Origin of the sequence: Spirillospora sp. NPDC048824 (genome assembly GCF_043198455.1) — a bacterium.
Lineage (GTDB): Bacteria > Actinomycetota > Actinomycetes > Streptosporangiales > Streptosporangiaceae > Spirillospora.
Genome location: NZ_JBICUS010000029.1, coordinates 1 through 56,836, shown reverse-complemented (window position 1 = coordinate 56,836; position 56,836 = coordinate 1). Strand labels below are relative to the sequence as shown.

The 56,836-nt window shown below is 71.5% G+C and carries 46 protein-coding genes and 1 pseudogene; 25 read left to right on the top strand and 22 right to left on the bottom strand.

Annotated features, from left to right (window positions below; genetic code table 11):
• Nucleotides 1–90 precede the first annotated feature (90 nt).
• Nucleotides 91–402, bottom strand: a complete 312-nt coding sequence (locus ACGFIS_RS35175) for an ATP-binding protein (protein WP_392973795.1) — start codon at nt 400–402, stop codon at nt 91–93.
• Between the two features lie 132 nt (nt 403–534).
• Between ACGFIS_RS35175 and ACGFIS_RS35170 the strand changes: the two genes are divergently transcribed.
• The gene (locus ACGFIS_RS35170; protein WP_392973794.1) at nt 535–1,317 is read left to right on the top strand and encodes a helix-turn-helix domain-containing protein; all 783 of its coding nucleotides are present in this window, start codon (nt 535–537) and stop codon (nt 1,315–1,317) included.
• Nucleotides 1,254–1,484 (top strand): DUF397 domain-containing protein, encoded by a 231-nt coding sequence (locus ACGFIS_RS35165; RefSeq protein ID WP_392973793.1) that lies wholly within the window; start codon nt 1,254–1,256, stop codon nt 1,482–1,484. Before ACGFIS_RS35170 ends, ACGFIS_RS35165 begins: the two co-directional genes overlap by 64 nt.
• Before the next feature lie 105 nt (nt 1,485–1,589).
• Here the strand turns inward: ACGFIS_RS35165 and ACGFIS_RS35160 are convergent, their stop codons facing one another.
• On the bottom strand, nt 1,590–3,038 hold the full coding sequence (locus ACGFIS_RS35160; protein ID WP_392910975.1) for an MFS transporter: 1,449 nt from the start codon (nt 3,036–3,038) through the stop codon (nt 1,590–1,592).
• Between the two features lie 527 nt (nt 3,039–3,565).
• On the opposite strand from ACGFIS_RS35160, the gene ACGFIS_RS35155 reads away from it, so the two are divergent.
• Together ACGFIS_RS35155 and ACGFIS_RS35150 are read left to right on the top strand one after the other, a co-directional pair.
• Nucleotides 3,566–5,050, top strand: coding sequence for a hypothetical protein (locus ACGFIS_RS35155; protein ID WP_392973792.1), 1,485 nt, complete (start codon nt 3,566–3,568; stop codon nt 5,048–5,050).
• Between the two features lie 70 nt (nt 5,051–5,120).
• Entirely contained in the window at nt 5,121–5,870 is a 750-nt protein-coding gene (locus tag ACGFIS_RS35150) for a hypothetical protein (RefSeq protein WP_392973791.1), read from the top strand.
• Nucleotides 5,871–5,895: 25 nt separating this feature from the next.
• On the opposite strand, the gene ACGFIS_RS35145 is transcribed toward ACGFIS_RS35150, so the two are convergent.
• Nucleotides 5,896–6,240 (bottom strand): MmcQ/YjbR family DNA-binding protein, encoded by a 345-nt coding sequence (locus tag ACGFIS_RS35145; protein WP_392973790.1) that lies wholly within the window; start codon nt 6,238–6,240, stop codon nt 5,896–5,898.
• A gap of 85 nt (nt 6,241–6,325) precedes the next feature.
• On the opposite strand from ACGFIS_RS35145, the gene ACGFIS_RS35140 reads away from it, so the two are divergent.
• Genes ACGFIS_RS35140 through ACGFIS_RS35125 form a run of 4 tightly spaced genes read left to right on the top strand, consistent with a single transcriptional unit; the run spans nt 6,326 to nt 13,140 of the window.
• The gene (locus ACGFIS_RS35140) at nt 6,326–6,673 is read left to right on the top strand and encodes a CU044_2847 family protein (protein WP_392973789.1); all 348 of its coding nucleotides are present in this window, start codon (nt 6,326–6,328) and stop codon (nt 6,671–6,673) included.
• A gap of 7 nt (nt 6,674–6,680) precedes the next feature.
• Complete coding sequence (locus ACGFIS_RS35135; RefSeq protein WP_392973788.1) at nt 6,681–8,354, top strand: trypsin-like peptidase domain-containing protein; 1,674 nt, start codon at nt 6,681–6,683, stop codon at nt 8,352–8,354.
• Nucleotides 8,355–9,434 (top strand): AAA family ATPase, encoded by a 1,080-nt coding sequence (locus ACGFIS_RS35130; protein WP_392973787.1) that lies wholly within the window; start codon nt 8,355–8,357, stop codon nt 9,432–9,434. It abuts the gene before it with no gap.
• Entirely contained in the window at nt 9,424–13,140 is a 3,717-nt protein-coding gene (locus tag ACGFIS_RS35125) for an SAV_2336 N-terminal domain-related protein (RefSeq protein ID WP_392973786.1), read from the top strand. The genes ACGFIS_RS35130 and ACGFIS_RS35125 overlap by 11 nt, the downstream gene beginning before the upstream one ends.
• Before the next feature lie 39 nt (nt 13,141–13,179).
• Here ACGFIS_RS35125 and ACGFIS_RS35120 read toward each other — a convergent pair whose 3' ends face one another.
• The 4 genes from ACGFIS_RS35120 to ACGFIS_RS35105 all read right to left on the bottom strand — a co-directional run bounded on the left by ACGFIS_RS35120 (nt 13,180) and on the right by ACGFIS_RS35105 (nt 17,752).
• Nucleotides 13,180–14,391: a hypothetical protein gene (locus tag ACGFIS_RS35120; protein WP_392973785.1), complete on the bottom strand. Its 1,212-nt coding sequence runs from the start codon at nt 14,389–14,391 to the stop codon at nt 13,180–13,182.
• Between the two features lie 176 nt (nt 14,392–14,567).
• A complete protein-coding gene (locus ACGFIS_RS35115; RefSeq protein WP_392973784.1) occupies nt 14,568–16,634 on the bottom strand; it encodes a M6 family metalloprotease domain-containing protein in 2,067 nt (688 codons plus the stop codon).
• Between the two features lie 153 nt (nt 16,635–16,787).
• Complete coding sequence (rraA, locus tag ACGFIS_RS35110) at nt 16,788–17,270, bottom strand: ribonuclease E activity regulator RraA (RefSeq protein ID WP_392910995.1); 483 nt, start codon at nt 17,268–17,270, stop codon at nt 16,788–16,790.
• Between the two features lie 26 nt (nt 17,271–17,296).
• Nucleotides 17,297–17,752 carry an Lrp/AsnC family transcriptional regulator gene (locus ACGFIS_RS35105; protein WP_392911068.1) on the bottom strand — a complete coding sequence of 152 codons (456 nt, stop codon included), beginning with the start codon at nt 17,750–17,752 and terminating at the stop codon, nt 17,297–17,299.
• A gap of 206 nt (nt 17,753–17,958) precedes the next feature.
• On the opposite strand from ACGFIS_RS35105, the gene rocD reads away from it, so the two are divergent.
• Both rocD and ACGFIS_RS35095 read left to right on the top strand, forming a co-directional pair.
• On the top strand, nt 17,959–19,125 hold the full coding sequence (gene rocD, locus ACGFIS_RS35100) for an ornithine--oxo-acid transaminase (protein WP_392911070.1): 1,167 nt from the start codon (nt 17,959–17,961) through the stop codon (nt 19,123–19,125).
• Between the two features lie 174 nt (nt 19,126–19,299).
• Nucleotides 19,300–20,268 carry an LCP family protein gene (locus tag ACGFIS_RS35095; protein ID WP_392910997.1) on the top strand — a complete coding sequence of 323 codons (969 nt, stop codon included), beginning with the start codon at nt 19,300–19,302 and terminating at the stop codon, nt 20,266–20,268.
• Between the two features lie 26 nt (nt 20,269–20,294).
• Here the strand turns inward: ACGFIS_RS35095 and ACGFIS_RS35090 are convergent, their stop codons facing one another.
• The 3 genes from ACGFIS_RS35090 to ACGFIS_RS35080 form a co-directional block, all read right to left on the bottom strand.
• Entirely contained in the window at nt 20,295–20,855 is a 561-nt protein-coding gene (locus ACGFIS_RS35090; protein WP_392973783.1) for a DUF6113 family protein, read from the bottom strand.
• Between the two features lie 53 nt (nt 20,856–20,908).
• Complete coding sequence (mshB, locus tag ACGFIS_RS35085) at nt 20,909–21,808, bottom strand: N-acetyl-1-D-myo-inositol-2-amino-2-deoxy-alpha-D-glucopyranoside deacetylase (RefSeq protein ID WP_392911002.1); 900 nt, start codon at nt 21,806–21,808, stop codon at nt 20,909–20,911.
• Nucleotides 21,809–21,891: 83 nt separating this feature from the next.
• A complete protein-coding gene (locus tag ACGFIS_RS35080; RefSeq protein WP_392911004.1) occupies nt 21,892–23,346 on the bottom strand; it encodes a serine/threonine-protein kinase in 1,455 nt (484 codons plus the stop codon).
• 194 nt (nt 23,347–23,540) lie between these two features.
• Between ACGFIS_RS35080 and ACGFIS_RS35075 the strand changes: the two genes are divergently transcribed.
• Nucleotides 23,541–25,622 (top strand): prolyl oligopeptidase family serine peptidase, encoded by a 2,082-nt coding sequence (locus tag ACGFIS_RS35075; RefSeq protein ID WP_392973782.1) that lies wholly within the window; start codon nt 23,541–23,543, stop codon nt 25,620–25,622.
• A 12-nt stretch (nt 25,623–25,634) separates the two neighbouring features.
• On the opposite strand, the gene ACGFIS_RS35070 is transcribed toward ACGFIS_RS35075, so the two are convergent.
• Nucleotides 25,635–27,362: an ABC transporter ATP-binding protein gene (locus tag ACGFIS_RS35070; protein ID WP_392911008.1), complete on the bottom strand. Its 1,728-nt coding sequence runs from the start codon at nt 27,360–27,362 to the stop codon at nt 25,635–25,637.
• Nucleotides 27,359–29,155 carry an ABC transporter transmembrane domain-containing protein gene (locus ACGFIS_RS35065; protein WP_392973781.1) on the bottom strand — a complete coding sequence of 599 codons (1,797 nt, stop codon included), beginning with the start codon at nt 29,153–29,155 and terminating at the stop codon, nt 27,359–27,361. Before ACGFIS_RS35065 ends, ACGFIS_RS35070 begins: the two co-directional genes overlap by 4 nt.
• A 304-nt stretch (nt 29,156–29,459) precedes the next feature.
• On the opposite strand from ACGFIS_RS35065, the gene ACGFIS_RS35060 reads away from it, so the two are divergent.
• The 5 genes from ACGFIS_RS35060 to ACGFIS_RS35040 all read left to right on the top strand — a co-directional run bounded on the left by ACGFIS_RS35060 (nt 29,460) and on the right by ACGFIS_RS35040 (nt 36,238).
• Nucleotides 29,460–30,737 (top strand): PP2C family protein-serine/threonine phosphatase, encoded by a 1,278-nt coding sequence (locus tag ACGFIS_RS35060; RefSeq protein ID WP_392911012.1) that lies wholly within the window; start codon nt 29,460–29,462, stop codon nt 30,735–30,737.
• Between the two features lie 200 nt (nt 30,738–30,937).
• Nucleotides 30,938–31,627, top strand: a complete 690-nt coding sequence (locus ACGFIS_RS35055) for a succinate dehydrogenase cytochrome b subunit (RefSeq protein ID WP_392911014.1) — start codon at nt 30,938–30,940, stop codon at nt 31,625–31,627.
• Nucleotides 31,628–31,629: 2 nt separating this feature from the next.
• Complete coding sequence (locus tag ACGFIS_RS35050) at nt 31,630–33,567, top strand: fumarate reductase/succinate dehydrogenase flavoprotein subunit (protein WP_392911072.1); 1,938 nt, start codon at nt 31,630–31,632, stop codon at nt 33,565–33,567.
• Complete coding sequence (locus ACGFIS_RS35045; RefSeq protein ID WP_392911016.1) at nt 33,568–34,320, top strand: succinate dehydrogenase/fumarate reductase iron-sulfur subunit; 753 nt, start codon at nt 33,568–33,570, stop codon at nt 34,318–34,320.
• A 145-nt stretch (nt 34,321–34,465) separates the two neighbouring features.
• Nucleotides 34,466–36,238, top strand: a complete 1,773-nt coding sequence (locus tag ACGFIS_RS35040; RefSeq protein WP_392973780.1) for a tetratricopeptide repeat protein — start codon at nt 34,466–34,468, stop codon at nt 36,236–36,238.
• A 40-nt stretch (nt 36,239–36,278) separates the two neighbouring features.
• Here ACGFIS_RS35040 and ACGFIS_RS35035 read toward each other — a convergent pair whose 3' ends face one another.
• The 3 genes and pseudogenes from ACGFIS_RS35035 to ACGFIS_RS35025 all read right to left on the bottom strand — a co-directional run.
• Nucleotides 36,279–36,890: a PaaI family thioesterase gene (locus tag ACGFIS_RS35035; protein ID WP_392911020.1), complete on the bottom strand. Its 612-nt coding sequence runs from the start codon at nt 36,888–36,890 to the stop codon at nt 36,279–36,281.
• Nucleotides 36,887–39,067, bottom strand: a complete 2,181-nt coding sequence (locus ACGFIS_RS35030) for an acyl-CoA dehydrogenase (RefSeq protein WP_392911022.1) — start codon at nt 39,065–39,067, stop codon at nt 36,887–36,889. The genes ACGFIS_RS35035 and ACGFIS_RS35030 overlap by 4 nt, the downstream gene beginning before the upstream one ends.
• Before the next feature lie 7 nt (nt 39,068–39,074).
• A pseudogene (locus tag ACGFIS_RS35025) lies at nt 39,075–39,374 on the bottom strand (3-oxoacyl-[acyl-carrier-protein] synthase III C-terminal domain-containing protein); the annotation flags it as partial.
• Nucleotides 39,375–39,749: 375 nt separating this feature from the next.
• Between ACGFIS_RS35025 and ACGFIS_RS35020 the strand changes: the two are divergent.
• The gene (locus ACGFIS_RS35020; protein ID WP_392973779.1) at nt 39,750–40,670 is read left to right on the top strand and encodes a 3-oxoacyl-ACP reductase; all 921 of its coding nucleotides are present in this window, start codon (nt 39,750–39,752) and stop codon (nt 40,668–40,670) included.
• A 54-nt stretch (nt 40,671–40,724) separates the two neighbouring features.
• Here ACGFIS_RS35020 and ACGFIS_RS35015 read toward each other — a convergent pair whose 3' ends face one another.
• Genes ACGFIS_RS35015 through ACGFIS_RS35005 form a run of 3 tightly spaced genes read right to left on the bottom strand, consistent with a single transcriptional unit; the run spans nt 40,725 to nt 42,945 of the window.
• Nucleotides 40,725–41,501 (bottom strand): SDR family oxidoreductase, encoded by a 777-nt coding sequence (locus tag ACGFIS_RS35015; RefSeq protein ID WP_392911026.1) that lies wholly within the window; start codon nt 41,499–41,501, stop codon nt 40,725–40,727.
• A 12-nt stretch (nt 41,502–41,513) separates the two neighbouring features.
• Nucleotides 41,514–42,263 (bottom strand): SDR family NAD(P)-dependent oxidoreductase, encoded by a 750-nt coding sequence (locus ACGFIS_RS35010; protein WP_392911028.1) that lies wholly within the window; start codon nt 42,261–42,263, stop codon nt 41,514–41,516.
• A 49-nt stretch (nt 42,264–42,312) separates the two neighbouring features.
• Entirely contained in the window at nt 42,313–42,945 is a 633-nt protein-coding gene (locus ACGFIS_RS35005) for a TetR family transcriptional regulator (protein WP_392973778.1), read from the bottom strand.
• 157 nt (nt 42,946–43,102) lie between these two features.
• Here ACGFIS_RS35005 and ACGFIS_RS35000 point away from each other — a divergent pair, with 157 nt between their 5' ends.
• From ACGFIS_RS35000 to ACGFIS_RS34990, 3 genes are all read left to right on the top strand, one after another.
• Complete coding sequence (locus tag ACGFIS_RS35000; protein ID WP_392973777.1) at nt 43,103–44,620, top strand: FAD-binding protein; 1,518 nt, start codon at nt 43,103–43,105, stop codon at nt 44,618–44,620.
• A gap of 158 nt (nt 44,621–44,778) precedes the next feature.
• Entirely contained in the window at nt 44,779–47,016 is a 2,238-nt protein-coding gene (locus ACGFIS_RS34995; protein ID WP_392911032.1) for an NACHT domain-containing protein, read from the top strand.
• Between the two features lie 28 nt (nt 47,017–47,044).
• Nucleotides 47,045–47,392, top strand: a complete 348-nt coding sequence (locus ACGFIS_RS34990; RefSeq protein WP_392973776.1) for a hypothetical protein — start codon at nt 47,045–47,047, stop codon at nt 47,390–47,392.
• Between the two features lie 63 nt (nt 47,393–47,455).
• Here ACGFIS_RS34990 and hsaA read toward each other — a convergent pair whose 3' ends face one another.
• Nucleotides 47,456–48,622, bottom strand: a complete 1,167-nt coding sequence (hsaA, locus tag ACGFIS_RS34985) for a 3-hydroxy-9,10-secoandrosta-1,3,5(10)-triene-9,17-dione monooxygenase oxygenase subunit (protein WP_392911036.1) — start codon at nt 48,620–48,622, stop codon at nt 47,456–47,458.
• 142 nt (nt 48,623–48,764) lie between these two features.
• Between hsaA and ACGFIS_RS34980 the strand changes: the two genes are divergently transcribed.
• The 3 genes from ACGFIS_RS34980 to ACGFIS_RS34970 all read left to right on the top strand — a co-directional run bounded on the left by ACGFIS_RS34980 (nt 48,765) and on the right by ACGFIS_RS34970 (nt 51,050).
• Nucleotides 48,765–49,931, top strand: a complete 1,167-nt coding sequence (locus ACGFIS_RS34980; RefSeq protein ID WP_392911038.1) for a Rieske 2Fe-2S domain-containing protein — start codon at nt 48,765–48,767, stop codon at nt 49,929–49,931.
• Nucleotides 49,928–50,179: a ferredoxin gene (locus ACGFIS_RS34975; RefSeq protein ID WP_392911040.1), complete on the top strand. Its 252-nt coding sequence runs from the start codon at nt 49,928–49,930 to the stop codon at nt 50,177–50,179. The genes ACGFIS_RS34980 and ACGFIS_RS34975 overlap by 4 nt, the downstream gene beginning before the upstream one ends.
• 82 nt (nt 50,180–50,261) lie before the next feature.
• Nucleotides 50,262–51,050, top strand: a complete 789-nt coding sequence (locus ACGFIS_RS34970; RefSeq protein WP_392911042.1) for an SDR family NAD(P)-dependent oxidoreductase — start codon at nt 50,262–50,264, stop codon at nt 51,048–51,050.
• Between the two features lie 118 nt (nt 51,051–51,168).
• On the opposite strand, the gene ACGFIS_RS34965 is transcribed toward ACGFIS_RS34970, so the two are convergent.
• Both ACGFIS_RS34965 and ACGFIS_RS34960 read right to left on the bottom strand, forming a co-directional pair.
• Nucleotides 51,169–51,813, bottom strand: coding sequence for a dihydrofolate reductase family protein (locus ACGFIS_RS34965; RefSeq protein WP_392911044.1), 645 nt, complete (start codon nt 51,811–51,813; stop codon nt 51,169–51,171).
• Nucleotides 51,814–51,953: 140 nt separating this feature from the next.
• A complete protein-coding gene (locus ACGFIS_RS34960; protein WP_392973775.1) occupies nt 51,954–53,588 on the bottom strand; it encodes a serine/threonine protein kinase in 1,635 nt (544 codons plus the stop codon).
• A gap of 251 nt (nt 53,589–53,839) precedes the next feature.
• Between ACGFIS_RS34960 and ACGFIS_RS34955 the strand changes: the two genes are divergently transcribed.
• Nucleotides 53,840–54,055, top strand: a complete 216-nt coding sequence (locus tag ACGFIS_RS34955; RefSeq protein WP_392911048.1) for a hypothetical protein — start codon at nt 53,840–53,842, stop codon at nt 54,053–54,055.
• 57 nt (nt 54,056–54,112) lie between these two features.
• Nucleotides 54,113–54,502, top strand: coding sequence for a hypothetical protein (locus tag ACGFIS_RS34950; protein ID WP_392911050.1), 390 nt, complete (start codon nt 54,113–54,115; stop codon nt 54,500–54,502).
• Between the two features lie 283 nt (nt 54,503–54,785).
• On the opposite strand, the gene ACGFIS_RS34945 is transcribed toward ACGFIS_RS34950, so the two are convergent.
• Entirely contained in the window at nt 54,786–56,480 is a 1,695-nt protein-coding gene (locus ACGFIS_RS34945) for an N-6 DNA methylase (protein ID WP_392911052.1), read from the bottom strand.
• Nucleotides 56,481–56,836: the final 356 nt, after the last annotated feature.

Genomic DNA, 56,836 nt, shown 5'->3' with positions numbered 1-56,836 from the left:
CCGCTTAGTGCGTGAAACCACACTCACCCGAACACGTATCCACAGGTCAACAGGCTCAAGGTCTGACGACATCCAAGCGAGTGAGCCAAGTCAGGTGACCAGCGCGCCCATCATCGCCAGGCCGCGTCCGCCCTCGCTCAACAGGTCCGCCGACGCCGCGACCGGCAGCACGTCGCAGGAGTCGAAGACCTCCACGACCGTCCCCTTGTCGGCCTGAACGACCCGCACGGTCGCCGTCGCGCTTTCGGTGTGCCGCAGGACGTTCGTCAGCAGCTCCGACACCACGACCTTCGCCAGGTAGGTGTCCTGGTCCAGCCGTGCGAGCACCTCCTCTACCCAGTCCCTCACCACCTTGATCGACTCGGCCTGCACCGGGACGACGATCTCCGCGGGGCCCTGCATGAACGATCACCTCCGATTTCTCGTGACTCCCCGCACAGAATCCACTCCAGGGCGTAATGTGACCACGAAAGAACAACAACTCACGCACACCGGTCCCAGGTGGTGTGAGCCGGTTTCTAGGGGGTGTTCCAGTTGGCTGCACGCAGACCGACGCCTCAGACCATCGCCTTCGGCCAGGAAGTGGCCAGGCTTCGCGACGAGGCCGCCCTATCGCGCCTTGACCTCGCCGAACGCGCTGCCGTGAGCCGCAGCTACATAGCCCAGGTGGAGAACGGAACGACCCGCTGCAGGAGGGACTTCGCAGTAAGGCTGGACGAAGCCCTCGGCTCCGGCACCACGCTGACCGACGTGTGGGACGACATCCTCAAGTCCTCCGCCCACCCGAAGTTCTTCACCGACTACTCGGTGGCCGAGTCGTCCGCGGAGCTGCTGCGAATGTACGCAGAGACATTCGTCGTCGGACTACTGCAAACGGAAGAGTACGCCCGGGTCCTACTGCCCACGCGGCAGGCACTCGAAGGCCGTCTCAAGCGACAGCAGATCTTGGAGCGCGAGGCACCACCCAGAATCGTGGTGGTCCTGGCGGAAGTCACCCTGACGCGGCAGGTCGGTACCCCTGAAGTGATGTATCGCCAATGCGAGCACCTGCTTGAGGCATCGATGTGGGATCACGTGACCCTCCAGATCGCTCCGACGGCGTACTACCGGGGCGTCTCGGGAACCTTCAGCATCGCCACCCAGCCGACCGGCGAGGAACTGCTCTATCAGGAGATGTCGACCGGAGGCGTCACATCTCAGGAAGCGAGCGATATCTTGCACTGCGTCGGCGCGTTCGCAGAGATGCAGGCGCGATGTCTCAGCGTCAGCGACTCCCGCGACTTCATTCGAAAGGCGATGAACCAGTGGACGATGTGACATGGCGCAAGTCACGGCGGAGCAACGACCAGGGCGGCGAGTGCGTGGAGGTTGCCGTACTGGCCGAGGTTGTGGGCGTGCGGGACTCCAAGGACCCGGACGGGCCGAAGCTCCTCCTCGCCCCCGGTTCATTTCGCGCGCTCTTGACCGACTTGAAGCGGCAGTAGTCTTCCGACCCCCCGCAGAGCTCCGGCCGGGTCGCCGGAGCTCTGCGACGCGAATGGGCGGTGCACTGCGGGCGAGTGCCTGAGACCCCGGGTTCCCATGGGGGGTCAGAGTTTGACGGGGTCTGGGGCGGCCGGTCGGTCCTGGCTCTCGTTCGCCGCCGGGCGGCCCGGGATCAGCGCGAGGGCCAGCAGGCCCGCCACCAGCGCGATTCCCGCGGCGGTCAGCATGCCGATCCGGTAGCCCTCGGTGAGCGCGGCGGCCATGACGTGCTCACCGCCCTCGATGACATGGGTCGTACGGGCGGTGGCGATCGCGACGACGACCGCCAGGCCGAGTGAGCCGCCGAACTGCTGGGCGGTGTTGAACAGGCCGGACGCGAGGCCGGACTGCTCCGGGCGGGTGCCCGACGTCGCCCCGACGGTGGTGGTGACGAACGCTAGGCCGCCGCCGACACCGATCACGATGGACGGGCCGAGGACGTCCACCAGGAAGCTCCCGTCGACCGACATGCGGGACAACCAGGCCAGCCCGGCGGCGGTCACCACCAGCCCGGCCGCCATCGCGGCCCTGACACCGATGCGGGTGATGAGGGCGGACGCCGCCCCGGCGGTCACCGCGATCGTCAGCGCGAGCGGCAGCGCGGCCAGCCCGGCCTTGACCGGGCCGTAGTCCAGCACCTGCTGCATGTAGAACGTCATGTAGAAGAACATCGGGAACATCGCCATGGTGCTCAGCAGGGCGACGATGTTGGCGCCGCGCAGCCCCCGCAGGCGGAAGATCTGCAGCGGGACGAGCGGGTGCGCGGCACGCGCCTCGATGACGAAGAAGAGCGCGATCAGCAGCAGCGACAGCGCTCCCAGGCCGAGGGTCTGGGCGGAGTCCCAGCCGGCGTTGTTGGCGTCGACGAGCGTGTAGACGAGCAACGCCAGCCCGCCGGTGGCCGTCACCGCGCCGGCCAGGTCGAAGCCGCGGGCGCCGGGGTCCTTCGCCTCGGGCAGCAGCAGGGGCGACAGCGCGATCGCCAGGATGCCGATCGGCACGTTGACGTACAGCGTGGACTCCCAGCCGAGCCATTCGGTCAGGCCACCGCCGAGGATCGACCCGGCCGCGCCGCCCGCCCCGGCCACCGCGCCGACGACGCCCATGGCCCTGTAGCGCTCGGGCCCCGCCGGGAACAGGGTCATGATCAGCGACAGTGCGGCCGGGGCGACGATCGCGGCGCCGACGCCCTGGACGGCGCGGGCCGCGACCAGCATCTCCGCGTTCACCGACAGCGCCCCGACGAGGGAGGTCGCGGCGAACAGGGTCATGCCGGCCATGAACATGAGGCGCCGGCCGGCCAGGTCGGCGGCCCGCCCGCCGAGGAGCAGCAGGCCGCCGAACGTCAGCGTGTAGGCGTTGGCGACCCAGGAGAGGTCCTCGGGCGCGAACTCCAGGTCCGTCCCGATGGACGGCAGGGCGACGCCGACGATGGACGCGTCGAGCACGAGCACGAACTGGGTGGCGGCGAGGAGTGCGAGCGCGAGCCCTCGACGCCGGGATGCCTGTGTCATCTTCTGCCTAACTGGGATCCGGTGAGTCGCCGCTATGACGGGCAGCGGCGGACAGAAGTGACGCTAAGGGAAAACTCGATCTCGTCAGCTTTCCGTCAAACGCGCACGTCAAGACCCGGAATGTCAGGCGGTACGGGATGTCAGGCGGGGGCTCTCCGGGCGTCGGCCGCTCCCGGTGTGAGGTAGGCCACCGGGCGGGCGCACCTTCTAGGAGCCCGCCGCGCGGATGTACGCGCCGGCCTGCGCGATCGCGGCGGCCGCTTCGGGCAGGAACGACCAGTCGTCCGCCCCTTCGAATCCGGCAATGTCCTCCTCTGCCATCGCTCGGCCCCCTGACCCTCACGACCGGTCCCGGGCCGGGAAGGCCTCGGCCCGCGGACGAGAGGCGCGCTGGGCGCTGGACGGGCCGCTGGTAGGATCTCGGGCGGTGCGTGGGCGGTCGGAGTGATGTAGCCAGGATCCCCGCCCCCGGCGTGAAGCGGCCGACATCCATCGCCGTTCGCCCGCAGGTCCACAGTTAGGTTCCCGTGTTGCTCTCCCCGTTCGCCGACCGTCTTCCGAGGGTCGGGGCCGCCGTGGCGGTGCTCAGGGGCCACTGGTTGTTCTCGGTGGTGCTGCTTGCGGGTGTCGTGCTCCGGGTGATCGTGATGCTGGGGTTCCGGGGGACGCTGTGGTTCAACGACAGCTACGACTTCCTGGCGATCGCGAACGACCCGTTCCCGCATCCGCTGCGCCCGTCCGGATACGGGATCTTCCTGTGGACGTTGAAGCCGTTCCACAGCCTGGCGCTGGTGACGGCGCTGCATCACGCGGCGATCGTCGGGGTGGCGGTGGTCGGCTACCGGATGCTCGTCCGCGACTTCGAGGTGCGGCGGACGTGGGCGGCGCTGGCGGTCACGCCGGTCCTGCTCGACTCCTTCCAGATCGAGCTTGAGCATCTGCTGCTGTCGGACACCCTGTTCACCGTCCTGGTGTTCGGGGCGATGCTGGCGCTGGCGAAGCCGGGCGCGACGGGGTGGCGGCGGGCGGCGCTGGTGGGGGCGCTGCTGGGGCTCGCGGCCGTCACGCGGACGGTGGGGGCGCCGCTGTTCCTGATCGTGGTGCTGTACCTGCTGGTCCGGCGGACGAGATGGCCTGCGTATGTGGCGCTCGCCGCGACGTTCGCGCTGCCGGCCGGCGCGTATGCGATGTGGTTCCAGCAGGAGCACGGCCGGTTCGCGATGACCGGCACGGACGGCATCTTCCTGTGGGGCCGCACGGCGGCGTTCGCGGACTGCGACGCGTTCACGCCGCCCCCGGATCTGGCGCGGCTGTGCCCGTACGGCGAGAAGGGCGACCGGCCCGCCTCGTCCCACCAGATCTGGAAGGAGAACTCGCCGGTCGGGTGGTCCAACGGTGAGGCGTTCGACGAGAAGACCAACCAGGATGCTCAGCGGTTCGCGCTGTGGGCGATCCGGAACCAGCCGGGCGACTATCTGGAGGTCGTGTCGTACGACTTCTTCGTCCGGACGTTCTCGTGGAACCGGAGCCGGTATCCGACGGTCGGCACCGAGGCCAGGTACCACTTCCCGACACGGCCCACCGCGCGGAAACCGGGGCTGCCCGTGCTCGGCGGCGCCGACCGGCGGTCGGTCGTGCACGAGTACTCGCACGGCACGGGACGCCTCCACATCGTGGAGCCGTACGCCGGGGTGATGCGCGGCTACCAGGAGCGTGCCCGTGTGCCCGGTACGGTGCTCGGGATCGTCCTGCTGGTCGGTGCGGCGGGGATCGTGTGGCGGCGGGCGCGCGCGCGGACCGCCCTGTTCTGGGTTTCCGGGGTGACACTGCTCGCCGTTCCGCCGGTCACGGTGGACTTCGACTACCGCTACATGCTGCCCGCCATGCCGTTCGCGTGCTTCGCCGCGGCGCTGGCGTGGGGCCGCCGCCGCGTCCCGGCCGACCCGTCCCGAGGGGCCGGCGAGGGAACGCCGGATGAGAGAGAGCCCGAGGCGCAGCCCAGCCGGGCCTGAGTTCGTCCTCTGATCAAGATGAGTAGGAACGCGGATGCCGCCGTGCCCGGTTCGTCTCGATCATGGACGTATGCGCCGACTCGCGATCGTTCTGGTCTCCGCCCTGCTGGCCGCCGGCTGCGGCGGGGTTCCGGGTGCCGGGACGGCCGAGGACCGGGCCGCCGATGACGCGCGGAAAGCCGCCGTGAAGATCTCCGAAAGGCTCTACAGCTCCCGGGTCCGGCCCGCGCAGGACGTGGCGCACCGTGCGGCGGACCTCCGGGGCGTCGAGGTCATGCGGGTGGCCGGCGCAACGACCGGCGAGGGGGACGGGGTGCGCGTGGTCGTCCGGGTCTCCGGCACCGCGGCGGCGCAGTGGCCGGACGCCCACGGGCCCGTCACCGTGAAGCGCTGCTTCGAGTTGCGGTTCGCGGCGGGCGCCGAATGGCACGAGGACGAGCCGCGCGGCGTGCGGTGCCCGGCGGGCGAGCCGCTCACCTTCGAGCCGTGGCCGCGGACGCCGGACATCCCCGCCGAGCGACTGGAGAAGGCGCTGCCCCGCGTTCCGGCCGGGGGAAGGGCGGACGAGGGGAAGGTCCGTGCGGCGGTCGCGTCCCTGCGGCTCGATCCGGCCGTACGCCGCGAGTTCACGACGGACGGCGACGTCGTAGGGGTGGTGTTGTCGGTCAAGCCGCACCTGTCGGACGCGCTCGACTGCGTCCTCGCCCGTGTCGCTCCCGGACGCACGAGTGTGTGGTCACCGCCGCGGATCCAGCGGATGCCCGGCGAGGGCGGCTGCGATGCCGGCAACGCCGTCCATCCGATGCCGCCGCCGCACTGACGCGTCCTGCCATGGTCTCGCCGCGTCACGGTGTGCCGAGGCGTGCGGCGGCGACCTTCTTCGGGACGACCATGCGCCACGCCTCCAGCACCAGTTCGCGCATCTCGGGCTCGTCGAGCGCCGCCGTCCAGGCGTGGACCCAGTTGAAACGCATGTCGGATTCGCGCGGGAGGTGGAACTTCGCGGGCTCCGACTCGATCAGTGCGGCGCGTTCCTCTTTGGGGAACGCGAAGCCCATCACGGCCTCGTCCTGCGAGAATGCGACGTAGACGATGGAGCCGACGCGGAACTTCACCTGGTCCCTGATCAGGTGCTCGGACGTGCGCGGAAGCGTCCGCGTGAGCGCCCGCACCTGCTCGACCGTGATCACGGTGTCCTCCTGTGGCCGTGTGATCTCCAGCAAAGCATCCCGAAACGCATGATCTTGATAGGTTTTCGTGGCGAAGGGGGCGGCCTTGAACGAACTGGTGCGCTGGCAGACCGAGAACGGGACCGTGGTCGTGGAGACCGACGACCGGGAACCGGGGTTCCAGTCGGTGTCCCGCGCGGGCGACATGATGCATGACGCGGCCGGCCGGTTCGAGGACGCGTTCCAGAGCGTCCGGGACGCGGCGGAGTCGGCGCTCGCGGCGCTGCGCGGCGGCGCCCTCGACCCCGACGCGGTCGAGCTGGAGTTCGGCGTGAAGCTCAACGCGGCGGCCGGGGCCGTCATCGCGAAGACCTCCGTCGAGGGGCATCTCAAGGTCAAGATGACCTGGGGGCGGCCACTGGCGGCGCCGCCGGAGGAACCGGAGGGGGCGTAGCCGCATCGTGGACGACTGGCAGTGGCGCGCCTGGGTCGGCCACCCGGCGGGCGGCAAGCTCGGAGCCGCGTTCCTCGTCACCGAGACGCGGCTGCTGACGTGCGCGCACACCGTCCACGGGCTTGCGGAGGCGCGGGTCGGGTTCCCCGGGCTGCTGGAGGATCTGCCCGCCACGGTCGTCCGGTGCGGCGACTGGCGGCGGGCGGGTGACATCGGCGATGTCGCGGTGCTCGAACTGCATGAGCCCGTCCCGTACGGCGCGGCTCCGCTCGCCGATCCGGGGAGCCTGCGCGAACGCACGCTGGGAGGACGGACGTTCAGCGTCACCGGGTTCCCCCGGCGTCCCGACCGGAACGAGCGGCACGCGGCCGTGACGACGTCCCCGCATCGCGGGATGCGGCGCGAATGGTGGGAGCTGAAGACGGCGCCGGGCGACTGGCTGGAGGAGGGCTACAGCGGGTCGGCCGTGTACGACGCGGCCACGGGCGAGGTCATCGGCATGGTGACGAACGCCGAACTCCGGCACGGTGACCGCGCGGACCTCGGCTGGATGCTCCCCATCTCCCACATCCGGACGTACTGGGAGGAGCTGGACGATCTGCTGCCGCTGCGGTGGACGACCCCGGCGGCGCGGCGCGACCTGCGGGAACTCCTGGACGGGGTGCGTTTCACCGATCCGCTCGCCGCCGATCTGGAACGCGTCGTCGGGCGGGCGGCACTCGGCGGGTTCGGGTCCGCGTGGGGTTCGGTCCGGTACGTCGCGGAGGGCTGGCCGGAGGAGCGGCTCGCCGGGTACCTCGCGGCGCTCGGACGGCATCTGCCCGAGCCTCGGCGGCGGCTGCTCGCGGCCTGGTCCGCGCGGCACCTGCCGGGCGCCGCCCCCGCCGCCGCACCGCGTTCCGGGCCCGCGTCGGTGATCGTCCGGCTGGAGCGGGTGACGTTCGACAACGCCTTCGACGTCACCGTGCACACCTGGATCGACGGTGCCGAAGGGCCGTCGCAGAAGACCGAGCGCGTCACCGAGCGGCGGGTCCGGGCGGTGGTGGAGGCGGGCGTGGCCGGGCTGGCGCCCGCGCTGTTCGGCCGCGACTGGATGATCGAGTTCGCGGTGCCGGAGAGCTGGCTCGGCAAGCCGTTCGAGCAGTGGTACGTCGACCCCCGCAACAAGATCCCGATGCGCCGGTACCCGGTGGTCGTCCGGGACGTGGAGCGGCTCCGTCCCGACTCGATCCGCCGCGACCAGGCCCACCACCGGTGGCGGCTGCTGAACGAGCGCGGACGCAGCGACCCGCGCCCGATCGCCTGCGACGCGCCGCGCAAGGGCAGCGACTTCCAGGACTGGCTGGAGGCCCACGTCGACTTCTGCGTGCTCGTCTACGGGTCGCGTCCGGTGAAGAGCTGGCTGACGGCCGCGCTCAACAACGGCATCCCCGTCATGCTGTGGACGCGGACCCCGTGCGACGCCCCCGCCCACGGCGACTGCCGCGGGCACCGCGTCCTCGACGAGCTGACCGCCGCCGTCGGCGACAGGCATCCGGGTGAGCTTCCGCAGGTCGCGCTCGCCCTCCGCAAGGAGGCGCTCGTCGCCCCCAAGAACACGCCGCACTGCGGACGTGACCTGACGCTGCTGTGGGACGATCCGTCCCGGCTGCCCGACCCCCCGCTCGCCATGGAGGTATAGGTGCCCGACTGGCTGCTCTACACAGGGAGCCGACTCCCGCACGACGGCATCGACAGGCTCCCGCCCCCGCCGCCCTGGCGCGCGTTCGACGGCGAGCCCGTGCGGCCCGTCCCGGACGGCGGTTCAGGCAACGCGCACCAGGCGACCACGTACCGTCCGTCGGACGATGCCGTGCAGCAGGTCAACGCCGCCTTGTATCTGCGTCGTCCCCTGCTGGTGACGGGGCCGCCGGGCACCGGGAAATCCACCTTGGCCTATGCGGTGGCCCATGAACTGGGGCTCGGACCCGTCCTGCACTGGCCCATCACCAGCCGGACGACCCTGCGCGACGGCCTCTACCAGTACGACCCGCTGACCCGCCTCTACGCCGCCGGGCGGGACGACGCTCCGAGGGACGACGACATCGGCCGCTACATCCGGCTCGGCCCGCTGGGGACCGCGCTGCTCCCCTATGGCCGTCCCCGCGTCCTGCTCGTGGACGAGATCGACAAAAGCGACATCGATCTGCCCAACGACCTTCTCACCATCTTCGAGAAGGGCGAGTACGAGATCCCGGAGCTGAGCCGCCGCGCCGACCCGACCGCCGAGGTCATGACCGCCGACGGACCGTCCTCCAGCCCCCACCCACCGCCATCCAAAGGACGAGCTCCGCTCGACGGACCGTCCTCCAGCCCCCACCCACCGCCATCCAAAGGACGAGCTCCGCTCGACCGGCCCGGCGCCCGCGTCACCGTCACCGCCGGGACCGTCCGCTGCCACGCGTTCCCCCTGGTCGTGATGACCAGCAACGGCGAACGCGAGTTCCCGCCCGCGTTCCTGCGGCGCTGCGTCACCGTCGAGCTGCGGCAGCCCTCGGGGGACGCCGAACTGTCCGCGATCGTCCGCGAGCACCTGGGGCCGCTCGCCGACCAGAGCGACGACCTCGTCCGCCGCTTCCTCGAACGCTCCACGGCCGGCACCCTCGCCACCGACCAGCTCCTCAACGCCGTCTACCTGTGCCGCCACGCCGACACCGAGGACCGCCGGGCCCTCGCCGACCGCATCATGCCGTACCTGACCGGACCCATCGATGACGATTGACCGGTTCCGGGACGTCCTGGAGGCGGCCGGGCCGCCGCCGGACGCCCGGGAACTGAGCGAGATGCTGTGGCTCGCCTGCCACATCTCTCCTCCCGGGCAGGACGCGCCTCCCGACCCGCCGGTTCCGCCTCCGCAGATCTCCGAAGAACCCGCGAACACCCCCGGCCTGGCGGTTCCGCCCGCCCGGACGCCTCCGCCCCCGCCGCCGCTTCCACCCGAACCGGTCACCGCACTGCATCCCCGCCCCGCCGCCGGGGACGAGCCCGCCGGCGAAGCCGAAGAGGTCCTCGTGCCCACGGCGCCGATGCTGGCCGACCCTCTCGGCGTGCAGCGGGCGCTGCGGCCGCTGAAGCGCCGCGTCCCGTCCAGGCACCGCGCCGAACTGGACGAGGAGGCCACCGCCGCCCGCATCGCCGACACCCGCATGTGGACGCCCGTCCTCGTGCCGTCCCCCGAACGCTGGCTCAGCCTCAGCCTGGTCGTCGACACCGGCCCGACCATGCGGCTCTGGCGTCCCCTCGCCCGCGAGCTGGCGGAGACGCTCCTGCGCCAGGGCGCCTTCCAGAACGTCCACGTCAGCTACCTCGGCACCACGGGGGGCATCACCTCCACCCCGGACGCCCCACTCCAAGACCCCGGCACGCTCCTGGACGGGTCCGGCCGCCAGGCCGTGCTCATCCTCAGCGACTGCTCCGGCCCGCACTGGTGGGACGGACGCGCCGGCCAGGCCGTCCGCCGCTGGGCGCGGTCCCGGCCGGCCGCGATCCTCCAGCCCCTCGCCGAGCGCCTCTGGCGGCGCACCGCCGCACCGGCCTCGCCGGGCTTCGCCGCCCTGCCCCGCCCCGGCGCCCCGAACAGCGACCTGCGCTTCACCCCGTACGACGGCGGCGCGGCGCCCGGCGTGCCCGTCCCGGTCCTGGAGGTGGCGCCCCGCTGGTTCGGCGCATGGGCCCGGCTGGTCGCCGGCTCGGACCCGCAACCGGCCGCCATCACGAGCCTGCCGTCCCGCCCCTCCGGGCCGGCCCCGCTGCACCGCGAACGCGAACTGCCGATCGCCGAACGCGTCAGCCGGTTCCTCGCCACGGCCTCCCCGGACGCCGCCGAACTCGCCGCCCACGTCGCCGTGTCCGTCCCGTCCCTGCCCGTGATGCGCCTCATCCAGCACCGGATACTCGGCGGCTCAGGGCCCGGGCAGCTCGCCGAAGTGCTGCTGAGCGGCCTCCTGCGTCCCGCCGGGGGCGCGCGCTACGAGTTCGTCCCCGGCGCCCGCGACGCCCTCCTCGACACCCTCCCGCGACCCGAGGCGCTGCACACCCGCCACGTCCTCGAAGCCGTCTCCGCCGAGATCGAACGCCGCGCCGGCACGTCCGCCGAGATCTTCCGCGCCCTCGTGCCCGCCGAGGGCGGCCCGGTCATCCTCACCGCCGACACCGACCACTTCGCCGTCGTCACCCCCGAAACCCGCTCCCACCTCGCCGCGACCCCGCCGGCGCCCCCCGCGGCCCCGGAACTGCTGGACATCCAGGACGCCCCGGTCGGCGAACTGATCGGCGAGGACTGGGATCGCCCGCCTCACCCCACTCCCATCGGCGTGGACGAGAACGCGGACACCGTGTGGCTCGACATCCTGCGCAGCGGCCGGTTCGGGCCGCACGGCATGATCACCGGCCCGCGACGCGACCGCGACGCGCTACTGCGGACGATCGTGTTCGGCCTCGCCATCAGGCACTCCCCGAACGTCGTCACCTTCGCGTTCGCCGACTTCTCCGGGGGTGCGTCCTTCGTCGGCCTGGGGAACCTCCCCCATGTCGCGACCGCCGTCCACACCACATCGGCGGAGTCACCGGTGATCAGCCGGCTTCCGGACGTCCTCGAAACCGAACGCAGGCGCCGCGAAGCCGTCCTCCGAGAGGCCGGGACCCCGAGGTGGGACGACTATCAGGCGGCCATCGCCGAGGGACGGCCACTCGATCCGCTGCCCGCCCTGATCGTGATCGTCGACAACACGGGTCCGCTCCTGGAGGCCCGCCCCGACCTGATCGAACGGTTCATGGCCCTCTGCGAAGAGCGCCCGGCCCAGGGGATCCGGTTCGTCTTCTGCTCACCGGAAGAGGTGGCCTTCCTCACCGACCTCGTGGCCTGGCAGATAGAAATCCCCGGTGGAACGGGCTCCGCGTCGCTCCAGGTCTATGGCGAGAGCAGTCATCCGACCTTCCGCCCCGCGCACATATCGCTCGACGTCAGCGACCCCATCGTGGAGGCGATGCGCGAGAGCGTGCCGCGAACGCGCCGACTCCCATGGCCGGACGAAGCGGAACCGTCCCCGGCACCCGACGCGCCGTCCCTCCCTGCAACCTCGGCCCCGCCTCCGGCCATCCCCCAGGACGACGTCCTCGAGTTGAACGGCGGCGGATCCCTCGGATCGTGGGCGCTTCCGGCATCCACACCGCGCAATCCCGCCATCGGTCTCGATTCAGAGGGGAACCCCGTCTCCCTGTATCCGCTCGATCTAACGGCCGGAATCCCGCACGGCCTGATCGTGGGAGACACCAGCGCACGCCAGCACGTCCTGCGGGTCATCGCCCTTGCCCTCGCCACCGCCCACTCACCCTCGGACCTCACCTTCGCCGTCGCGGGGCTCGGCGAGCACCCTTTCCGCGAACCCCTCGCTCTCCCACACGTCCGCTATTCGGACGACGAACTGCTCGGATCTCCACAGAGGCTCCAGCGGTTCACCGAGTTCCTGTCGGACGAACTCCGCTCCCGGGCCGAGGCGCCGTCCCCGGGAGACCTGCCGCGCCTGGTCGTGGTGGCCGACGTGTCGCTGACGTTCCCGTCCAGCAGACCAGTGGTGGCCGAGAGGCTGCTCTCGCTGGCGCAACGCGGCAGAGCCCTCGGCGTCCAGCTCCAGCTGTCCTCGTCCACCGTCGAGGGCACCACCATCTGGGACCGCTTCCTGCCCCTGCTCGGCTGGCGCATCGCGGCGGGCCGGATGCCGCCCTCGCTCCAGCGCGTCCTCGGGCGGGCGAGCCTCCCCTTCCCCGACGAACGGACCGCCTACCTTCTCGCGGGCGGCGGCACCCCCCGCCGATTCACGGCGGCACCGGAACCTCCCGGACCGGTCCTCAAGAACTTCATCATCCGCACCAACCACCACCACGCGGACCAACTGCTCCCCGACCTCCTCATGACCGACCCTCACACGGAGGACGAGGGCGTCATGGACGTGCTCCGGCGGCTCTGCGTCTCGGAGATCGCGGCCAGGCCGTCGGGCGAGTGGCGATCCCGTCACATTGTGTACGCAGGGACGGACGAGCCACGGATCGCCAGACTGGCGACGTTGTACGGGCGGATGCTCGCCGGCCTGGGCGCCTTGTCGCACGGCAGTGTGCGGGAGGCCACCGCCGACTGGTTGGGCCGGGTCGCCGGTGAGCCGGGCACGACGATGGCCGACCTCTTCAGGGAAAGCCGTGGCGGAGTGCTCCTTCTCCGCATGGGCCGGACTCCCGAGGACGCACAGGCCGGAGAAGCGACCGGCGGGCTCTTCCCGGAGGAACTGCGGTCGCTGACGCTGGAACACGGTGAGGACCTGGTCGTCGTCCTCTGCGCGGACGCCGGGCAGATGATCGGCCTCCGCAGATTCGACCCCACCTTCACGGACCGGTTCCGCAGGTTCACCGAGTTCCGGCCGCCGGAGCCGTCCTGAGCCGTGCCCGGCACCGTGACCCCCGCGCACGAGGGGCGGTCAGCGGCAGGCGTCGGCGGGGAAGCTCCACAGGGCCCGTTTGCGGGCGTATTCGGCGACCGTCCAGATGCGGTGCTGGCCGCGGTAGCAGGACAGGTCTTCCGGGCCGTGGGAGATGGTGCGGTAGGTGACGCGGTCCCAGTCCCACCAGTCGCGGCGGGTCATGAGGAGCCGGCCGCGCTTCTTGCCGCGGCCCTGGGTGAACCACCATTGGCCGTTCGTCCGGACGCCGCCCTGGATCCGGTCGCCGGGGAGCGGGGCGGCCCAGTTGGCGTGGACGGTGCGGCTGCCGGACAGCGCCCGCAGCGGCCAGGTGGCCACGCGTCCTTGGGGGCCCTTGCGGCGGCACCACTCACCGGCGATGAGGACGTGGTTCCAGGCGGTGCGGTCGACGGCGATCCAGGACATGCGGAGCGGGCCGGAGCCCCGGCATGTGCCGCCGGTCCTGCCGTGGGCAGAGTGCCAGCTTCCCGTCTGCGGCATCACGTACCGGTAGCCGTGCCCGTAGTACGTCTTGCCGTGCAGGCCGACCCGGCCCGGCCTGCCCGTGGAGCCGGCCTTGCTCTTGCCCAGGTCGTAGATCTGGCGCATGTCGAACTCGCGTACGCCGTGGCGGGTGTCGGCCACGTACAGCTTGTCGCCGTACCAGGCGATGCCGCCCGCGTGGATGCCGATGTCGGTGTACGTCGGCCGCTTGCCCCGCATCGTCGGATAGACGAGCAGGACGTGCCGGTAGGTGCGCTTGCCGGGGTTGACGAACGTGAGCCTGACGCGGCCGCTGTCGTGCCAGGACACCAGGATGGGTCTGCCGCCGCCCGCCCATCGTTCGCCGTCCACCGCGTCCGAGACGGTCGTGACGCCCTGCGGGACCCACTTCCTCGTGTTGGAGTCCGTCTTGTCGAAGCAGTACACGAGCGAGTGGGCGGGCACACCGGCCGCCTTGCCGCAGCCGCGGCGGAGCCTGTTCTGGCCGGACGAGCCGAGCAGCGCGTCGACGCTGCTCCTGCCGAGCCTCTTGTCGAGCGCCCGGATCGGCGCGGTCCGGTCGGAACCCCGGCGGAGGTCGAAGTCACGGAGGTCCGGGTCCGCCGCCGCCCGCGCGGGCGCCGCGTGGACGACGTCCGGCAGCGCCGCCACCGGCGCGGCCAGCGGAACGCCCGCCGCGAGAAGCGCGATCCTCCGGCGGCGGACACCGTTCACGGTACGCTGCATGATCATCACGTTCCGCAACGTATCCCAGGCCGGACGGCCGAAACGGCGCCGGCGGATCCCGGGACGGGCAACTTAGTTTTCGTTCGCCATTACGTCGCCCAGGTGAACCGTCCGCCGCGGGCAGGCGTCGGCGGACGGCCCCCGGCGGGCCGGGGACCGTCCGCGGACGCTCCGGGTCAGCGCAGGCGGCACGTCCCGGTGCCGGACTTCGACGGGTCGCTCTCCGAGGTGCCCGTCAGCCGCAGGCGCGCGCGGCGGTCCGCGCCCGGCCCGGCCTTCGCCCACACCTCGGCCCTCGTGCGGCCCCCGGCCTCGGCGGTGGCCAGTTCGTTCGGCAGCCAGGTCGTCCAGCCGTCGCCCGAGACGGCGGCCTTGAGCCGGAAGACGTCGGAGCCGTGGTGGCCGGTGCCTCCCCTGCCCCTGTTGTGGAGCGTCAGCGTGCACTTCATCCAGCCCTCGCCGGCCGGCCTCGCGCGGCCGTCGCCGACCCGCACGCCGCGGCGCTGCGGCCCGGCGCCGTCGAGGGAGCGGATCGCGACCGTGTAGGACAGGACGCCCTTCCTGTCGCGGCGCAGGTCGAGGACGTAGAAGTGCAGGCGGTTGGCCTCGTCGACGTACTCGTACTCGCTGCCGGAGTCCGTTCCCGCGTGGTAGAGGGCGTCGGAGAGCTGCCGGTAGTCGCCGATCGTCATCTTCCTGGGCGTGCCGTCCGGCATGACGAAGTCGACCTTGTCGATGTCCTGCGGGTTGGCGTCCTTGACCCAGATGAACGGGGCCCGGTCCTGGTCCTTCGTCTTCGCCAGCAGGACGCCGGAGTCGGGGGTGAACGAGTCGGTGCCCATCCGGTCGACGACCTCGATGGTGTAGTTGTCGTAGCCGCCGCCGTCGCAGAGAGGGTCGGTGGAGGTGTCGCAGGCGGGGCTCTTGTCGCCGCCCTCACCGAGGTCCAGGTTGATGCCGGCCAGACCGTTGCCGCCCGGTTCGCTTGCGCGGGCCGTCACCCTGGCGACGACCATGCCGGACGCGGCGAGCGCCTCGCGGTCGAGCCGGAGCACCTTGCCCGGGTCGACGATGCCGAGCTTCATCTTGTTGCGGAGCATGTGCTGCGCGCCCATGGACGCGCCGCCCGTCGCCGGGATCGTCCACCGGCTGTGCGGGCCGCCGGGCCCGTTGAAGGTGCCGCGGCTGAGCATGTCCCACGGGCCGCTGAAGGCGCGGCGCGGCGGGACGCCGTACGGGTTGTTGTAGTTGTCGCCGATGCCCAGGATGTGGCTGAACTCGTGGGCGAAGACCGACATGCCGGAGCTCTCCGCCTGCGTGGAGCTGCCGGACGTGGCGTTCGGCCAGATGGTGGACCCGGCCTGCCAGGACGTCCAGTCGATGTACCGGGTGTCCACCCAGTTCGGCAGGTTCGGGTCACCGGGGCCCCACTCCGGCGGCACGTTCTCCTTCGTGCCGAACTTCATCTCCCCGAACTCCTGCCACGTGGAGCTTTCGTCCTGACCGGCACTGAGGAAGAACACGAAGTCGTACTTGGCGGCCTCCTCCTCGCCGACGTCGGCGATCCACGCGGCGCGGGCGTCCGCGCGCAGGTCACGGTCGCAGGTGTCGCCCTCCGGGCAGCCCGTCCCGCCCTGCATGCGGCTGTCCACGCCGTACTCGTGGTCCTTGGAGGGCATCTGGTACGCGCCGTACGCGGTGAGGTCCACCCCGTACCGGCCGCCGGAGTCCTCCATCCAGTACTCGTGGAGGGTGTGGCCGTGATTGAGCTTCTGCGGCTTGTTGAGGAAGTCCTCGTAGAACGCGGCGACCTCGGCGCGGGGGACGTCGCTGACGCCGACGGGGTTGCCGAAGATGCTGGAGTTGTGCGGCTGCGTCACCTCGAACGGCTGGTTGGGGTAGTCGACCAGGACGATCGCGCCGTTGAAGTTCTTCACCGACCCCTTCCGGGACGGGTCGGCCCAGGACGTTCCCGGCACCGGCGTGTAGTCGTCCCACGTCATCGTGTCGGGAAGCTCGTAGCGCTGCGGGTCGATGGGACGCGGGGCGCCCGCCGCGAAGGTGCGGGGCGACGGCTGGGCGCGCTGCCACGGCTGCGTCTGCGGCCAGTGCCGCAGCTGCCACGGGTTGGCGGTCGGTTCAGGGATCGGAGGTGCGGGCTGCGCGGCGGCCGGGACGGCCGCGAGTCCCACGATCAGCCCCATCGCCGTCGCGGGCACCAGCAGCATGTTCTTGGCGCGCATGTCTCCCCTGCCTCTGGTGGGTTGCGCAGAACGTAAGGCAGGGGATTGCGCCCGGCTACGGCCGACTTAGCCGATCTCGCGTTGTTTGCCCTGGCATGTCGGACAGTGCGCCCTGGTCACACCGGCGAGCCCCGGCCACCGCCGGGCACGGCGTCACGCCAGCAGGTCGCGCCCCGCGAGGACGATGCCGTCCTCGTCGCTGTAGAGCCGGTCGCCCGGACGGAACTCCACGCCGCCGAACGTCACCGGCACGTCCACCTCACCGGCGCCGTCCTTGGCGCTCTTGCGCGGGTTCGAGCCGAGGGCCTTCGCGCCGAGGTCCAGTTCGCGCAGCGCCGCCACGTCGCGGACGGCGCCGTTGATGACGACCCCGCCCCAGCCGTTCGCCACCGCCGCCGCCGCGATCATGTCGCCCATCAGCGCGGACGCCAGCGAACCGCCGCCGTCCACCACCAGGACCCGGCCCCCGCCGGGGGTGTTGAGCAGCTTCTTCACCAGCCCGTTGTCGCGGTGGCAGCGCACGGTCGAGACCGGGCCGGCGAACGACGCGCGCCCGCCATAGCGCCGGAACTGCGTCTCGCAGCTGCGCAGCTCGTCCCCGAAGTCGTCCATGAGGTCAGCGGTCGCGAAGTCCATCCCGGCAGCCTACTGGGCGGTAACGATCAGTGGGAGGGCGCGTCGGTGGGGCGGCCGATCAGCCGGGACAGGACGATCGACGTCTTCGTCGCGGTGATGTTGTCCTCGCGGCGCAGCCGTTCGAGGGCCTGCTCCAGGTGCTGGATGTCGCGGGCCCGCACGTGCACGAGGGCACTGGCGTCGCCGCTGATCGTGTAGGCGGCGACGACCTCGGGGTGGACGCGCACGCTTGAGTAGATCTCGTCCGGGGACGTCGCACCCGTGCAGAAGATCTCGATGAACGCCTCGGTCGTCCAGCCGAGCGCGGCCGGGTCGACGACGGCGGCGAAGCCGTTGATGACGCCGTCCGAGCGGAGCCGGTCGACGCGCCTCTTCACCGCCGGGGCAGACAGCCCCACCTTGTCACCGATCTGCGCGTACGACGCGCGCCCGTCCTCCAGGAGCCGCGCAACGATTCGACGGTCAAGCTCATCAAGTCGCAACAAATAACACCCCCTAAGTCAGTTTTTGTCATTGGTCGACGGTCGATCCCGAACATACGCTGGGAAGCGGACCGGCGGCCACCTGACCCGCCCGGCCCTCCCCCTCGGCACCGGGCCGCTGTCCGGTGCCCCAGCTATGCCCGGTCAAGGACGACCGGGCCGAGCCGTGAAGGAGCGTCGTGAGGCCGACCGATCAGCTGAGGGCGATGTCCGACGAGCACAGCGCGCACAACTATCACCCCCTCCCGATCGTCGTCGCCGAAGCCGACGGCGTCTGGCTGACCGACGTCGAGGGACGCCGCTACCTGGACATGCTGGCCGCCTACTCGGCCGTCAACTTCGGGCACCGCAACCCGCGCCTCACCGCGGCCGCCAAGCGGCAGATGGACCGCGTCACGCTGGTGAGCCGGGCGTTCGACCACGACAACTTCGGGCCGTTCGTCACCGAGCTCGCCGAACTGTGCGGCAAGGACATGGTCCTGCCGATGAACAGCGGCGCCGAGGGCGTCGAGACCGCCCTGAAGACCGCCCGCAAGTGGGGATACGAGGTCAAGGGCGTCCCCGCCGACCAGGCGAACATCATCACCTTCGAGGGCAACTTCCACGGCCGCACCACCACGATCGTCAGCTTCTCCACCGACCCGGACGCCAAGGACTCCTACGGCCCCTACACGCCGGGCTTCCGCACCGTCCCGTACGGGGACGTCGACGCGCTGAAGTCCGCGATGGACGCCTCCACGGTCGGCGTGCTGGTCGAGCCGATCCAGGGCGAGGCGGGCGTGAACGTCCCGCCGAGCGGGTTCCTGCGCTCCGTGCGGGAGCTGTGCGCCGCCAACGGCACCCTCATGATCGCGGACGAGATCCAGTCGGGCCTCGGCCGCACCGGGACCACCTTCGCGTGCGAGCACGAGGGCGTCGTCCCCGACATCTACGTCCTCGGCAAGGCCCTGGGCGGCGGCATCATGCCCGTCTCCGCCGTCGTCGCCGACGCGGAGATCCTCGGCGTGTTCAAGCCCGGCCAGCACGGCTCGACGTTCGGCGGCAACCCGCTCGCCTGCGCGATCGGCCGCGAGGTCGTCGCGATCCTGAAGACCGGCGAGTACCAGGAACGCTCCCGGACGCTCGGCGCGCACATGCACGAGCGGCTCGGCGGGCTGCCGGGCGACCTCGTCCGCGAGGTCCGCGGGCGCGGCCTGTGGGCGGGCGTCGAACTGCACGGCAAGGCGCGCCCTGTCAGCGAGCGGCTCATGGACCTCGGCGTCCTCGCCAAGGAGACCCACGAGACCACCCTCCGCCTCGCCCCGCCCCTGACCATCGGACGCGACGACCTCGACTGGGCCCTCGACCAACTGGAAGCCGCCCTCAAGGGCTGATCCCGGCCGGGAGCGTCCCGCCGGGGCGGCCCGGCACCGCGAGCAGGCCGCCGCCGGTCAACGGCGCCCGGCGGCGGCTTTCGCGGTCACCTGAAACCCCGGGATCGTCAAAGTCTCGGCCTGTGCCCGCATGGCGTGGCCGGGCGGCGCGCCCCCGCGAGCAGGGTTGGGCGCATGCTGCGGAAATGGGGTAGGCGCCGGGTCGCCATCGGTTGCGGCGGGCTGGTGCTCGGCGTCGTGATGCTGCTCGGAGGCGGCCTCTACCTGCTGCAACACGCCTACGACGACGAGGTCAAGCGGATCGCCGGGGCGATGCCCACCGCCTCGGGCCGGCCGTCGTCCACCGGGCGCGGTGAGAACTGGCTGCTGATCGGCTCGGACCGGCGCGCGGACATGCCGTCGATGGGCGCCCGGGCCGACACGATCATGCTGGTGCACATGTCCGGGAACGGCGAGCGGGTCTCGGTGATCGCGATCCCCCGGGACGGCTGGGTGCCCGTCCCCGGGCACGGCACGACGAAGATCAACGCCGCGTTCGCGTACGGCGGGCCGGCGCTGCTGATCCGCACGGTGGAGCAGCTCACGCACGTCCGCGTCGACCACTACGCCGCCCTCGACTTCAACGGCTTCGTGGAGATGACCGACGCGCTCGGCGGTGTCGACGTGACCATCACCAAGCGCACCCACGACCCGATGCACGACCGCACCTGGGAGGCGGGGCGTCAGCATCTGAACGGCATCGAGGCGCTGGACTTCGTCCGGCAGCGCTGGAACCTGCCCGGCGGCGACCTCGACCGGATCAAGCGGCAGCAGGCGTTCCTGCACGCCCTCGCCGACAAGGCGCTGGACACCCGCAACCCGATCAAGATCGACCGCTTCGTCCGGGCGGCGACCCGCTCGGTGACCGTGGACGGGTCGGTGACCTCCGGGACGCTGCGCGGGCTGGCGCGCCGGCTGCTGGACACGTCGCTGCTGGAGTACCTGACCGCGCCCGTCGAGAAGACGGACCGGCGGGGCGGCCAGAGCGTCGTGCTGCTGGACGAGAACGGTGTGCGGGCACTGTTCACGGCCGTCCGGGAGGACCGCGTCGGCGACTACGTGTCCCGCAACGGCGCGGCGAACTCGGTGGACGCCGTCCGCTGAGACCGGGGGCCCGGCCAAGGGCGCCGCTACCCGCGGGGGCGCGCCGCCTTCCCGAGCAGCCAGTCGCCCGGCGGGCGCGCCGCGGGCACCAGCATGACCCCGGCCACGGCGGCCAGCATTCCGCCGACGATGTAGACGTATCCGGCGGTCGTCCCGGGGATGACCAGGTCGCCCTCGGCGCGGCGCATCGACATGACGAACGCCACGATGGCCCACATGACCGCCGGGATCGTCGCGCCGAGCCGTCCGCCCATGCCCAGCCCGGCCAGCCGCACCATGCAGAAGACCAGCGCGACCAGGACGATCGCCGCGACCGGCACCGGGCCGGTGGTCCAGTTCTGCATGAACGAGCCGAACAGCCCGAACAGGACGCCGGCCAGCCCGAGCGCCCCGTACGCGGCACCGGCCACGAACGCGTCGAGGGGCGCCTCTGCGTCCGGGCGTTCCAGGCTGGAAGAGGCGGAGGCGCCGTCCCCCGTGTACGGGGACGCCCCGCCACTCCCCCCGGCGGGGACGCGCGTGAGGCCGTCCTTCGCCAGGCTCACCCGCGACTCCTCGGAGTCCTTGTCCACGGAGTCCTTGTCCACGGACGCCAGGCTACCGGCCCGGTCCCGCCCGGCGGCGCCGGGCGGGCGGCCGTTCAGGCGCGCGGGCCGTTCAGGCCCGCGAACAGGTCCTTCTCCCGCCGGCTGGGGCCGACCGGGCCCAGTTCACCGGCCTGGAGGATGAAGTACTCGGTGCCGAACACCTGCTGGCCCAGGTTGTTCGACAGCGCGAAGAACGGCCCGACATCCTCGGGCGCCACGACGATCTGGGTGCGGTGGGCGCGCAGGGCGGCGAGCTTGGCGGGCAGGTGGGCGCGGGCGTCCACGACCGTGGTGACCTGGCCGTCGGGGACGCCGGAGCCGAGCTCGTCCAGCCCGGCGACGCGGGAGAACGGCAGCTTCGCCTCCCGCATCACCGCGATCGCGCGGGCGAGGACGGTACGCGGGGTGGCGTAGGCGTAGAACTTGGCGGCACACCACGGCTCCGCGCCGTCCTCGTGGGACGGGTCGGCCGCCAGTTCGTAGGCCCGCCACGCGACGCGGTGCGCCTGGATGTGATCGGGATGCCCGTAGTTGCCGCGCTCGTCGTAGGTGACGATCACCTGCGGCCGGAGCTCCCGGATGACCGCGGCCAGGTCCACCGCGGCCGTGTCGACGTCGGCCCGCCAGAAGCAGCGGGGGTGGTCGTTGCTGGGGGCGCCCATCATGCCGGAGTCGCGCCAGCGTCCCGGGCCGCCCAGAAAGCGGTGGTCGAGCACGCCGAGCGCCGCGCACGCCTCCGCGAGCTCCCCGATGCGGTACTCGCCGAGGCGGTCCTCCTTGTCGGACGCCAGGTGGCGGAGGTCCTCGGGGATGACCTCGCCCTCCTCACCCAGCGTGCAGGTGACGAGGCTGACGTGGGCGCCCTCGGCGGCGTACTTGGCCATGGTCGCCCCGGTCCCGATGGACTCGTCGTCCGGATGGGCGTGGACGAACAGGATCCGCGGCTCCTTCATAGTCACCGAGCCTACTCAGGGCGCGACACCCGGGTGATGACCGCCCTGCACCGAGCCTCTCGGAGGGGCGTCACCGTCCCGGCTCAGCCGCCCCCGCCGCCGGTTCCGGGGTCACCGCCACCGGCGTCACCACCGCCGCCGGTCCCACCGCCGTCACCACCGTCGCCGCCGTCACCACCACCGCCGCCACCGCCGGTGGGCGTGTCCGTCGGGGTGGTGGTGGTCGGCGTATCCGTCGGGGTGTCGGTGGTCGGCGGTTCCTGCGTGGGGAAGGACGTCCGCGGCGGCGGCGTGGTCTCGCGCGTCCGGGTGCGGGTCGGGGTCGGGTCGTCGTCCTCTTCCTCGGTCGGGGTCTCCTCGACCGAGGAGGAGTCGGTGACGGACGGTGTGACGGGGGCGGTCGGCGAGTCGTCACCCCGGTTCGCCATGAACAGGCCCACGACCAGGGCCAGCGCGGCGATGGCCGCGACGGCGGCGAAGATCGGCCACTTGGACTTGGGCTCGGGCTCCCAGTCGTCGCGGCGGCCGCGGCCCCCGCCGCCGTACGGGGGCGGGGCGGGCGGCAGGTTCCCGGCGTACTCGGCGGGCGACACGCGGCGGGTCGCCCCGCCGCCGGGCTGGGTCGAACCCGCCATCATCCCGCCGGCGGCGAAACCGCCCGCGGCGAGCGTCGAGCCCTCCGCGAGCATCGTCGTCGCCTGCGCGGGGTCGTCCATGACCGTCTGCCCGGCGCCGCCCGGACCGCTGCCGATCAGCGCCATCATGAGCCGCTGCGCGGTCGGCCGCCGCTCCGGCTCCTTGACCAGGCACGCCGCGATCAGCCGGTGCAGGTCGTCCGGGACGCCCTCCAGCGACGGCGGCTCGTGCATCACCCGGTTGATCACCGCGACGACGGTGTCGTCACCGAACGGCGGGCGGCCGGTCGCGGCGAACACCATCGTCGTCGCCCACGCCCACACGTCCACGGCCTCGGTGAGGGTCGCGCCCGCCACCTGCTCGGGCGCCATGTAGGACGGGGTGCCGATCGCCTTGGTCGCCGCGGTCTGCCCGGTGTCCAGGGCCCGCGCGATACCGAAGTCGATCACCCGCGGCCCGTCCGGCGCCATGATCACGTTGTGCGGCTTGAAGTCGCGGTGCACGATCCCGGCCTGGTGGATCGCGACGAGCGCGGTCGCGGTGCCGATCGCGAGACGGTCCAGCGCCGCGCCGACGATCGGCCCGGATTCGGTGATCTGCTTGTAGAGCGACGGCCCCGGCACGTACTCGCTGGCGATGTAGGGCTGGTCGCCCGCGACGTCGGCCTCCAGGACCTGCGCGGTGCAGAACCGCGCCACCTGCTTGGCCGCCTGCGCCTCCCGGACGAACCGGTTGCGCGCCATCGTGTCCCCGGCGAGGTCCGCGCGCAGCAGTTTGATGGCGGCCCTGTTCCCGGAGGCGTCGACACCCGCGTAGACGACGCCCTGGCCGCCTTCGCCGAGCCGGTCGACGATCTCGTACGAGCCAAGCCGCCGGGGATCTCCCGGCTGCAGCTCCGGCATTGACCACTCCTCAAGCCCGCGACGATGAAAGTGTTTGGGGAAGCTTTGAGCTTACGCGAGCGCGGACCCGGGCACGGGTCTTTCCCCGCCCACCAAGCGACGACCCGTGATCATAGGGCCCCGGAGGTCACCGTGCCCCGCACTTGCGCACCGTCCCCGTACCGGCGGACGCGGTACTGGCAGACTCGGATGCCATGAGCATCAGCTATCCGCGGCAGAGCGCCCGCACGCGAAGGTTCAGCCTCGGCGTCCCGCGCGCCTTCCAGATCGCGCCGGACGACTCGCGCGTCGCGTTCCTGCGCACCAGGGCGGGCGACGACCCGGTGACCTGCCTGTGGACGCTGGACACCGCCACCGGGGAGGAGCGCTGCGTCGCCGACCCCGCGGCGCTGGACGTCCCGGGCGAGGAGAACCTGCCCGCCGAGGAGCGCGCCCGGCGCGAACGCGCCCGCGAGCAGGCGGGCGGAATCGTCGGGTACGCCACCGACCGGGCGATGCGGCAGGCCGTGTTCACCCTGGGCGGGAGCCTCCACGTCGCCGACCTCGACACCGGGCTCGTCCGCGAGCTGCCCGCGCAGGCGCCGGTCTTCGACCCGCGCCCCGACCCGGCCGGGCGCCGGATCGCCTACGTGTCGGGCCGGACGCTCCGGCTGATCGAGATGGACGGCACGCAGGACCGGGCGCTCGTCCAGCCGGAGTCCGACCAGATCTCCTACGGCGTCGCGGAGTTCGTCGCGGCGGAGGAGATGGGCCGGATGCGCGGCCACTGGTGGTCGCCGGACGGCGGGACGCTGCTGGCCGCGCGGGTCGACGAGACCCCGGTGCAGCGCTGGCACATCGCCGACCCCGCCAACCCGGACGCGCCGCCCGCCGAGATCGCCTACCCGGCCGCGGGCACGCCGAACGCGCTGGTGTCGCTGGTGCTGCTCAAGATCGACGGCGGCCGCGTCGGCGTCGCCTGGGACCGCGGCATGTTCCCCTACGTCGTGACGGCCTCCTGGGACGCGCACGGCCTGCTGATCGTCGTCCAGCCGCGCGACCAGCGGGTGCTGCGGGTGCTGCGGGTCGACCCGTCCAACGGGGCGACGACACTCCTGCACACCGAGCACGACCCGGTGTGGACGGACATCGTCCCCGGGCTGCCCGCCCGGACGAGCGGCGGCGACCTGGTCTGGGCCACCGAGGACCGCGAGACCGACACGCGCCGGATCACCGTCGCGGGCACGCCCGTCACGCCCGCCGGCCTGCAGGTCCGGTCGGTCATCGGGGTGGACGGCGAGTCGATCCTGTTCACCGCGTCGGAGGAGCCCACCGAGATCCACCTCTTCTCCTGTGACAGGGGCGAGGTGATCCGGCACACGGAAGGGCCGGGCGTCTTCGGCGGCACCCGCTCCGGCGAGATCACCGTGGTCACGGGCGCGCGGCCGGACCGTCCCGGGGTGGAGGTCGAGGTGCGCGGACCGTCCGGTACCCATCCGGTCGTGTCGCTCGCCGAGACCCCGGTGATCACTCCGCGGGTGGAGCTGCTGCGGTCGGGCGACCGGGAGATCCGCACCGCCGTGCTGCTGCCGGACGGATGGCGGCCCGGCGACGGCCGCCTGCCGGTCCTCATGGACCCCTACGGCGGCCCGCACGCGCAGCGCGTCCTCGCCGTCCAGCGGGCGTACTGCGAGCCGCAGTGGCTCGCCGACCAGGGCTTCGCCGTGGTGATCGCCGACGGCCGCGGCACCCCGGGGCGCGGCCCCGCCTGGGAACGCGCCGTCCGCGGCGACTTCGTGGAGCCGATCCTGGAGGACCAGGTCACCGCGCTGATCGAGGCGGCGCGCCGGCATCCGGCCGCGTTCGACCTCGACCGCGTCGGCATCCGCGGCTGGTCGTTCGGCGGCTGGCTCGCGGGCCTGGCCGTGCTGCGCCGCCCGGACGTGTTCCACGCCGGCATCGCCGGCGCCCCCGTCACCGACTGGCGCCTGTACGACACCCACTACACCGAGCGCTACCTGGGCCACCCCGATGAGGAGCCGGAGAACTACGCCGCCAACTCCCTCATCGAGATGGCGGGGGAGCTGAAACGCCCGCTCATGCTCATCCATGGTCTCGCGGACGACAACGTGGTGGCCGCCCACACGCTCCGGCTGTCGTCCGCCCTCCTGGCCGCGGGCCGCCCCCACACGGTCCTGCCGTTGTCGGGCGTGACCCACATGACCCCGCAGGAGGTGGTGGCGGAGAACCTCCTGCACCTGCAGGTCGACTACCTCAAGCAGGCCCTCTCCCGTTGACCCGCGGCGTGTTCAGGTGCCGTGCCAGCTTCTCCACAGCGCCGCGTAGGAGCCGTCGGCGGCCAGCAACTCGTCGTGGGTGCCCAGCTCGGTTATGCGGCCGTCCTCCACCACCGCCACGCGGTCGGCGTCGTGGGCGGTGTGGAGGCGGTGCGCGATCGCCACGACGGTCCGGCCGTCCAGGACGGCGGCGAGCGAGCGTTCCAGGCGGCGGGCGGCGCGCGGGTCGAGGAGCGAGGTCGCCTCGTCCAGGACGAGGGTGTGCGGGTCGGCCAGGACGAGCCGGGCCAGCGCGAGCTGCTGCGCCTGCGCCGGCGTCAGGGTCTCGCCGCCGGAGCCGACGACGGCGCCGAGGCCGGGACCGTCCCAGTCGACCGCCGCGAGGACCTGCTCCATGTCCCCGTCGGACGCGTCCGGGCGGGCCATCGCGAGGTTCTCGCGGAGCGTGCCGCGGAACACGTGGTGCTCCTGGGTGACCAGGGCGACGTGGCCGCGCAGATCGTCCAGCGTCAGCTCGACCAGCGGCACGCCGGCCTCCGCGCCGAGGGTCACCGTGCCGGAGCGGGGGCCGTCCACGCCGGCGAGGAGGCGGCCCAGCGTGGATTTGCCCGCGCCGCTCGGCCCGACCATCGCGATCCGCTCACCGGGTCTCAGGTCGAGGTCGACGCCGTGCAGGACGTCCTGGCCGGGGCGGTAGGAGTAGCGGACGCCGCGTGCCGTGAGCCGCTCGCCGTCGGGGCGGCGGCCGTTCGGCGTGCGGTCGGGCGGGACGTTCCCGACGCCGAGCAGCCGGGCCAGGGACGCGCCGCCGAGCTGCAGCTCGTCCAGCCAGGACAGCACCGTGTCGACCGGTTCGATGAGCTGCTGCGCGTACAGGGTCGCGGCGGTCACCTGCGCGAGGGTCGCCATGTCGTTGATGTAGAGGAGGCCGCCGCACAGCAGCGTCGCCACGACCGGCAGCACGAAGCCCATCTCGGCGACCGGGAAGAGGACCATGCGCAGCCTCAGCGTGTAGCGCTCGGCCTTGTACGAGGCCGCGATGTCGGCGTCGCCGCGGGCGTGCCTGCGGCCGGCCAGGCCCAGCGCCTCGACCGTCCGGGAGCCCTGGACGGTCTCGGTCAGCCCGCCGGCGATCTGCGACCACGCCTCGTTCTCCCGCAGGTAGCCGCGGTGGGCGCGGGGCAGGTACCAGCGCATCACCGCCCACAGCAGCGGGACGCCGACCAGCGCGGGCAGCGCGATCAGCGGGCCGTTGAGCAGGAGCGCCCCGACCGTGAGCCCGCAGACGACGATGGCGACGAGCGTCTCCGGCATGGCGTAGCGGACGGAGGTGCTCAGCGTGTCCACGTCCCGGGACGCGCGGGTGACCAGGTCGCCGGTGCCCGCCCGCTCGACCCTCGACAGCGGCAGCGCCAGGACGCGGTCGACGAACTCCTCCCGCAGCCCGGCCAGCACCCGCTCGCCCAGTTTCGCGGACGCCAGGTAGGCGTACCGGGTCAGGACTCCCTGGACGACGACGAACGCGGCGATGGCCAGGCCGGTCGTGTCGATGTCGGCCCGGCCGTCGCGGACGTCCTCGACCAGGGCGCCGAGCAGGCGCGGGGTCACCAGGCCCGTCACGGCGGCCAGCGCGTGCAGCGCGAGGACGACGGCGAGGTCCCGGGGATGCCGCAGAACGAGGCCCCGCGTGTACGCGCGCACCTGCGCGGGTGTGGCGACCGGCAGCGCTTCGGCGCTCACGTTCCCGCCCTTCCCGCGGTCTCCCGTGCGGGCGCGGACCCGCCCCTCGTCACGGTCGCCGTGTAGCGCGGCTCGAAGTCCAGGAGGTCGCGGTGGGTTCCTTCCGCGACGACCTGGCCGTCCTGGACGAAGGCCACGTGGTCGGCCCGGTCCAGAAGCAGCGGGCTCGTCGTGCACACCACGGTGGTGCGTCCCGCGCGCGCCGGGCCCAACCTGCCGGCGATGCGCGCCTCCGTGTGCGCGTCGACGGCGCTGGTCGGTTCCACCAGGACGAGGACGTCGGGGTCGGCGGCGAGCGCCCGCGCGAGGCGGAGCCGCTGCTGCTGGCCGCCGGAGAACTCCCGTCCCGCCTCGGCCACATGGGCGTCCAGCCCGACGGATTCGACGACGTCCTCGGCGCAGGCGGCTCGGAGGGCGGCATGGACGGCCGCCCGCGGCGCGGCCCCGCCGTCCTTGCGGTCGCCCTCCGGCGCGAGGCTCTCGGCGAGGGGCCCGGCGAAGAGGCGGTCCTCGTTCACCGCGACGAGGATCCGTTTCCGGACGTCCGCGACGTTGTGCAGCGGGACGCCGCCGAAGTCGACGTCCCCCGGCGCGTACCCGCCGAGCCGGTCGGCGATGGCCTGCGCGTCCCGCGGGTCCGCCGCCGCGATCCCGGTGACCCGGCCCGGACGCACGACCAGCCCCGAGGCGATGTCGACCAGTTCGGCGGTCGCCGCCGGGCGGGCGGTCCCGGTGTTCGGCAGCTCCGGGTCGATCTCCAGCAGGGCCGTGACCCGGCCCGCCGCGACCAGCGCCTTGGTGATCTTGCCCGCGGCCTCCCCGAGCGTTTTCAGCGGAATGATGAGGAACACCGCGTAGCCGTAGAAGGCGACCAGTTCCCCGACGCCGATCGTCCCGGCTACGGCGAACCGGGCGCCGGCCCAGGTCACCAGCGCGATCAGCAGGCCGGGCAGCAGCACCTCGGCGCCGTTCAGCCGGGTCTCGGCCCGCGCGACCGCCACCCCCGCCGCCCGGACCCGCTGCGACTCGGCGCGGTAGCGGCCGGAGAACAGCGGCTCGCCGCCGATGCCGCGCAGCACCCGCAGGCCCGCGACCAGGTCGGTGGCGTGCGAGGACAGCTCGCCGACCAGTTCGCGGTGCGCCAGCTCCCGGTCCCGGAACGGACGCAGCAGCGGCGCCGCGATCACCAGGATCAGGGGGACGCCCACCAGCACGATCAGGCCGAGCGGCGGCGAGGTGGACAGCAGGATGGCGGCGACGGCGACGATGGCGACCACGGCGCCCGACCCGCGCGAGACGATGTCCAGGGCGCCCCCGATGTGGACGACGTCCGACATGCCGATGCTCACCACCTCGCCCGCGCTCAGCCGCTTCGGCAGCGTCCCGCCGAGGCGGGTGGCCTGCCGGGTGACGATCTGGACCGTCCGGTACGAGGCCGCCAGCCAGTTGAACACCGCGAACCGGTGCCGGACGGCGCCGGTCACGGCCTGCACGACACCGAGGCCGAGCAGCACGGCGCACCATGTCACGAGCGCGCGCTCGTCCCGCGCCGCGACGCCTTCGCCGAGGGCGCGGCCGATCGCGGCGGGCATCAGCGCCTGGGCGAGCATCCACTCCACGCCGAGGGCCGCGCCGGCGGCGCAGCTGCGCCACTGGACGCGCAGCAGCCACAGCAGATAGCGCGCGGGGGATCCACGACCGGCGCCGGAGGCGCTCCGAGGGTTGCGGGGGGTCGTCCCCCCTCGAACAAGGTCGCCGGGGCTGCCCGGATCTTTCTCCGGCAACGGCTTCACGGGACGAAGGTTATGCAGCGGAACGTCCGAAGTTCGACTGGTTTTTCGGCGACGCAGATCAGTTCCGGACTGTCCTTAAATACTCAGTCGGACGCGCCCCGGGGGTGCGTCGGGCGGTTTGGACACGCTAGGGTCTGGATCTACGGAGCGATGCTTCCTCCGCTCCTTGAGCCGGGATCCCGGCGGCTAGGCCAATGCCGCTCCCCGGCGCGGCCCCTCCGCTCCCCTGCTGTCGCAGGAACAAAGCGGAACGCCGTGACCGTTGCCACAGCCAGTCGCCAGCCCGACTTCTTCCGGAAGCCTTGTGAGCACCATCAGTCAGCAGACGTATCCCTTCACGCCGGGGGCGGAGGGCAGGACCGACCTGCTCCTCATCGACGACGACCCCTCCGACGTCCTCATGGTCGAGAAGATGCTCGCCGAGAGCGGCATGGACGCCGAGATCACCGTCGCCGGCGACCTGGCCACCGCGAGGCGCATGCTGACGCGGCGCACCCAGTGCATCATCGTGGACCTGTCCGCCCCGGGCCTCGACCGGCTCGACGGGCTGCGGCAGGTGCTCGCCCTGTCCGGCCCGGCCGCCGTCGTCGTCCTCACCGGCCTCGACGACGCCCACCTCGGCGTGCAGGCCGTCGCCGCCGGCGCCGAGGACTACCTCGTCAAGCAGGAGGTGGACCCGCCCCTCCTCGCCCGCGCCATCCGCTACGCCATCGAGCGCAAGCGGTCGGAGGATGCCGAGCGGCGGCTCGTCGAGGCCCGCATCCTCGGCCGCGAGAACGCCCGGCTGGAGCGCGGCCTGCTGCCCGTCCCGCTGATCGACGACCCGTCGCTGCGGCACCACACCCGCTACCGGCCCGGCCGGCGGCGGGCGCTGCTCGGCGGCGACTTCTACGACACCGTGCAGACCGAGGGCGGCGCGGTCCACCTGGTGATCGGGGACGTGTGCGGGCACGGCCCGGACGAGGCGGCCCTCGGCGTCCAGCTGCGGATGGCGTGGCGGACGCTCGTGCTGGCCGGGCACACCGGCGAGCAGCTCCTCGGCACCCTCGACACGGTCCTCGGCCACGAGCGGCGCAGCGAGGAGATCTTCACCACGCTCTGCATGATCACGATCGCGCCGTCGCGGCGGACCGCCCGGATGCACCTGGCCGGCCATCCCGCGCCGCTGCTGTTCCGCGAGTCCCCCGGGGAGGGCGGGCCCGGCGGCGACGGGATCGGTGCCGGCGGCCGCGAGGTGACGGCGCTGCCCGACTACGCGCACGGCCCGGCGCTCGGCCTGCTGCCCGGCGCCGAGTGGCCCACCACCGAGATCGATCTCGGCGAGTCCTGGTCGCTGATGCTCTACACCGACGGCCTGATCGAGGGGAAGGTCGGCGCGGGCTCGGACCGGCTCGGCACCGACGGTCTCGTCGGCCTGGCCCGCACCGCCCACCGCGGGGGCGCGACGGGACGGTCCCTCATCGACGAACTCGTCACCGAGGTCGAGCGTCTCAACGGCGATGCCCTGACCGACGACCTCGCCGTGCTGCTGCTGTCGCGGCAGGTCGATGCCGGTCCGGCGGGACGCCCGTCCAATATATGACACACCCCCTCTGACCTCGTCAATGTCTTCTGGATCACTCGTGGAGAGAGTTCCAGAACGCCCTGTGAAGTCACTCACCGCACCATTCATCACGAAACGGACTCAACGCCCGTTCTACTTGTGTTCATAGCCTGCGGCTATTGAAACGAGTGCCCTGATGACTTGGAACTCTCGCGCCGGGCCGACATAGCTTCCGACGTGTGGCTATAGCGATACCTGCGATCTACCGATCGACCGTCGGCAAGAAGGCCGTCATGGCGGTGACCGGCGGCATCCTCGTGCTGTTCCTGATCACGCACATGATCGGGAACCTGAAGATCTTCTTCGGCGCGGAGGACTTCAACCACTACGCGCACTGGCTGCGCACGATCGGCGAGCCCGCGGTACCGCACCGGACCGTCCTGACCCTCCTCGAGGTCGTGCTGGCCGTGGCGGTCGTCCTGCACATGTGGTCGGCGGTGTCGCTGGCGCGGCGCGCGGCGGCGGCCCGTCCCGTCAAGTACCAGGCGAAGAAGAAGTCGCAGGCGCAGGGCTATGCCGCCCGCACCATGCGGTACGGCGGCGTCATCATCGCGATCTACGTCGTCTGGCACCTGCTGGACCTGACGTTCTTCGTCGTGAACCCGCTGGGCTCCGGCGACACCCCCTACCAGCGGGTGGTCGCCGGCTTCGACCCGTCCCGCTGGTACATCACCGTCTGGTACGTCGTCGCGCTCCTGCTCGTCGGCCTGCACATGCACCACGGCATCTGGAGCGCGTTCCAGACCCTCGGGCTGCGCACCCCGCGCACCGACCGCCTCCTGCGCGGCCTCGCCGGGTCCGTCGCCGCGCTGGTGACGCTCGGTTTCATCGCCGTCCCCGTCTCCATCACGTTCGGATGGGTGAGCTGAACATGACCGACAGCTTCTACAAGTCCGGCGAGCCGATCGCCGACACCAAGGCGCCCGCCGGCGCCATCGAGGACCGGTGGACCACCCGCAAGTTCGAGGCCAAGCAGGTCAACCCCGCCAACAAGCGCAAAAAGAAGATCATCATCATCGGCACGGGCCTGGCGGGCGGCTCGGCCGGCGCCACCCTGGGCGAGGCGGGCTACCACGTCCAGCAGTTCTGCTTCCAGGACTCCCCGCGCCGCGCCCACTCGATCGCCGCGCAGGGCGGCATCAACGCCGCCAAGAACTACCGCAACGACGGCGACAGCGTGTACCGGCTGTTCTACGAGACGGTGAAGGGCGGCGACTTCCGGTCCCGCGAGTCGAACGTGTACCGGCTCGCCGACATCTCCCGGAACATCATCGACCAGTGCGTCGCGCAGGGCGTCCCGTTCGCCCGCGAGTACGGCGGCCTGCTCGACAACCGCTCGTTCGGCGGGACGCAGGTCTCCCGCACCTTCTACGCCCGCGGGCAGACGGGCCAGCAGCTGCTCCTCGGCGCCTACCAGGCGCTGATGCGGCAGGTCGAGGCCGGCAACGTCGAACTGTACCCGCGGCACGAGATGCTCGACCTGATCATGGAGGACGGGCGGGCGCGCGGCGTCGTCGTCCGCGACCTGATCAGCGGCGAGGTCAAGAACTACACGGCGGACGCGGTGGTGCTCGCGTCCGGCGGCTACGGCAACGTGTACTTCCTGTCCACGAACGCGATGGGCTCGAACGTCACCGCGTCGTGGCGCGCCCACCGGCACGGCGCCCTGTTCGCCAACCCGTGCTACACGCAGATCCACCCGACGTGCATCCCGGTCAGCGGCGACCACCAGTCCAAGCTGACGCTCATGTCGGAGTCGCTCCGCAACGACGGGCGCGTGTGGGTCCCGAAGAAGGGCGGCGACACCCGCGACCCCTCCGACATTCCCGAGGACGAGCGCGACTACTACCTGGAGCGCATCTACCCGTCCTTCGGCAACCTCGTCCCGCGTGACATCGCGTCCCGCGCCGCCAAGAACGTCTGCGACGAGGGACGCGGCGTCGGCCCCGGCGGCCTCGGCGTCTACCTCGACTTCGCCGACGCCATCGGGCGGCTCGGCCGCGACAAGGTCGAGGCCAAGTACGGCAACCTCTTCGAGATGTACGAGCGCATCACCGGCGAGAACCCGTACGACACGCCGATGCGCATCTACCCCGCCGTCCACTACACGATGGGCGGGCTGTGGGTGGACTACGACCTGGAGTCCAGCATCCCGGGACTGTTCGTCATCGGTGAGGCGAACTTCTCCGACCACGGCGCGAACCGCCTTGGCGCGTCCGCGCTGATGCAGGGCCTCGCCGACGGCTACTTCGTCCTGCCGAACACCATCGGCGACTACATCGCCCGCAACAGCCTCGGCCCGGTCGCCGGCACCGCGGTCCTGGAGGCCGAGGAGCGGGTGAAGTCGCAGATCGACAGGCTGCTGTCGATCGACGGGGACCGTTCCGTCGACTCCTTCCACCGGGAACTCGGCCACATCATGTGGGAGTACTGCGGGATGGAGCGCACCGAGGAGGGGCTGCGCAAGGCCCTCGACCTCATCCCGGCGCTGCGCGCGGAGTTCTGGGAGCGCGTCAAGGTCACCGGTAGGGGCGAGGAGCTCAACCAGCAGCTGGAGAAGGCGGGCCGCGTCGCCGACTTCTTCGAACTGGCCGAGCTGATGGTCATCGACGCGCTGCACCGCACCGAGTCCTGCGGCGGCCACTTCCGGGCCGAGAGCCAGGACGAGGACGGCGAGGCCAAGCGCGACGACGTCGACTTCGGCTACGTCGCCGCCTGGGAATGGGGCGGCGAGGGCGAGCAGCCCGTCCTCCACAAGGAGGCCCTGAACTTCGAACACGTCAAGCCGAGCCAGAGGTCGTACAAGTAAATGAAGCTCACACTGCGCGTCTGGCGCCAGAGCGGCCCCCAGGACAAGGGGAAGATGGTCGAGTACAAGCTCGACGACATCTCCCCCGACGCCTCGTTCCTGGAGATGCTGGACGTCCTCAACGAGAAGCTCATCGCCTCCGGGGACGAGCCGGTCGCGTTCGACCACGACTGCCGCGAGGGCATCTGCGGCATGTGCTCCCTCGTCATCAACGGCACCCCGCACGGCCCGGAGCGCGCCACCACGACCTGCCAGCTCCACATGCGCAAGTTCGAGGACGGCGAGGTCATCGACGTCGAGCCGTGGCGGGCCAAGGCGTTCCCGGTCGTCAAGGACCTGGTCGTCGACCGCTCGTCCTTCGACCGGATGATCCAGGCGGGCGGCTACATCACCGCGCCGACCGGCACCGCCCCCGAGGCGCACGCGGTCCCCGTCCCGAAGCCGGACGCCGACCGCGCGTTCGAGGCCGCCGAGTGCATCGGCTGCGGCGCGTGCGTCGCGGCCTGCCCGAACGGCTCGGCCGCCCTGTTCCTCGGCGCCAAGGTCACCCACCTCGGGCTCATGCCGCAGGGGCAGCCGGAACGCTGGGACCGTGTCGTGTCGATGCTGGAGACCCACGACGAAGAGGGCTTCGGCGGCTGCACCAACACCGGTGAGTGCACCGCCGCCTGCCCGAAGGAGATCCCGCTGGACGTCATCGGGCAGCTCAACCACGACTACCTGAGGGCGACCGCGGGCGGCAGGAAGCGCTGACCCGCTCCCTTCGCCGTCCCCACGACCAGGCCCCGCCCGGAGTACCGGGCGGGGTCTTTCCATGGCGCGCACTAAAGCCTCTGACCAAGAAGCGATCTTGCGTTACGGTATGCACGTGCATAAGACAGTGCATCAGCATGAGCCAATGCACGGTATCGGCGAGGCGTCGCTCGCGGTGCACCGGTCGATTCTGTGCGTGGACGTCCAGGGCTACGGGGGCCGGACGAACTGGGACCAGTTAGCCGTGCGCAGCGGCCTGTTCAAAGCCCTGCACGAGGCGCTGGCCGAATCCGGTGTGCCCGAGACGTCCTTCGAGCGGGAGGACCGCGGCGACGGCGCACTCGTCCTCATCAAGCCCGACGTGCCGAAGGAACGGCTGGCCGGGCCTTTCCCGCCGGCACTGGCGCGCCTGCTCGAACGGCACAACAGCAGCGCCCCGCCGGGTGCCCGCATCAAGATCCGCGTCGCCGTGCACGCCGGGGAGGTCCACTACGACGACCACGGCGTCACCGGCACCGCGATCAACAAGACGTTCCGGCTGCTGGACGCCGAGCCGCTCAAGGACGCCCTGCGCGACTCCCCCGGCATCGTCGCGCTGATCACGTCCGACTGGTTCTACCAGGAGGTCGTCCAGCAGTGCCCGACATGCGACGCCGCCGCGTACCGTCCCGCGCAGGTCTCGGTCAAAGAGACCCGCATGCGCGGATGGATACGGCTTCCCGACACCCGCACCGACGCCGGCCGCATCCTCCGGCTCCTGTCCCTGCATCCCGGGACGGAGATCTCCGTCCCGGCCGCCGCCGCTCTCCTCGACGTCCCCGCGGACGAGACCCGCGTCCTGCTCGGCGGCCTCTCCCTGGACGAACGCCCCGGGGGCCGCTTCCGCGTTCCCGCCCTCGACCAGGGACCGGCCGAGGACGAACGTGAGGACGAACGCGAGGACGCCCTCCGGCGCGTCCTCGCGTGGTACCTCGGCACCGCCGACAACGCCCGCCGCGTCCTCTGCCCCGAACGCATCACCGCGACGCTCACCCTGACGGACACCCCATGCCGTCCCCTCGAGTTCACCTCGGCGGCCGAGGCCCGCGAATGGTGCGAGGCCGAGCGGCTCAACCTGATCGCCGCCGCCCGCGTCGCCGCCGACGAGGGCCACCACGACATCGCCTGGCGGCTCCCGCTCGCCCTGTGGACGTTCTTCTTCCTCCGCAGCCCGTGGACCGACTGGATCGAGGCACTCCGCACCGGGCTGGCGTCCGCCGAGCACATCGGCGACGACCGCGGCATCGCCTACGCCCTCGCCGGGCTCGGCCACGCCGGCCAGCACCGCTGGCGCTTCGAGGAGTCGGTCGGCTTCTTCACCGCGTCCCGCGACGTCTTCCACCGGATCGGCGACCGGGGCGGCGAGGCCTGGGCGCTGCACGGCCTCGGCTATGCCTGCCGCCGCCTCCAGCGGTTCCGCGAGGCGGTCATCCACCACCGGAGATCCGTCCGACTGGCCCGCGAAGCCGGCGAGCACCACGCCGCCGGCCTGGCCCTGACCGCCCTCGGGTACGCGCACGCGGGCCTCGGCGAGTTCGCCACGTCGCTCGGCTGCTTCGAACAGTCCCGCGCCATGGCCACCGAACCCCGCGCGAGGGGCTGGGCTCTGCACGGGCTCGGCTACTCCCACCACGGACAGCGTGACTTCGACGCCGCCATCGCCCATTACGAGGAGGCCCTGGACGCGTTCTGCGAGGCCGGCGACCGTCCGGGCCAGGGTGAGACCCTCTACAACCTCGGCCGGGCCCACCTGCACATGGGACGCCGTGACGCCGCCCGCGACCACTGGATCGGGGCCCTCGCCATCTTCGAAGACCTTCAGACCCCGCAGACGGCCGGCGTCCTCGCCCGCCTCCGCTCCCTCGATCCGCGCCCGTGATCCCCAGGTCCCTCGGCACCGCCTGAGTGCGGACGCGCTGTCAGCGGGGGCGGGGCGGGTGCTTGGCGATGAACAGGCCCTCGGCGGTGACGCGCACTTCGCCGCCGGCCCGGATGGCGCCCTTCGTGCGGATCTTGCGGCCGTCCACCGAGATCTGCTCGGCGGTGATCGTCAGCGGTTCGAAGAGCGGCGTCAGGCGGTGGTAGCGCAGGGTCAGCTCCGCCGTCATGCCCGATGTGCCCGCCCAGCCGTTCGCCACGCCCAGCGTGTGGTCGAGGAGCAGGGCCGACACGCCGCCGTGGACGCTGGACGGCGGGCCCTGGTAGGGCAGCCCGAGCGTCGTGGTGGCCTCGATGGTGTGGGAGTCGACGCCGACGTACTCCAGGGGCGGGGCGATCGGGTTCTCCGGGCCGGTCACCGGGTCGTGGCGCGTGTTGCCGTCGCCGGCCCACATGTCGACGAGGCGGTCGTTCCGCGGCGGGGCCGCCTCCTCCAGATCGTCGGCGACGGCGTTGAGCCGGTCGGCGATGTCCGCCATGTCGACATCCGTCATGTCGCCGGACCGGACGAGGGCGTCGATGACGCGGCGGGCCGCGGCGGAGGCCGCGTCCACGCCGCACGTCCGGGCGCCGGCCTGCAGGTCGAGCGTCATGACGCCACCGGGTCGCGGGGCAGGCCGAGGAGCCGCTCGCCGATGATGTTGAGCTGGACGTCCGTCGTGCCGCCGGCGATCGACATGTTCCGGGAGTTCAGGAACATCCACGTCGGGTCGTCGACCCCGCCCTCGCCCTCGCCGGTGAGCGCGTCGGGGCCGATCCAGTCGACGGCCGTCTCCCACACCTGCTGGATGTGCTCGACGCCGATGAGCTTGCCGATGCTGGACTCGGCGCCCGGCTGCCCGCCCGCGAGGGAGCGCAGCGTGGTGCGGAGCCCGAACAGGCTGCTGGACTGGGCGTCGCAGAGGATGCCGCCGAGCGTGGTGAGGCGCTCGTCGTCCGCGCCTTCGGCGGCCAGTCCGATGAGGGCCTCGCCTCCGCTGCCCAGGGACGAGTCGTTGGACAGCGACACCCGCTCGTTCGCGAGGGTCGTGCGGGCGAGCTTCCAGCCGTCGCCGGGGGCCGCCACGAGAAGGTCGTCGGGGATGAACACGCCGTCGAGGAACACCTCGTTGAACAGGGTGTCGCCGGTCAGCTCGCGCAGCGGGCGGACGTCGATGCCGGGCGACTTCATGTCGAGCAGGAAGTACGACAGGCCCTTGTGCTTCGGGACGGACGGGTCGGTGCGCGCCAGCAGGATGCCCCAGTCGGCCTCGCGGGCCATGGACGTCCACACCTTCTGGCCGGTGATCTTCCAGCCGCCCTCGGCCTTCTCCGCGCGGGTGCCGAGCGCGGCGAGGTCGGAGCCGGCGCCGGGCTCGGAGAACAGCTGGCACCAGCGGATGTCACCGCGCAGCGACCCGGGCAGGAACCGCTCGTGCTGCGCGGGCGAGCCGTGCGCGATCAGCGTCGGCACCACCCAGTTACCGATGATCATGTCGTGGGCGCGGAGCCCGGCGGCGCGCATCTCCTCGGCGATGACGAGCTGCGTGATCGCGTCGGCGCCCTTGCCCCACGGGACGGGCAGGTGCGGGGACGTGTAACCGCGGTCGGCGAGATACATGGCGCGCTCATCGCCGTCCAGTGCCTTGGCGGGCCCCAGTTCGGCGCGGACCTCGGCGCGGATCCGCTCGGCCTCGGGCGGCAGCTCGACACCGAGTTCGCGGCGGACGCCGTCCAGGGTGAGGCTCGCGACGCGGCGGCGCCAGCTCGCCGTGGAACCGAGCAGGACGCGGAGAGTCTGCGCGCGGCGCAGGTAGAGGCTCGCGTCGTGTTCCCAGGTGAATCCGATGCCGCCGAGCGTCTGGATGCAGTCCTTGGCGACCTGGAACGCGGCCTGCACGCTGGTCGCCCCGGCGACGGCCGCGGCGAGGGACACCTCCCGGGGGCCGGTCCCCGGCTCCTGGGCGCGGGCGGCGTCCCAGGCGCAGGCGCGGGCCTGCTCGGCGTGCGCGAGCATCCGGGCACAGCGGTGCTTGACGCCCTGGAACTGGCCGATCGGGCGGCCGAACTGCTCGCGGACCTTGGCGTACTCGGCGGCGGTGGACGTCGCCCAGTCGGCCAGACCGGACGCCTCGGCCGCGAACAGCACCGCCGCGAGATCACCGACGGCCTGTGAGCCCACGTCCAGGACCGAACGCGCGGCGAGGGTCGTGTTCCCGGACTCGATCCTGGCCGGGCGGCGGGTCAGGTCGTGGCCGGGCAGTTCGTGCACCGTGACGGCCTCGCGGGGCACGACGATCCAGGCCGTCCCGTCGCCGTCCTTCGCGGGCACGATGAGGAGATCCGCCGACGGGGCGCCCATGACCGGGCCCGAGGTGCCGGTCAGCGTGACCTCGTCGCCGGAGCGCGACAGCGCCAGCCCGCCCGCGTCCAGGCCGACCGCGCCGACCTTCGTGCCGTCGGCCAGCGGCGGCAGGTGCTCCTCGTGCCCCGCCCGGTGCAGCACGGCACTCGCCAGGACGGTCGGCAGGAACGGCCCCGGGGCGATGGCGCGTCCCAACTCCTCGACGACGACGGCCAGTTCGACCAGGCCGTAGCCCGCACCGCCCGCGTTCTCGGGAAGGTGCAGGCCGAGGAGCCCCTGCGCGGCGAGGTCGTCCCAGAAGGCCGGGGCCTTCTCCCGCTCGGCGTCCACGGCGGCGCGGACGACCGCCGGCGTCACCTGCCGCGACGTGAACGCGCGCACGGCGTCGCGCAGGTCGCGGTGCTCCTCCGTCAGTCCGATGGTCATGTGGTCCTCAGATCCGTTCGATGATGGTGGCCGTGGAGTGCGCGCCGCCCGCGCACATCGTGACGAGCGCGGTGGACCCGTCCGACCGCTCCAGCTCGTTCACGGCCTGGGTGAGGAGGCGTGCGCCGGTGGAGCCGACCGCGTGGCCGAGGGCGATGGCGCCGCCGTTGACGTTGACCTTGTCCATGTCCGCGCCGAGCACGGACGCCCACGACAGCACGACCGACGCGAACGCCTCGTTGATCTCGACGAGGTCGATGTCGGCCAGCTTCATCCCGGCCCGCTCGAGGACGTGCTGCGTCGATCGTCGTGCACGCCGTCCGGTAGGGCAGGTCCGCGTACAGCCGGAACGTTCCAGCAGACCCCGCTGCGTCAAGCCGAGCAACTGGACCGGGTGCAGGCCCGACAGGGCGCCGTGACGCTTGCCCGACCGGCGTGCGGACGGCATCGACGATGACGGCCTCAGCCATGAGATCTCCCTCGAACAGCGAACGGACCGGACGACCGGCTCCTGGGCACGAGACTAGAATTCATTCTGATTCGCAGGCAAGGCCGGTCCCACTCAGCGGTCTGACCCGTTCAGAGGGGGCGCGCACACCCGCTCAGCGGGACGGCGCCGGAGACGGAACTAGAATACGTACTAGCCTCCGGCATGCCATCTGACACCGACCCGGAGGCTCCGATGAACGCTGACCTCTCCCTGGCGGGCCGCACCGCCGTCGTCACCGGCGCGGGCGCCGGGCTGGGCCGCGCCGAGGCGCTCGCACTGGCCGCGCAGGGCGCGAGCGTCGTCGTCAACGACATGGGCCCGGCCGCAGGCGACGTCGTCGCCGAGATCACGAAGGCGGGCGGCAAGGCCGTCGCGGTGACCGGGGACGTCGGCGACTGGTCGATGGGCGACACGCTGGTGTCGGCCGCCGTCGACACGTTCGGCTCGCTGGACATCGTCGTCAACAACGCGGGCGTGCTGCGCGACAAGATGCTGTTCAACCTGGCGGAGTCGGACTGGGACGACGTCATCCGCGTCCACCTGAAGGGGCACGCGGCCGTGTCCCGCGCCGCCGCCGTGCACTGGCGCGCGGCGAGCAAGGCCGCCGGCGGCCCGGTCTACGGACGGGTGATCAACACCGCGTCGGAGGCGTTCCTGTTCGGGTCGGCGGGCCAGCCGAACTACTCGGCGGCGAAGGCCGGCATCGTGGCGCTCACGCTGTCGACCTCCGCGGGCCTCGGCCGGTACGGGGTGCGCGCCAACGCGATCTGCCCCCGCGCCCGGACGGCGATGACCGAGGCGACGTTCGCCGAGGGCACGGCCCCGGGCGGGCTCGACGTCATGGCGCCCGAGCGGGTCGGGTCGTTCGTCGGCTACCTGGCGTCCCCCGCGTCCGAGAAGATCACCGGGCAGGTGTTCGTCGTCTACGGCGACATGGTGGCGCTGATGGCCGCGCCGACCGTGGAGCAGAAGTTCACCGCGGCCGGCGGCGTCTTCTCCGTCGAGGAACTCGGGGAGCAGATCACCCCCTACTTCGAGGGACGCGACCCGCAGCAGACCTACGCCGCCTACGGCGTCGCCAAGCTCGACGACACCGGCACCAGCAAGTACTGATCCCGGACCCGCCGATGGCCGCCCCACGGCGCGAGGGGCGGCCATCGGCGCTTCTCAGAAGACCTCGGGGCCGCGGAGGGTCGGCTCGGCGCCGCCGTCCACGTAGATGATCTGGCCGGTCATGTGGGTGTTGGCCGGGGAGATCAGCCAGCGCAGCGCCTCGGCGATCACCAGGGCGTCGGCGTAGCCGTTCAGCGGCATCGGGACCGCATCGTTCATGATCTTGACCATGGCCTCGTCGGCGAACAGCGGCTCGGTCATCGGCGTCCGGACGACGCCGGGCGCGATCGCGTTCAGCGGGATGCCCGCGCCCGCCCACTCGGGGGTGACGCAGACGCGGCGCAGCCACTGGGCGAGCGCCGACTTCGAGGACGAGTACGTCTGGTTCCCGGCACCGGCTTCGACGACCTTCGCGGCCGCCCGCAGTGCCGCGGTCTCGTCGCCGTCGAGGCAGGCGCGGACGATGGCGTCGTCCACCGGGTGCGTCCCGGCGATGGAGCCGACGACGGCGGCGCGGGGCGCCCCGGCGCGGGCGAGGGCGGGCCGAAGGCCGTCCAGCAGGGCGACCGCCCCGAAGTAGTTGACCTTGACGGGGAGGGGCGTGAAGTCGGAGACGCCGGCGCAGGCCACGGCGCCGTCCAGCGTCCCGCCGGAGAGGTCGAGGACTTCGGCGACGGCCCGCGACCGGCCTTCGGGGCCGCCGAGGTCGGCGCGGACGTCCGCGTCGCGCAGGTCGATCCCGATGACGGTGTCGCCCTGGTCGCGCAGGAGCCCGGCGAGGGCCTGGCCGATGCCGGACGCCGAGCCGCTGACGGCGATGGTGCGTGCCATGTCCGGTCCCTTCTAGAGGTGTGAGCCGCCGTCGACGCGGAGGTCGGCGCCGGTGAAGTAGGCCGCGTCGGACGAGGCGGCGAACGCGATCGCGGACGCGATCTGCTCCGGGTCGGCGGCGCCGAAATACGAGCGGATCTTGGAGAAGTAGCCGAGGTCGAGGCCGGCGGGGAACATGTCCGGGTTCCTGATCAGCGGCGTGTCGACGGCCCCCGGGGAGATCGGCACGACGCGGATGCGGCGCGCCGCCAGCTCCGCCGCGAGGCTCAGCGAGAACCCCAGCACGGCGCCCTTGGACGCCGAGTACGCGGTCATGAACGGGTTGCCCTGCGTCGCCGACAGCGACGCCGTGTTGACGATCACGCCGGAGCCGTCCGGGAGGTGCCTGAGCGACTCGCGGCAGAACAGCGCCGTCCCGACGAGGTTGACGGAGAACAGCCGGTTCAGGTCGTCCACCGTCAGCGTCTCGATCGGGGTGGTCTTGTGGACGCCCGCCACGTTGATGAGGACGTCGATGCCGCCGAGCGTCTCCGCGGCGTCCGCCACGGCTGCGACGACGGCGGGTTCGTCGGTGACGTCGGCCGTGCGGACGGTGATCGTGCCGGGGCCGGTGACCGCCGCGGCGGTCTCGGCCAGGCCCTTCTCGGAGAGGTCCACCGCGTAGACCGCGGCCCCCTCGGCGGTGAGGCGGATCGCGGTGGCCCGCCCGATGCCCGACGCCGCCCCGGTGAGCAGCACTTTCACGCCGTCATAGCGATTCATGGGCGGCACGGTAGCCACGTCCCGGAACCGCCCGCCGGGACGATCCCGATCACCGGGAGGCGGGGTCGGAGGGGGAGGCGTTCGAGCGGGGCGCCAACAGCAGCCGGCAGGCCAGCCGGATGTCGCTCTCCACGTCCGCCATGGACGCGCGGCCGTTCAGGCTCGACTGGAGCACCCCGTACCAGCACTGCATCAGCAGCCGGACGAGGGTGACGTCCTGCGCCGTCGGGCTTTCGATGCCCACGGCGCGCAGCAGGATCTCCCGGAACGTGTTGTCGATGTGCACGGTGTCGGCGACGGTCGCGACGTGCGCGGTGTTCGACGCGTGCAGCATCGACGTCGACAGGACGGGCTGCGCCAGCAGGTGCCGGCTGGCCTGCACCAGCAGGTCGGCGACCGCGTCCTCGGGGGCGGTGCCGGGCGCGGGCTCGGTGACCTGGTCGCGGAGCCGGTCGACCTGCGCCACCATCACCCCGGTGAACAGGTGGACCTTCGACGGGAAGTACCGGTACAGGGTGCCGATCGCCACCCCGGCCGCCTTCGCCACCTCGTGCATCTGCACGCGTTCGAAAGGCTTCTCCGTGCCGATGCGGGACGCGGCCCGCAGAATGCGCTGCCGCCGGTCGTGCTGCTCGGGTGAGCTCGGCTCGGCGGACAACCTGCCCGCTGCGATCCTCGCCACGGTCCTCCCCCCGGTCCATTGGTGCTGCTGACAGGGAACAATATCCGGATTACCCGCCGGCCCCGCGATCGGCGATACCGGTCAGTGAGACCACATCCCCCCGCGGCTCGGCCCGCGTTTACGTTGTGCGCGCGTCGAGATCGGGAGGGGACGTCACGTGGGAAATGCCCGGTGGGACGACGAATACGACGTGGTGGTGGCCGGGTCGGGCGCCGGCGCGATGGCCGGCGCGCTCGCCGCGGCGTCGAGCGGGCTGCGGACGGCCGTCCTGGAGAAGACGCAGGTGCTCGGCGGGACGTCCGCGTACTCGGGTTCGGCCATCTGGCTGCCGGGGACCGCGGTGCAGGAGCGGGCCGGGATCGGCGACTCGACCGAGTCGGCGCGCACCTATCTGCGGACGCTGCTCGGCGACGACGACGCCGGGCATCGGGAGGCGTTCCTGGAGACGGCGCCGGAGCTGGTCGAGTTCCTGGAACGGGACCCGCTGATCGAGTTCGAGTGGCGCGCGTTCCCCGACTACTTCAACGCGCCCGGACGCCTGGACATGGGGCGGTCGTTCGTCCCCCTCGACCTGCCGGTGGAGCGGCTCGGCGACCTGGCGGGGCTCGTCCGCCCGCCGGTCGACCGGGACCGCGCGGGACGTGGGCATTCGGCCAGGCCGATGGCGCAGGGGCGGGCGCTGATCGGGCGGCTGCTGCTGGCGATCACCGCGACCGGGCACGGCGCCGTCCGCACCGGGACCGCGCTGGCCGACCTGATCGCCGAGGACGGCCGGGTCGCCGGCGTGCGGGCCATGACCGCGGACGGACCCGTCCGGCTGCGGGCGTCGCGCGGGGTGCTGCTGGCGGCCGGCGGGTTCGAGTCGTCGGCCGCGCTGCGCGACGAGCGGGGCGTGCCGGGCGACGCGGAATGGACGATGGCCCCGGACGGCGCGAACACCGGTGACGCCATCGAGGCGGCCGCGCGGATCGGCGCGTCCACCGGACTGCTCGACCAGGCGTGGTTCTGCCCCGGCCTCCTGACCCCCGGCGGGCGGCCCGCGTTCACGCTCGGCTTCCGGGGCGGCCTCATCGTGGACGGGTCGGGACGCCGCTTCGCCAACGAGTCGCTCCCCTACGACCAGATGGGGCGGCGGATGGCCGACGCGCGGGGCCCCTTCCACCTGATCTTCGACGCGCGGTCCGGCGGGCTGCCGGCGATCTCCGTCCCGCCCGTGGTGCCGGAGGACCAGATCGCGGCGGGCGCATGGGTCCAGGCGGACACGCTCGCCGAGCTGGCAGCGCGGACCGGGCTCCCCGCGGACGCGCTCGCCGAGACGGTGAAACGCTTCAACGGCTTCGCCGAGAAGGGCGTGGACGAGGACTTCCATCGCGGCGAGGATCCCTACGACCGCTACTTCTCCGGCGGCGAGCCGTGCGTCGTCGCCGTCGACCGGCCGCCGTACTACGCGGCGAAGGTCGTCCTCAGCGACCTCGGGACGAAGGGCGGGCTGCGCACCGACCCGGACGGCCGCGTCCTGGACGGCTCGGACCGCCCCATTCCCGGCCTCTACGCCGCGGGCAACACCAGTGCGTCGTTCACCGGCCCGTTCTACCCGGGGCCGGGCATTCCGATCGGGTCCGCGATGGCGTTCGCCTACCGCGCCGTCCAGGACGTCAGGAGGAATTACCCGTGAGAAGTTTCGGCCTTTTCTGGCATTGACGAACGACGGTCATGGCCGCCCATGATCCGGTAGCCTGCGTCCGGACAACAATGGCTTGGGACGGTTGGATGGCCGATAGCGGGCGGCGCGGCCGCCGGACATGCGGACGGATCGGTCGGCGGGATTCCGGCGTGGCCGGGGGTCAGCAGAATATCGAGAACACCACCGTCAACGGTCCCCTCAACCAGGTCCAGAACATCTACATCGGGCGCGAGGGCGCCGAGGACGCCGCCGCCCGCCGCCTCGCCGCGTCGGTGGACGCGCGGGTGGCCCAGGAGACCGCACGCCGGTCGCTGTGGCTGTCGGACCCGCTGGTGCTGCAGGTGCGCTCGACCGAACGTCCCGTCCAGGCCCCGGTGCCGGCGCAGCTGAGGCTGGCGGGCGATTCCGACGGCATCGCCGACGTCTTCCACGAGTCGCCGTCCCGGCAGATGGCGATCATCGGTGAGCCGGGCGCGGGCAAGACGGTCCTGGCCCTGCTGCTGGTCCGTGACCTCCTGCCGGAACCGGGGGCGCGCGGCCCGGTGCCGGTCTTCCTGTCCCTTGCCTCCTGGCACCCCGATGTCCCGCTGAAGACCTGGATGGCCACGCGCATCCAGGAGGATCACCCCGACATCGCCGACAACCGTTCCGCGGGCCGCGAAAGCGCTCTGAAGCTGATCGAGGAGCGCCGGATCCTTCCCGTCCTGGACGGGTTGGACGAGGTTCCCGCCGCCTCGCCCGAAGCCGTGATCGCGGGGATCGGCACGGCCTTCGACGACAGGGCGCCCTTCGTGGTGACCAGCCGCCGGAAGGAGTACGTGGATGCCGTGGAGGCATCCGGTACGGCGCTGGCCAGGGCCGCCGTCGTCGAGGTCGCCGCCGTCGAGGTGGAGGACGCGATCGCCTATCTCGGCGGCGCCGTGACCGACGACAGGCGCTGGTGCCCGCTGTTCGACCGGCTCCGTGCCGCCCCGGACGGCCCGCTCGCCCGCGCCCTGTCGACGCCGCTCATGCTGTTCCTCGCGCAGACCGCCTACCGGGGGCCCGCGACCAGCCCGGAAGAACTCCTCGCGTACACGGACGTGGAGAGCATCGAGGAGCATCTCCTCGACACCTTCGTCCCCGCCACGTACGCGCGCCACCTCAGCCCGTCCTACGCCGAGCACCGGGCGAAACGCTGGCTGGGCACGTTGGCGCGCGGACCGGCGGAGTACCGCTGGTGGCATCTCCGCTCGTCCGTCGCGGACACCGCCGCCGGGCTGGTCTTCGCGCTGGGAACCGGCTGGATGCTCTGGCTGATGCTGGACGCGGTGTGGGCGGTCACCGGTGCCGCGTGCGTCCTGTTGGTGGTGGAATTCTGTTCCAGGCTGGTGATCAATACCCGCAATGAGATCGTCGTGTCGGAACGGGAGACCGCGGATCTCCGAGCGCACCTACGGCGCTATGGGACGCTCGCTCTGTTGTGCGCCGCGCTGACGGCGATCCTCGTCGGGGCTGTGATGGGCATCTGGGTCGGTGTCGTGCTCGATGCCGATCCCGGCACCACCATTGCCTACGCGGGAGCCTATGGGGCTTCCTTCGGAATGGCGGCCCTCATCAGCACCGCCTGGGGCAAGTACAAGCTCCGTCACTACTCACTCGCCGCACAGGGACTTCTTCCATTCTGGCTCGTGAGGTTCATTGAGAACGCCCACGAGCGCGGTGTGCTGCGCAAGCCCGGCGCCTTCTACCAGTTTCGGCATGTCCGGCTCCAGGGGCGCCTGAGGGGGAACGGGGCGGACCTGCTGGCCGACCAGCCCTACGAGATCGTCAGGGCGGAGGCATCGGCGCTCCAGGTCTTCAGCGCGCAACTGACCGTCAGCGTCTACAGGCTCCTGGGGCATCTCTTCGCGGTCGTGACGACGGCCCTGGTGCTGAGCATGTTCAGCGAACGGGCGTTCATGGCGTACGAGTCCGGAACACGGCCGGAGCAGTACGAGGTGGCCGTGGGCGGGGGCGGCGGTTCTTCCTCCGTCCCGGTTCCGGTCTGGCGCTGGACGATCCCGCCGGGAACGGGACCTGTCACCAGCGCGTACTCCGTCCCGAGGCATCGATTCGGGTGGCCCTACCAGGAGTTCGGCGGATATGTGGAGGTGACGGGATGCGAGGGCGCCTCCATCGTGATGACGACGACCACGAGCGCGTCCGGTTCTCCGCAAACGCATGTGCTCGACACCGGCCACGGTACTCAGCTCGAAAGCCTGAACTGGCGGCTCCCGGACCACTTCGACAGGGTCTCCTTCGCGTTCCGGCGACTCGACCGCGCGCCGTGCACCGCACTGGTCGACTGGCAGAGCCCGATGCTCATGGCCGACCAGCTCTTCGGCATCAGAAGACATTTCGACTGAGCCCAGGCCATCACCAGAGAGGGCGAACATGAGCAGCAACACCAAGCGTGCGGCCGCCGCAGGCGGCACGTTCGTGATCGCGGGCGTGGTGAACATCGCGACGGGAATGCTCACCCAGGAATGGACGGTCGTCTGGGCGGCGACGGTCGTCATCCTCGTCCTCGTCGGCGGGGCCCTCCAGGGCTGGGTCACCTGGTCGGAACGCGACGACGCGGAGGACGGCAGGCGAGCGGCTCGTGGCACGCAGACGGTCCACGGTACGAAGGTGGGCGGTGACACGCGGCAGAGAATGTCGCGGCCGGGAGACCAGACCGTCACCGACTCGGAGATCTCCGGCTCGCTGAGCCAGAGCCAGGGCGACGCCGACTCCTCCTGAGAACGCGCCGCAGCATGACCCGGCGGGCCGGTCCACGTCTTGCACGGATGGGAACTCCGCGGCTCAGACGAGGTTGTCCTCGACCTTGAGACCGAACTCGCCCCGGCCGTACATCGCCAGGGCGCGTTCGACGTCGTTGGCGACGTGGACGCTGCCGGCGTGGGCGTCGCGCCAGGCGCGCTCGATGACGTTGCCGCGCTGCAGGGAGTTGCCGCCGGCGGTCTTGAACAGGATGTCGATCGCCTGGATGGCGCGTTCGGTGCCGCGGACCTGGTCGCGCCGGGCGCGCAGCCGCAGCTCCATCGGGATCTTCTCGTTGCGGACCGCGTACTCGTGGATCTCCCGGACGTTCCGGTCGGTCTGCAGGATCGCCGCGTCGATCTCGGACGCGGAGCGGGCGACGGCGACCTGCGCGTACGGGTCCTCGACGAACCGTCCGCCGCCGAGGCTCAGCCGGATCCGGTCGCGCATCCGGTCGACGTAGTGGTCGTGGCAGCCGGCGGCCATCCCGATGACGCTGGCGGTGACCGTGGCGGTGAACAGCGTCCCGAACGGCATCCGGTACAGCGGGCCGGTGTTGACCTTGCGGCCGGGGTTGCGGAGCTGCGCCTGCTCGAAGTTGCGCATCGCGCGGTGCGCGGGCACGAACGCCCGCTCCACCACGATGTCGTCGCTGGCGGTGCCGCGCAGGCCCATCGAGTCCCACACCTCGCGGACCTCGTAGTCCTCCTTGGGGACGAGCACCGTCATGAAGTCGACGGGCCGTCCCTCCGCGCCTACGACGAGCGCGCCGAGCAGCGCCCACGACGTGAACTCGACACCGGACGAGAACGACCAGCGCCCCGTCACCTCGTAGCCGCCGTCGACCGGGGTGAGCCGCCCGATGGGGGCGTAGGACGAGGCGACGAGCGTGTCCGGCCCGGCGTCCCACACCTCGCGCTGCGCCTCGTCCGCGAACAGCCCGAGATGCCAGGAGTGGACGCCGAGGATGGCGGCGACCCAGCCGGTGGATCCGCAGGCGCCGGAGATCGCCCGGATCACCTCGTAGAACGCGACCGGGTCGCCCTCGGCGCCGCCGTAGCGGGTGGGCTGCAGCATCCGGAACACCCCGGCGGCGGTGAGCTCACGGACGGTCTCGGCGGGGATGCGGCCCTTCTCGTCCACGGACCTGGCCCGCTCGGCGATTCCCGGCAGCAGCCCGCGCACGGTGCCCAGGACCTCGTTGCTCATCCCGCTCCTTCCCTAGTGCAGCCATTGAAGGACACCATGTCAGGGTGCCGCCGCGGGCGGGGGCGTCCCGGCCAGCGGGACTCTCCGGACGGGACGGTGACCTGCGACCTACCGTTCAATCACCCCATCCGTCGTTGAAGGGATGATCCACGTGACCGCAACCGAGTCGGACGCCGTCCGCGCCATCGAGGCGGAGGCGATCTCCTCCCGTTTCGCCCGGGGATGGCACTGTCTCGGGCTGGCCGAGAAGTTCAGGGACGGCAAGCCCCACACCGTCAACGCGTTCGGGCAGAAGCTCGTGGTCTTCACCGGTGCGGACGGTAAGACGAACGTCCTGGACGGCTACTGCCGGCACATGGGCGGCGACCTGTCCCAGGGCACCGTCAAGGGCAACGAGATCGCCTGCCCGTTCCACGACTGGCGCTGGGGCGGCGACGGGCGCTGCAAGTCGATCCCGTACTCGCGCCGCGTCCCGCTGCGCGCCCGCACCGCCGCGTGGCCGACGATGGAGAAGAGCAAGCTGCTGTTCGTCTGGAACGACCCGGAGGGGAAGCAGCCCCCGGCGGACGTGACGATCCCGGAGATCGAGGGCGCGACGCGCGACGACTGGACCGACTGGCGCTGGACGGAGACGGTCGTCAACACCAACTGCCGCGAGATCATCGACAACGTCGTCGACATGGCGCACTTCTTCTACATCCACAAGTCGTTCCCGACGTTCTTCAAGAACATCTTCGAGGGCCAGGTCGCCACGCAGATCATGAAGGGCGTGACCCGGGAGGACGCCCGCCGGGCGCGGGAGGGCGACGGCGGCGGCGGGCCGCGGATGCTCGGCAACACCTCCGTCGCCTCCTACCACGGCCCCTCCTTCATGATCGACGAGCTGACGTACCACTACGAGGGGTACGACCTGAACTCCGTCCTGATCAACTGCCACTACCCGATCGACGAGAACTCGTTCTCGCTGCACTCGGGCATCGTCGTGCAGCACAGCGAAGCGCTGCCGCCCGAGGCGGCCGAGGCGACCGCGCAGAAGCTGACGGACTTCATCCTGGCCGGCTTCGAGCAGGACATCGAGATCTGGCGGAACAAGGCCCGCATCGACAACCCGCTGCTGTGCGAGGAGGACGGCCCCGTCTACCAGCTGCGCCGCTGGTACGAGCAGTTCTACGTCGACGTCGCCGACGTCAGGCCGGAGATGACCGACCGGTTCGAGTTCGAGATCGACACGACCCGCCCGGTCGAATCGTGGAAGAAGGAGGTCGAGGAGAACCTCGCGCGCCGTGAGGCCGAAGGGGCCTCCGCATGACCCGACAGGGCGCGACGAACCGCCAGGACGAGCGCCTCCTGGACGGCCCGCTGCTGCCCGTCCGCTGCCGCCGCTGCGCCGCCGAGGTGCTGGTGCGCAAGGCGAGCTGGGAGCAGACGAGCATCCAGTGGAACGCCGACGCCAGGGCGGCGTGCGTGGGGATCGAGGACCCGCACGACACCTGCCCGGCGCTCCGCTCGGCGATCCAGGAGGCGGCCCTGACCGGCTCCATCAAGGTGGTCGAGTGACGGAGGGACGGCCGGCCGGCCGCGTCGCGGTCGTGACCGGCGCGGGCGACGGCATCGGACGCGGCGTCTTGGAAGGAGAGCAATGATCGCCCAGTACGGCCCCTGGGCCGTCATCGCGGGCGGCTCCGAAGGCGTCGGCTCCGCCTTCGCGCACCGCCTCGCCGACGCGGGCGTCAACCTCGTGCTGATCGCCCGCAAGCCCGGGCCCCTCGCGGAGACCGCCGAGGCCGTCCGGGCGAAGGGCGTCGAGGTGCGGACCCTCGAACTCGACCTGGTCGCCCCGGACACGCTCAAGGCGGTCCGCGAGGTCACCGACGACCTGGACGTCGGCCTGCTCATCTTCAACGCGGGCGCCAACAGCTACGGCCACGAGTTCGTCTCCGGCGACCTGGACTGCTTCCAGGGCGTCATCGACCTCAACATCACCGCCCAGCTCGCCCTGACGCACCACTTCGGCGCCCTGATGAAGACCCGCGGACGCGGCGGCATCCTGCTCGTCGGCTCCCTCGCCGGCTACCTGGGCCAGCCGCAGATCAGCATCTACTCCGCCGTGAAGGCGTTCGGCCGCATCTTCGCCGAGGGCCTCTGGCTGGAGATGCGCGAGCACGGGGTGGACGTCCTGGAACTCGTCCTCGGCGTGACCCGCACTCCGGCGATGGAACGTGCCGGCCTCAACATGGACATCCCGGGCCTCAACGTCGCCGAACCCGGCGACATCGCCCGCGAGGGCCTCGACCACCTCAAGGACGGCCCCGTCTGGGTCGCCGGCGGCAACTACGAGATGGCGCAGAAGCGCGCGGGCTTCCCCCGCGACCGCCTCGTCGCCGGCACCCACAAGGCCATGCAGCGCATCCTCCCGGAACCCTCATGAAGGGGACGACCATGCGCGTCACCTGCTGGCGCACGACACGCGCCACCGGCCGGTGGATTCGCCACCGGCCGGTGGATTCACCGCCGGCGGTACGGACGCACCCCGGCGCGGGGCCGGTTCAGCCGCCGCTCCCGGCACCGCGGTCGGGCGCGCTCATGTCCCCCGTCCCGGGCGTGCCGTCGGCGAGCCCGTAGCGCAGGTACACGGCGCCCTTCGGACCGGCCGCCGGCGGTTCGAGGAGTGCGACGTTCGTGGGCACCGCGCCACCGTCGAACACCTTCTTCCCGACGCCGAGCACGACCGGGTACACCCAGAGGTCGAGACGGTCGAAGAGCTTCTCGCGCAGAAGGGTCTGCACCAGGTTCAGGCTCCCGACGACCTTCACGTGCTCGTGCCGGTCACGGATCTCGCGCACCGCGCCGGCCAGATCCGGGCCGAGCTGCGTGGACCCGGCCCACGACAGGTCGGGCCGGCCGCGGGAGGCCACGTACTTCGGGACGCCGTTGAAGAGCGCGGCGATCTCGTTGTCCTGGCCGCCCTCCTGGTGCGGCCAGTAGGCGGCGAAGATGTCATACGTCCGCCGGCCGAGCAGCAGGGCGTCCGTGCCCTCGTACGCGGCGCCGACCTGCGCCCCGGCGACCTCGTCCATCAGAGGCGCCTGCCAGCCGCCGAACGGGAACCCCGCCGGGTCCTCGTCGGGGCCGCCGGGCGCCTGCCCGACGAGGTCGAGCGTCGCGAACAGCTCGATATGAATGAGGCCCATGGCCTACTCCCTATGAGTCGGTTGTCTCGGTCAGGAGATAGACCTGTGGGGCACCGCCAAACTCATCGCCGCGAACGGCCACCGGCCCGGCCCGCGTTCCTGAGCGGAGCCGTCCCGCACGCCGGTGACCGGCAGGGTGCTCAGACGAGCCGGACGCAGAGCTTCCCGCCGCGGTAGGACCAGTCGACGGATCTGCGGGCCGGAGGGCATTCACCGCCTGTGAGCGCGGTGACCTTGAGGATGTGGTCGTAACTCCCCGGGAGGGGTCTCTTCCCGCACGGCCACGAAGTCATCAGGTCGCCGTTGCTGATGGAGACGGTGTCCTCGTCCGGGCCGTCCGTGCCCAGGAAGCAGTCGCCGACGCGGAGCTGCCGCGACACACAGAGAGCGATCTGGTTGCCCTCTTCTCCGTAGCTCCACCACAGTTCCCCGTCTATCTCTCCGTCCCCGTCGGTGCAGTCGGAGACGTCGTCCGCCACCTTGGTCACCCGGACGTAGGCGTTCGACCGGCCGCAGGGGACGGCGTTCGGCTTGCCCTTGCTCCACTTGTCGGAGTCGTGCGGGTCCCTGTGCGCGTCGAGGCAGTCGCCGGCCGAGATCTCCTCGAACGCCTTGCGGGTGGGACCGGGAGCGGCGCTCGCGGAAGCGGCATCGGCACTGGGCGTCGGGGACGGGGGCGTCCGGGGGGTATCGGACGTCCGTGGGGTGGTCGCCTGCGCGGCTGCGCCCGATCCGGCCGGCTCGTCACGGTCGTCCGCGATGGCCCAGAAGGCGAAGGCGACCAGCAGGACACTCACCACCGCCGCCGCGCCCGCGGCCGGCGCGGCCCCCGGTCGTCCGAGCCAGGGAACCCGCGGCGGTTTTCCCGGCGTGTCCCGCACTGGGGGCAGCAGTACCTCGGTCTCCGCCACCCGTGTGGCGATCATCGTGGTGACCGGCTCCGGCAGCGGAGGTTCCCCGCCGTGGACGAGCTCGGAGCAGCGGTCGAGGATCGCGTCGAGGCCGGGCCGGTCGCCCGGGTCCTTCGCCAGGCCGGCCGTGATCAGCGGGAGCAGCGACTCCGGTACGCCGGTCAGGTCGGGGTCCTCGTTGACGACGCGGTAGCCGAGGGCTTCGATCGGTCCCTCACCGAACGGCCGCCGGGCGGTGGCGGCGAAGGCCAGCACCGCGGCCAGGCAGAACACGTCGCTGGCCGGCCCGACCTCGCGGCCCCGGAACTGCTCGGGCGACATGAACCCGGGCGTGCCGACCACGCTGGTGGTCTGCGAGGTGGCGTCGAGCGCGCGTGCGATGCCGAAGTCGATGATGCGGGGACCGTCCTGGGCGAGCAGCACATTGCCGGGCTTGAGATCCCGGTGGACGACGTTGCGCTCGTGGATCGCCGTCAGCCCTTCGGCCAGGCCCGCACCGAGTCCCGCCACCGATTCCTCGGAGAACGCCCCATGCTCACCGACGGCCTCCTGCAACGACGGACCGGCGATGTACTCGGTGACGAGCCAGGGCGGATCGACACCGGTGTCGGCGTCCACCACCTGCACGGTGTGGATGCCCCCGACCCGCCGCGCCGCCGCGACCTCCTGCTCGAAGCGCCGCCGGAACTGCGGATCTTCGGCGAGGTGCGGATGGATCACCTTGACCGCGACCGGCCGCCCGCCCTTCGACCGGCCCAGGTAGACCCGGCCCATCCCGCCCGCCCCCAGCCGCGCCAGCAGCCGGTACTCACCGATCCGCTTCGGATCGCCCGCCTGGAGCGGCTTCAGTTTCTCGCTGGACACCCCGTACGCCCTCCCGCACCCGCCGATGATCAGGACTGAACTTTTCCACAGGAAGGCGGCGAACGTCCGGCCGCCACGGCGATCATCTGGTCAGCCGCATGGCGTCGTACGCGAACGCCACCACCGCAAGACGCAGAACCCCACCCCAGGCCCGCCCCGCGGCAGTGCATGGGATGCGCGACATGAATGCCACACCGCCAGAGTGGTCGTTTCGCCACACTCCGCTACCTCCCGCGGGCACAATCATCGGTGTGCGGGAGCAAGACCAGAACACCCAGCAGGGTGACTTCGGCGAAGCCTGGCTAGAGGCGGTCGCCGCCGGGTGCGGCCTCCTCCACGGCCGCCCGACCACGGTCGACCTCCAGAAGGCAGACGTGCAGATCGTGTATCCCGGAACCGAACTCGGGACGTACTACCCGACGGTGAACGTCCAGGTCAAGACCATCAGAGCTGCACAGAATGCTTAAGGCTCACGGAACTCGACGATCGACTCCCGTCCCACGGATCGATATTTGGGAGCAGTCGTGAGCCACAAGAGCCCGCCCAAGAAAGAGGTGGGGATGAAGGTGCCCGACCTCGCGGCGCTGACGGGTTACCTCTTGGCTTCTGGATGGACCTCTGAGGACGATGACGGCCGGACGAGCCTGTGGCGCCTGCGGCGAACCGAGGCGCACGAGTCGATCCGGATCGTGCTACCGGTGACCCGCGATGTCATCGACTATGTGGAGCGCGTGAGTGACGCACTGGACACACTCTCCTTCGTCGAACAGCGACTCCCGCGAGAAATAGCGGATGACATGTTGTTCGGCGGCGCGGACAACGTGGCCGTCCGCCTCACGCCGGACGCTCCAACGGGCGAAGCGCCACTGACCTTGGCTGCATGCTCCGGTCGTTCTCCTCGGCGGTGCCGGTGACCTTGCAGTAGTGGACCAGAGCCGGGGTATCGGGGTCCGAGTCTCCGTACCTGACGAGGACGGCGATGGCGAGCGGTTGCTGAACCTTGGGGAACAGTCTGGTGGGGACCGGCGGCTGGTGGCCTTCCGGTGAAAGGTCGATGATCCAGCCTTCGTCCGCCACCTCGCGCATGTAGGAGCGCATTCCGGCGAACGCGGCCCCCGACAGGTATGAGGACGGGGTGACGAGGGTGACCAGGCCGGCGGGGTCGGTCGGGTGGGCCTCGAACGCCTTCCAGATCGCTCACCGCCAGAAGTACACCCAGGTTGCGGCCAGTTTGTAGTCGAGCCTGCCGCCTTGCCGGAACTCGTCCAGGGACGGGCGGACGGCGATGTCGGTCGGCTTCTTCGGGTCACGTCGATCCTCGATCCACGGAGCCGGGTCGCGCGTCCGTGCGCGGTCGAGGTAGGGCGGATTCCCGATGATGGCCATCACCGGGACCTCGCGTTTTACGCGGTTCGCGCCCTCCCTTGATTTCCGGAGTTCGGCATACATCCGCCCGAAGGCGAGTTCCTGCTTGTCGGGGTCATCGAACGTGTCAGCGAGGAAGCGCATCTCGTCCGGCGGGACGTCGACCTCGTATTCGCGAAGCAGGTCATGGAGGCGGAGTTCGGCGACCGCGTACGGGGTGACCTGCCGCTCGAAACCGATCAGGCGCTTTTGGACGAGGTCACGGAGCCGCTGTTCGGTGGCTCCCCGTCCTTCGGAGGCGGCCACGGTCTCGGCGACCGCGTCGACAACCTGGACGAGGAATGTCCCCGTTCCCATCGCGGGGTCGACCACGATGACATCTTTGGCGGCGAACCCCTCGGGCCGCTCCAGTCTCTCCCTGAGAATACGGTCACTGAACTGCACCATGGCGTGCGCCAGGCCGTCGGGCGTGTAATACGAACCACTGAGCCGCTTCAGTCTCGGGTCGTACTCCTCCAAAAAGTACTCATACAGAAGCGAGTGGGTATCACCCGCGTTCTTAATTCGATCCCAGTCCACCGCGCCGATGACTCTGCGGAGGGTTTCTATGACGAGGATATTGTCCGCGGCCGCCGGATCGGAGAGGAGTCCGAGAGCCCTTCCGATCAGTGCGTGCTGTTTGCCGAGCTGCCGTCCGATGGCCGGCAGGTCGCGCTCTTCGAAGGAGACGCCGGCGTCACGTGCCAGCAGCAGCGCGAAGGTGATCGTCTGCGCGTAGGAGTCGGCGAAGTCCGGAGGCTCCGTCATCCTGGGGAAGAGGATGGTCCGCCACTCGTCGGCCAGTGTCGTGAATGGCCGGTCACCTGGGACGAGCCGTTCGTGCTCGAGCACCTCCAGGACTTCTTCACGCAGATACCGGCACAGGCGGGCCGACCTCCGGAGCAGCGTGCGCAGATCGGGGGGCGGGGTCGGGTTCCATGACAGGAACTCCTCAATGACCCAGGCAAGGTCGTCGTCCGCAGGCCGTAGAGAGCGCCCAGCCCGTTCCAGGTCTCCTTCGATCCGGGCGATGGGGCCTACCCGGGCACCATCGCGGTAAAGAGCAAAGGACCGTCCTGTAGCGATCAGCAGATTGGGGAGAAGGCTGAGCTTTCGCCATTGCAGGCCGTCATGGGACCTGGCCGGCCAGTCTTTCGGGTCTGTGCTCTTCGAGGGCGCCTTCACCTCGATGTATCCGACTCGTCCGCCCCCGGAAAGGTCGACCGCGAAGTCGGGACGTACGGATAGTTCCTGAAGAGCTACCTCGGCGTGCGTGACGACGTCTAGCCCGAGCGCCTTTCCGGCGGTGCGGACAAGGTTGGCGACGGGGTCTTGAATCTGGTATTCCTCGCCGCCGAGGCGTGCGGCGAGAGGTTGCCGAACGGCGGCACCGAACTCGGAGACAGCCGCGACGAGCTGCGCATGGAGGTTTCCGGGCCGCTTGAGATCGTTCGTTGACGGGTAACGATTCGCGGCAGCGTCGACCATGCGCCCTCCCGAGCCATCCTCCCTCCATGGTCCACTCTTGGGGCCGAATGTCACCGCCACTGTCCGGAATGCGCCGCAATGATGGTTCCCAGTGGTTACCCGTGTACAACACGAGGCACCCGGCACCTGGAATCACACTGAGCCCGGGCGGTCCAACTCTCGGACTGGAGCCGACTCCGCCGGGGTGCGCGTGTTGGCGTAGATCGTTTGACGATCCACAGGATGCGGCGGACGGCCATGAGCTTTAATTCTGTCTTGCATCTGAGCCTGGATCCACGGGGTTGGTAATGCGATGAAAGCCGCGATATGAGGAGAGGTGCCCTGCAACCTGGGATGATGGGAGTTCTCTACGCTTC

Excerpts from the sequence above, each read along its gene's own strand:
- ACGFIS_RS35175 (WP_392973795.1), bottom strand. The coding sequence starts at position 402 with ATGCAGGGCCCCGCGGAGATCGTCGTCCCGGTGCAGGCCGAGTCGATC.
- ACGFIS_RS35165 (WP_392973793.1), top strand. The coding sequence starts at position 1,254 with ATGTCTCAGCGTCAGCGACTCCCGCGACTTCATTCGAAAGGCGATGAA.
- ACGFIS_RS35160 (WP_392910975.1), bottom strand. The coding sequence starts at position 3,038 with ATGACACAGGCATCCCGGCGTCGAGGGCTCGCGCTCGCACTCCTCGCC.
- ACGFIS_RS35150 (WP_392973791.1), top strand. The coding sequence starts at position 5,121 with ATGCGCCGACTCGCGATCGTTCTGGTCTCCGCCCTGCTGGCCGCCGGC.
- ACGFIS_RS35125 (WP_392973786.1), top strand. The coding sequence starts at position 9,424 with ATGACGATTGACCGGTTCCGGGACGTCCTGGAGGCGGCCGGGCCGCCG.
- ACGFIS_RS35120 (WP_392973785.1), bottom strand. The coding sequence starts at position 14,391 with ATGCAGCGTACCGTGAACGGTGTCCGCCGCCGGAGGATCGCGCTTCTC.
- ACGFIS_RS35115 (WP_392973784.1), bottom strand. The coding sequence starts at position 16,634 with ATGCGCGCCAAGAACATGCTGCTGGTGCCCGCGACGGCGATGGGGCTG.
- rraA (WP_392910995.1), bottom strand. The coding sequence starts at position 17,270 with ATGGACTTCGCGACCGCTGACCTCATGGACGACTTCGGGGACGAGCTG.
- rocD (WP_392911070.1), top strand. The coding sequence starts at position 17,959 with ATGTCCGACGAGCACAGCGCGCACAACTATCACCCCCTCCCGATCGTC.
- ACGFIS_RS35095 (WP_392910997.1), top strand. The coding sequence starts at position 19,300 with ATGCTGCGGAAATGGGGTAGGCGCCGGGTCGCCATCGGTTGCGGCGGG.
- mshB (WP_392911002.1), bottom strand. The coding sequence starts at position 21,808 with ATGAAGGAGCCGCGGATCCTGTTCGTCCACGCCCATCCGGACGACGAG.
- ACGFIS_RS35080 (WP_392911004.1), bottom strand. The coding sequence starts at position 23,346 with ATGCCGGAGCTGCAGCCGGGAGATCCCCGGCGGCTTGGCTCGTACGAG.
- ACGFIS_RS35075 (WP_392973782.1), top strand. The coding sequence starts at position 23,541 with ATGAGCATCAGCTATCCGCGGCAGAGCGCCCGCACGCGAAGGTTCAGC.
- ACGFIS_RS35050 (WP_392911072.1), top strand. The coding sequence starts at position 31,630 with ATGACCGACAGCTTCTACAAGTCCGGCGAGCCGATCGCCGACACCAAG.
- ACGFIS_RS35045 (WP_392911016.1), top strand. The coding sequence starts at position 33,568 with ATGAAGCTCACACTGCGCGTCTGGCGCCAGAGCGGCCCCCAGGACAAG.
- ACGFIS_RS35040 (WP_392973780.1), top strand. The coding sequence starts at position 34,466 with ATGCACGGTATCGGCGAGGCGTCGCTCGCGGTGCACCGGTCGATTCTG.
- ACGFIS_RS35035 (WP_392911020.1), bottom strand. The coding sequence starts at position 36,890 with ATGACGCTCGACCTGCAGGCCGGCGCCCGGACGTGCGGCGTGGACGCG.
- ACGFIS_RS35030 (WP_392911022.1), bottom strand. The coding sequence starts at position 39,067 with ATGACCATCGGACTGACGGAGGAGCACCGCGACCTGCGCGACGCCGTG.
- ACGFIS_RS35020 (WP_392973779.1), top strand. The coding sequence starts at position 39,750 with ATGAACGCTGACCTCTCCCTGGCGGGCCGCACCGCCGTCGTCACCGGC.
- ACGFIS_RS35015 (WP_392911026.1), bottom strand. The coding sequence starts at position 41,501 with ATGGCACGCACCATCGCCGTCAGCGGCTCGGCGTCCGGCATCGGCCAG.
- ACGFIS_RS35010 (WP_392911028.1), bottom strand. The coding sequence starts at position 42,263 with ATGAATCGCTATGACGGCGTGAAAGTGCTGCTCACCGGGGCGGCGTCG.
- ACGFIS_RS34990 (WP_392973776.1), top strand. The coding sequence starts at position 47,045 with ATGAGCAGCAACACCAAGCGTGCGGCCGCCGCAGGCGGCACGTTCGTG.
- hsaA (WP_392911036.1), bottom strand. The coding sequence starts at position 48,622 with ATGAGCAACGAGGTCCTGGGCACCGTGCGCGGGCTGCTGCCGGGAATC.
- ACGFIS_RS34980 (WP_392911038.1), top strand. The coding sequence starts at position 48,765 with ATGATCCACGTGACCGCAACCGAGTCGGACGCCGTCCGCGCCATCGAG.
- ACGFIS_RS34975 (WP_392911040.1), top strand. The coding sequence starts at position 49,928 with ATGACCCGACAGGGCGCGACGAACCGCCAGGACGAGCGCCTCCTGGAC.
- ACGFIS_RS34970 (WP_392911042.1), top strand. The coding sequence starts at position 50,262 with ATGATCGCCCAGTACGGCCCCTGGGCCGTCATCGCGGGCGGCTCCGAA.
- ACGFIS_RS34965 (WP_392911044.1), bottom strand. The coding sequence starts at position 51,813 with ATGGGCCTCATTCATATCGAGCTGTTCGCGACGCTCGACCTCGTCGGG.
- ACGFIS_RS34945 (WP_392911052.1), bottom strand. The coding sequence starts at position 56,480 with ATGGTCGACGCTGCCGCGAATCGTTACCCGTCAACGAACGATCTCAAG.